Consider the following 56,068-nt stretch of genomic DNA (forward strand, 5'->3'; position numbering starts at 1 on the left):
CATCGTCGGCTTCCGTCGTGGGGAGGGGAAACCGCTATTGTGCCCTGCGTCGCGGCGGCTTCCCAACGCGACTGCGGCGTATGGGCTTGCAAGGCGCGTCCGATGCGCCTGTTCAGCGGGCTTCAGCCGCCTTTGATCCACCAGCAGCCGAAGTGGCGGGTCAGCCCGAACACGGTGCGCGACGGGGTGACGCCGTTGGCCAGGGTCTGCTCCAGGCGCAGCGCCACGGGCGCGGCGCGGCGATGCACCGGCGCCGGTGCGGCGGGCGCTTCGGCGCTGGTAGCGTCCGCAGCGGGCGCGGCGGCGCCGTCCATGCCGGCGGGGCGGCCGAGCCCGGTCGCCGGTGCGGGCGGCGGCGGTGGCGTGGCGGGCGGCAGCGGCGCCAGCGCGGCGTTCGGCGCGGCCGGCGGCAGCGTGGTCCACGGGCCCGGTTGCGGCGCGGGTTCGGCGGCGGCGCCCATGACCGGCGCGATGTCGAGCAGCGGGCGCTGGGCGATCGCGTCCAGGCGCTGGATCACCGCATAGCCCTGGTCGTCGGACATGCCGGCGAAGTGATAGACCGCGGCGAGTTTGTTGCCGTCGTGGGCGTCGATCGCGGTGGTGATTGCGCCGACCAGGTCGCGCAGGTTGCGCGCGCAGCCGCCGGCGTAGGCGGCTTCGGGCTTGGCCGCGGCGGCGGCCGCGGCGCCGCGCGGCAGGCGGTCGACGCCGCCGACGGTGGCGCAGTCGCGGTCGGTGTAGACGGAGTTGCCGCGGGCGTCCGTGCAGCGGCGGATCTGCGCCTGGGCGGCGCTGGGGTGGAGCGCAGCTGCGGCTAAGGCGAGCGGCGGCAGCCAGGTGAGGCAGAGACGGACGGGGGATGGCATCGGCGAAGACTAGCGCCGGGGAGCGGGGAGGGACAGTGCAGTGGTCGCGGGAACCGCAGGTGCGCAGCTCTGCCGCGACAATCCGAAGCCCGCATTTCCATCGTCTTTTCAGCGAAAGCTGGAATCCATTTTGATTTTGCCGTTGCTCTCGAGCTTGCTGTAGCGACGAGTGAGGACAAGCGACGATCCAAAGCTTCCGTCCGCAAGCGGCCGGGTCACTTTCTTTGTCTTGCCAAAGAAAGTAACCAAAGAAAGGCGCTTTCCTGTTTTTCGAATCAAGAGCCACTAGGGTTCGATGCCTGCGCGGGGATGCGGGACAAGGGCCATCCTGGCCCGGTCCCGCACGCGCGCATCCATGCGCGCGCCCTTCGGGTCTCTCATTGCCTGTGGCGAGTTCGTAGCGGCAGGGGGAGCAAAAAAGCTGAGCCAACAAAAATGGGTTCCGGCTTTCGCCGGAACCCATTTGATTTTTGTCGAAGCCCGAACGGCCGCAAACGAAACCGGCCGTGGCCCCCTGTAGGAGCGGCGCGAGCCGCGACCGCGACAACGCGGCTACGGCGAAACGACCGCAAAAGGAAAATCCCCAACCTTCTGCTGCGCCGAACGCGCAAACCCGAAACCCCCGCGCGGCGCCCCGAGGCGCCGCGCGGGAGCGCTAGGTCAGCGGAAGCCCGCCACCGTCGCGGCGCGTTCGTTGAGCACGCGCGCGTTGTTGCTCTTGGCGGCCGTGCCCATCGGCGAGCCGTTGTAGGTGATGTTCGGGTTCGACCAATAGTTCAGGCGCGGGCAGTTGCTGCCGCAGCTGTAGGCCATGATCGTGCGCCAGGCGTTGCCCGGGCCCCAGTAGCCGTGGCCGTAGGGGTAGATCGTGTTGGTGCCGTTGCTCGGATCGTGGTGCGCGCCGAAGTTGTGGCCGATCTCGTGGGCGAAGCTGTAGTAGCCGGTCATGCAGCTCGCGCCGACCACGCTGAAGGCGTTGGCCGCGTTCGAGTTGAGGTAGCCCAGGCCGCAATACGCCGGGTCGGTGATGATCAGGACGTTGACGTCGGCTTTGATGGTGTTGCGGGTGGTGTGGTAGCTGTTGAGATAAGCGTCGGTGGTGCCGGCGAAGCGGCTCAGGTCGGTGTCGAAGCCGGCGCTGACGTAGCTGTCGGTGTACTGGCCGGCCAGCTCGAACTTCACGTTGACCGCGCTGTTGGTGAAGCTCTGGTTGCTCTCGGTGATGGCCAGGTTGGCCTTGGTCAGGGTGTTGCCGACCGCGTTGGCGGCGGCCTGGGTGTAGACCACCATCACCCGCACCACGGTCGGCGCTTTCTCGCCGGCCTTGGCTTCGTCGAACTTGGGATCGAGCTTGAGCGGCGGCAGCGGCAGGCTGGCGTACGAGGACGGGTGGTCTTCCGGCATCTTCGACTCGTCGATCAGGCTGATCGCGTGGCCGCCGGCCTTGAGCGGGTCGATGCGGTAGAGCTTGCCGCCGCTGCGCACCGTGCCGGAGATCTGGTCGCCCTGGCGCACCAGGATCGCCGACTCCTCCGGATTGTCGATCAGCTCGGCGCCGGTGAACCGGTTGATGCGCTTGAGCTGCTTGTCCGGGTCGCCGACCATGCCCTGCCAGATCACGATGCCGTCGGCCTTGCTCTGGGCGCTGAGCTTGTGCGCCTTCAGGCTCACGCCGGGCGCGAGGTTCAGCAGCAGCTGGTCCTGGGTTTCGGTGATCTGCTGGGTGTCGGCGCGGACCAGGTCGACGCGCACCGCGGCGCGTTCGGCCTTGACCGCCTTGAAGGTGAGGTCGGCATCGGCGCTGCGCGCGAGCGCGGCGGCCGGGGTCGAGAACAGCGGAGCCGGTTCGGCGGCCGTGGCGGCGCCGGCCAGGCCCAGCGAAAGGGCGATGGCGAAATTCAACGGCAAGAGCTTATTGCGGACGGACATGTGCGCACTCTCCATTGGGGACCGCTGCACGCCGCGTAGGCCCGTGGCCGGGCCGGCGGTGGCGGTCGCGAGGGCATCGCTCGTCGCGGCGATGCATCCTGACGCCAGTGGGCGCGCGCGGCGTCGCGCAGCTCAAGACCGAACTTGTCGCAAGGCAAGCGCAAGCTGAGAACTGCGCATGCAGTTCGCCATTGATGCTAGGCACCATGCCGCACGTTTTGTGCGCCTCGTCGCGCCTGCTTCAGCTCGGTGAATGCGGCCGGCGCCGGTATTTCGTGCGTATTGGTCGGGCCGTCTTGCGGGAGCGGCTTCAGTCCCGATGCCGTCCGCTCAGGCCTCGGCGATCCGGAACGAAAGCGTCGGGACTGAAGCCGCTCCCACAGCGCGCGGGCCGCAACCGTCGCAGCCGATCGGTCAGGCGATGCGCGCGAGCACCGACAGCGTCGGCTTGGCGAGGTTGAGCGTGTAGAAATGCAGCCCCGGCGCGCCGCCCTCGATCAGGCGGCTGCACAGCTTGGCCACGACCTCGGCGCCGAACTCGCGCACGCTGTCGGCGTCGTCGCCGTAGGCGTGCATGCGTTGGGCGATCCAGCGCGGGATCTCGGCGCCGCACATGTCGGAGAAGCGGCGCAGCTGGCTGAAATTGGCGATCGGCATGATCCCGGGCACGATCGGGATGTCGATGCCGGACGCGCGTACGTCGTCGACGAAACGGAAGTAGGCGTCGGGGTTGTAGAAGTACTGGGTGATCGCGCCGTCGGCGCCGGCGCGGACCTTGCGCTTGAAGTTCTCCAGGTCCGACAGCGCGTCGCGCGCCTGCGGATGGGTTTCCGGATACGCGGCCACCTCGATGTGGAAGTGGTCGCCGGTTTCGGCGCGGATGAATTCGACCAGTTCGTTGGCGTAGCGCAGGTCGCCGGCGCTGGCCATGCCCGAGGGCAGGTCGCCGCGCAGGGTGACCAGGCGGCGGCAGCCGATCTCGCGGTACAGCGCCAGCAGCTCGCGGATCTCGCTGCGGGTGCCGCCGACGCAGGACAGGTGCGGCGCGGCGTCGAGGCTGTGCTTCTTGCGCAGGCGGCGGATGGTCTCGGGCGTGTAGCTCAGGGTCGAGCCGCCGGCGCCGAACGTGCACGAGACGTAGCTCGGCGCGAACCCGCGCAGCTTCGCCGCGGTCTTGTCGAGCTGGCTGCGCTGCTCGTCGGTCTTGGGCGGGTAGAACTCGAAGCTGATCGGCAGCATGGGCGGGGCCGTGGCGAGAGGTTGCGGGGATAATATCTCTTTATCGCGATGGAATGGAACGGCTTGCCCGCGACGCGGTCCGCGCCGGGGCTTTGACCAAAGTCGCAATCGGCCCGGCCTTGACGCGCCGGCCCGGCGGCGCCATTGCAACAGGCAGTCCCTGCAGGCGTCCGGCATGAGCGAAGGCGTACTCGACAATCCGATCTGGGCCTCGCTGGCCAGCCGCCACCGCGCGCTGGCCCAGTCCGCCGCCGGCGCGGCGCGCTATCCGGCGCAGGTGGCGCCGTTCCTCGGCGTGGCCGACGCGCAGCTCGCGGACGAGGCGCTGCGCGCGCTGGTGCCGCCGGGCGACACCGCGCTGGCGCTCGGCCTCGCGCCCGCGGTCGGCGCCGGCTGGGAGCTGCGCCACCTGACCGATCTGGCGCAGATGATTTGCCGCGCGCCGCTGCCCGCGCCGGCGCCCGCGGCCGACATCGTCGAACTTGGCGCGGCCCGGCGCGACGACGTGCTGGCGCTGACCGCGCTGGTCTATCCGCACTACTTCCGCCCGCGCACGATGGAACTGGGCCGCTACTTCGGCATCTACGAAGACGGCCGGCTGGCGGCGATGGCGGGCGAGCGCATGGGCATGGACGGCTACACCGAGCTCAGCGCGATCTGCACCCATCCGGATTTCCTCGGCCGCGGCCACGCGCGCCGCCTGCTCGCGTTCCTGGCCAACGACAACCACGCGCGCGGGTTCGTCCCGTTCCTGCACGTCAGCCACGAGAACCCGCGCGCGGTCGAGCTGTATCTGCGCAACGGTTTCGAATTGCGGCGCGATATTCCGTTCTGGTCGCTGCGGCGCGCGGGCTGAGCGCGGCCGGCTCAGACGGCGCGCGCCGCCGCAGGCGGGCGCCGCTCGTCCCGGCCGGGCACCGCTCGACCGCCCCAGCCGCCACTGCTCACGAATCTCCCCCGCCGCCCGGGACGGCCCGGCAAGGTGGCGACATTCCGCCACCCCCGAGGAATCCGTCATGCCCCAGTCCCATCGTCCCAAGCGCCTGCGCCGCGCCGCCGTCGCCCTGAGCGCCTTGCTCGCCGCCGGCGCCGCGCAGGCCGCGACCGAGCGTTTCCAGGATCTGACCATCGAAGTCGTCGGCCAGGGCCGGCCGGTGCTGATGATCCCCGGCCTCAACTCCGGCGCCGACACCTGGCGCGAGACCTGCGCCGCATTGCAGGCCGACCGCGTGCAATGCCACATGGTCCAGTTCCCCGGCCTCGCCGGCGCGCCGCCGATCAAGACCGCGGCCTACAACGACACCATGCGCGACGAGCTGCTGGCCTACATCGAGCAGCGCAAGCTCGAGCGCCCGGTGGTGATGGGCCACAGCCTCGGCGGCTTCGTCGCGCTGAAGATGGGCATGGCCAAGCCGCAGGCGATCGACAGGTTCATCATCGTCGACACCCTGGGTTTCCTCGGTGCGCTGTACGGCCCGACCCTGACCGCGCAGACGATCCGGCCGATGGCCGAAAGCATGGCCGCGATGGTGCGGACCCAGCCGCAGGCGCATTACTACCGCGGCATCGCCGTGACCGCGCAGAGCATGACCGCGAGCGACGACAAGGTCGCGCTGCTGCGCCGCTGGGGCGAAGCCAGCGACCGCGCCACCACCGCCCAGGCCCTGGTCGAGATGATGACCACCGACCTGCGCCCGGAGTTGGACCAAGTCAAGGTGCCGACCCTGGTGCTGGCCGGCTGGGTCGGCGGCGCGCGCTTCGGCGCGACCCGCGAGTCGACCCTGGCGATGTACAAACAGCACTACGCCAAACTCGACGGCGTGCGCATCGAGATGAGCCAGGACGGTTACCATTTCCTGATGTGGGACGATCCGCAGTGGCTGCAAGGGCAGGTGCGCGGTTTCCTGGCCGAGCCCAAGCCGGCGGGTTGAGCGTTCGTCCGCCGCGTCGCTGCGATGCGTCCGCGCGGCGGACGCATCGGGCGCCGCCGCCGCGGACGGCGCATCGCGGCGTTTCATTTCCTCGCGGCTTTTCATTTCCCCGATTCCGAAGCGGCCTATGTTGCGAAACACCACCCGTTCGGCGCTGATCGACGCCGCGTTCTGGACCGGCTACTGCGCCTTCAATCTGAGCATGTCGGCGGCGTTCGGCCGGATCACTTCCGGCGCGTGGGTGATCGCGGTCGGGCTGGCGGTGGAGTTGTGGATCGCCGGCCGGGTCATGCGCGCGATCGCCCAGCGCCGGCATTGGTTCGAACTCGGGCCGCTGCGGCTGGCCGCGCGGTTGTTCGCCTGCGTGGTGATCGGCTCGGGCCTGGCGCAACTGGCGCTGGTGCCGCCGCTGTGGGTGGCGGCGAAGTGGAACTGGGTCTATCTCGGCCCGGACAACACCGCCGGTTTCGCCTGGCCGATGCTGCTGATGTACTGGGCGCAGACCGCGGTGATCCTGGCGCTGTGGGCGGCGCTGTGGAGCTGGACGGTGGCGATGCGCCGCTACCGCGAGGGCGAGATCGCCCGGCTCAACGCCGAATCGCTGCGCCATGCGTCCGAACTGGACGCCTTGCGCGCGCGCTTGAACCCGCACTTCGTATTCAACGCGCTCAACAACCTGCGCGCGCTGATCAACGAAGACACCGAGCGCGCGCGCGAACTGGTCACGCGCCTGTCCTCGACCCTGCGCCACGCGCTCGACCACAGCCAGCGCGAGAGCGTCAGCGTGGCCGAGGAATTGAGCGTGGTCGACGATTACCTCGCGGTCGAATCGGTGCATTACGAAGACCGGCTGCGGGTGGTGCGCGACGTCGATCCGGCCGCGCTCGACCTGCGGCTGCCGCCGATGGCGCTGCAACTGCTGGTGGAGAACGCGATCAAGCACGGCATCGCCCGCACCCCCGGCGGCGGCGAGCTGAGCCTGCGCGTGCGCGCCGACGGCGCGCGGCTGCGGATCGAGGTCGCCAACCCGGGCCGGATCGAAGCCGAATCGGTGCGCCGCGGCGTCGGCCTGGCCTATTTGCGCACCCGGCTGGCCCACGCCTCGCCGCCGGGCGCGTTCGAACTGCGCCAGCACGGCGCGCGGGTGACGGCGCACATGGAGATTTCGCAATGAGCCTGCGCCCGCTGAGCGTGCTGATCGTCGACGACACCCGCCTGGCGCGGCAGGAACTGCGCACCTTGCTGGCGCAATCGCCGCAGGTCGAAGTGCTCGGCGAAGCCGAGGACGTGCCGCAGGCGCAGGACGCGATCGCGCGGCTGCGGCCGGATCTGGTGCTGCTCGACATCCAGATGCCGTCCGGCAGCGGCTTCGACGTCATCGCCGGCCTCGACAGCGCGCCGCTGGTGGTGTTCACCACCGCGTACGACCAGTACGCCGTGCAGGCCTTCGAGGCCAACGCGCTCGACTATCTGGTCAAGCCGGTCGAACCCGAGCGGCTGGCCGCGGCCTTGCAACGCGCGCGCCAGCGCCTGCCCGGCGACACCCCGCCGGCCGAAGCGCGCGGCCCGCTCGGCGCCGACGACCAGGTGTTCCTGCGCGACGGCGAACGCTGCTGGTTCGTGGCCTTGCGCGAAGTGCACCGCATCGTCGTCGACGGCAACTACGCCCGCGTGTGGTTCCGCAGCGAATGCGCGCTGCTGGCGCGCAGCCTCAGCGCGCTGGAGGCGCGGCTGGATCCGTCGCTGTTCTTCCGCGCCAACCGCAACACGCTGGTGAACCTGCGCTCGGTGAAGTCGGTGGAGCTGACGGTCGGCGACGGCTACGAGCTGGAGCTCAAGGACGGCAGTCGGGTCGAGGTGTCGCGGCGGCAGTCGCGGGAGTTGCGCGAGCGGTTGTCGTTGTAACCTCAAAGAGCAGTAGCGCGGTGGTTCGGATTGTCGCGGTCGCGGCTCGCGCCGCTCCTACAGAAAGCTACCTGTAGGAGCGGCGCGAGCCGCGACGCGGCCAACGACGCGCCGATGCAATCGAAGTCTCACGCTCGCCCCCGCACAACGAAAACGGGCGCCCGAAGGCGCCCGTTTTCTTTACCGCCGCATCGCCCGAAGGCGACGCCGATCAATAACGGTAATGATCCGGCTTGTACGGACCATCGACCGACACGCCCAGGTACTGGGCCTGATCCGCAGTCAGCGTGGTCAGCTTCACGCCGATCTTCTCCAGATGCAGACGCGCGACTTCTTCGTCGAGCTTCTTCGGCAGGATGTAGACCTTCGGCTCGTACGAGTCCTTGTTCGCCCACAGGTCGATCTGCGCGAGGGTCTGGTTCGAGAACGAGTTCGACATCACGAAGCTCGGGTGGCCGGTGGCGCAGCCGAGGTTGACCAGGCGGCCTTCGGCCAGCAGGAAGATCGAGTTGCCGTTGCCGAAGGTGTACTTGTCGACCTGCGGCTTGATGTTCAGGCGCTTGGCGCCGGACGCGTTCAGCGCGTCGACCTGGATCTCGTTGTCGAAGTGGCCGATGTTGCAGACGATGGCCTGGTCCTTCATCTTCGACATGTGGTCCAGCGTCAGCACGTCCTTGTTGCCGGTCGTGGTGACGTAGATGTCGCCGCGGCCGAGGGTGCTTTCGACGGTGTTGACCTCGAAGCCTTCCATCGCCGCCTGCAGCGCGTTGATCGGGTCGATCTCGGTGACCACGACGCGGGCGCCGTAAGCGCGCAGCGAGTGGGCCGAGCCCTTGCCGACGTCGCCGTAGCCGCACACCACCGCGACCTTGCCGGCCAGCATCACGTCCATCGCGCGCTTGAGGCCGTCGGCCAGCGACTCGCGGCAGCCGTACAGGTTGTCGAACTTGGACTTGGTGACCGAGTCGTTGACGTTGATCGCCGGAACCAGCAGCGAGCCGGCTTCGGCCAGCTGGTACAGGCGGTGCACGCCGGTGGTGGTCTCCTCAGAGACGCCCTTCCAGTGCTTGACCACTTCGTGCCAGAAGCCCGGGCGCTCGGCGTGGACGCGCTTGAGCAGGTTCTTGATGACCTGTTCTTCGTGGTTGCCCGACGGGGTGTTGACCCAGCCGTCGCCGTTTTCGAGCTCGTAGCCCTTGTGGATCAGCAGGGTCACGTCGCCGCCGTCGTCGACGACGAGTTCCGGGCCCTGGCCGTTCGGGAAGCTCAGCGCGGCCAGGGTGCAGTCCCAATATTCTTCCAGCGACTCGCCCTTCCAGGCGAACACCGGGGTGCCGCTGGCGGCGATCGCCGCGGCGGCGTGGTCCTGGGTCGAGAAGATGTTGCACGAGGCCCAGCGCACGTCGGCGCCGAGGTCGCGCAGGGTCTCGATCAGCACCGCGGTCTGGATGGTCATGTGCAGCGAGCCGGTCACGCGCACGCCCTTGAGCGACTGCGCGGCGGCGTACTTCTTGCGGATCGACATCAGGCCCGGCATTTCGTGCTCGGCGATGTCGATTTCCTTGCGGCCCCAGTCGGCCAGGGAAATGTCGGCGACCTTGTAATCGCCTTCGGTCGAGAAGGTCTTGGGTACAGCGTTCATGCGGATTAGCTCCAGTGCGGTGGGAGCCGGCGGAATGCCGGGTCCGGCGAGTCGCGAAGACTCAAACCGGGCGCCGTTGGGACCTGCGCCTCGCCGAGCCTGGCCGTGTCCGTCACGGTCGCAGCGCCCCTCGGCGGGCTGAGCGCGAAGTATATCGCGCGGGCCGCGCGGTTCGGAACGCGGGTCCGGCTGAGACTGAACGCGGCGGCGGTCGCAATGCGTGCCGACATCGCCGGCCTGCCAAACAGCCCCATCGGCATAGGCGCGGCAGCGCGCCGGCCGGCTAAGCTCGGGGCGGGGAGCGCGCCCGCGCATCGCCGCCGGCCATGACGCCGGCGCTCGTGCGGCGGCGCGCTCCGACTACTTCGCACTGTTGAGGATCGATCTGCATGAAGCCGCCCGCGCGCCCGTCCGACCGCCGCCTTTCCGCGCCGCCGCGCGGCCACCGCGTTGCGCCGCCCGGCGCCGCGCTGATTACGCGCCTGCTGCTGCCGGCGGCGCTGGCCCTGTGCCTGTCGGCGCAGGCCGCGCCCGCGGCCAAGCCCGGTAAGACCGCCGCCGCGCCGGCCGCCGCGAGCGTGTGGGGCGAAGGCTATCAACTGCCGCCCAAGCCGCTGCAGGCCATCGTCGACGCGCCGCGCGCGCCGCAGCTGACGCTGAGCCCGCGCCGCGACCTGATGGCGATGGTGCGCACGCCCTCGCTGCCCGGCATCGACGTGGTCGCCCAGCCCGAGCTCAAGCTCGCCGGCCTGCGCATCCACCCGCGCGTGCGCGCGGCCAGCCGTTTCAGCTTCGGCAGCGGCCTGGACGTGCTCGATATCGCCAGCGGCAAGACCCTGCCGATCGACAACCTGCCGTCGCCGCTGTCGCTGGCGACGCTGCAATGGTCGCCCGACCAGCGCTGGCTCGCGTTCAACCGCGTCGACGCCGCCAGCGGCGCCAACGAGCTGTGGCTGGTGGAACTGGAAACCCGGCGCGCGCGCAAGCTGGTGTCCAACCTCAACACCGTGGTCGGCCGCGGCTACGACTGGACCCCCGACAGCCGCCGCCTGCTGGTGCGCCTGCAACCCGAAGGCCAGGGCGAGGCGCCGGCCGCGGTCGCCGTGCCGAGCGGCCCGGCGGTGCAGGAAACCCAGGCCGGCGGCGGCGTGCGCGCGATCCGCACCTATCAGGACCTGCTGCGCAACGAGAACGACGCGCGCACCTTCGCGTACTACCTGCGCACGCAACTGGCGACGGTGGACCTGGCCGGACAGGTCGCCAAACTCGGCGCGCCGGATCTGTACATGGGCGTGTCGTTCTCGCCCGACGGCCGCCACATGCTGGCCACGCGGCTGGAGCGGCCGTTCTCGTACCTGGTGCCGGCGAGCATGTTCGCGCGCCGGATCGAGGTGCTCGACGCCGGCGGCCGCTTCGAATACGAAGTCGCGCGCCTGCCGCTGGTCGACGGCCTGCCGACCGGCAACGACGCGGTGCCGACCGGCCCGCGCGATGTGCAGTGGCGCGGCGACGCGCCGGCCACGCTGGTGTGGGCCGAAGCCCAGGACGGCGGCGACCCGGCGCGCGCGGCCGCGATCCGCGACGCGGTGTTCATGCAATCCGCGCCGTTCGACAAGCCGCCGCAAACCCTGGCGCGGCTGGCCGCGCGCTTCGAAGCCGCGTATTGGGGCAGCGGCGATCTGGCCCTGATCGACGAGTTCTGGTGGAAGACCCGGCAGGTGCGGCAGTGGCGCATCGCTCCCGACCACGGCGACCGCGCGCCGGAACTGCTGCGCGAAGGCCGCAGCGAAGACCGCTACAACGACCCCGGCAACCCGGTGATGGTCGCCGACGCGACCGGCGGCGAACGCCTGCTGACCGGCGCCGACGGCAACAGCCTGTACTACATCGGCGAAGGCGCTTCGGCCGAAGGCGACCGCCCGTTCCTCGATCGCCTGGATCTGTCCGACAAGCGCCGCACCCGCCTGTTCCATTCGCAGGCGCCGTACTTCGAGCGCCCGGTCGCGGTGCTCGACGACGCGGCCAAGGGCGTGCTGACCTTGCGCGAATCGCCGACCGAACCGGCCAACCTGCAACGGCGCGAACTCGGCGGCGACGCCGCGCCGGTTGCGCTGACCCATTTCCCGCATCCCACGCCGCAGCTGCGCGACATCAAGAAGGAACTGATCCGCTACAAGCGCAACGACGGCGTCGAGCTCAGCGCCAACCTGTACCTGCCGCCGGGCTACGACGCCAAGCGCGACGGCCCGCTGCCGATGCTGATGTACGCCTATCCGGCCGAGTTCAAGACCGCCGAGGCGGCCAGCCAGGTGATCGGTTCGCCGTACGAATTCAACGCGGTCAGCTACTGGGGCCCGCTGCCGTATCTGGCGATGGGCTATGCGGTGCTCGACAACCCGACCATGCCGATCGTCGGCGAAGGCGAGCGCGAACCCAACGACACCTACATCGCCCAGCTCACCGCCAGCGCCCAGGCCGCGATCGACGAAGTGGTGCGGCGCGGCGTCGCCGACCGCAACCGCATCGCCGTCGGCGGCCATTCCTACGGCGCGTTCATGACCGCCAACCTGCTCGCGCACACCCGTCTGTTCAAGGCCGGCATCGCCCGCAGCGGCGCCTACAACCGCACTCTGACGCCGTTCGGCTTCCAGGCCGAGGAACGCAATTACTGGCAGGCCCAGGCGACCTACGAAGCGATGTCGCCGTTCAACTTCGCCGACCGGATCAAGGACCCGCTGCTGCTGATCCACGGCGAGCAGGACAACAACTCGGGCACTTTCCCGATCCAGAGCGAACGCATGTACGCGGCGATCAAGGGCCTGGGCGGCAAAGCGCGGCTGGTGATGCTGCCGAACGAAGCCCACGCTTACCGCGCGCGCGAATCGATCCTGCAGCTGTTGGCCGAGACCAATCGCTGGCTGGAGACTTACGTCAAGAACGCGAAGCCCGAAAGCGCCAAGGCCGCGGACGCGAAGGCCGAAGCGGGGCAGGGGGCGAAGGCGGCGAAGTAAGCGCGCCTCGCGCAAGCGAAAACGCCGGCCCCGGGGCCGGCGTTTTCGTGTCGGAGCGGCGACCGCGCGCGGTCGCGGGCAACCGGGGCGTCAGTGCCCTTTGCCGTTGCCATGACCCTTGCCGTTGCCGTTTCCATGGCCGTTGCCGTGGCCCTTGCCATGATGCTTGTCCTTGGCTTTGTCCTTGTACTTGCCTTTGCCGTGGTCGTCGTCGCGCCAGCCGCCGTGGCCCTTGCCGTTGCCGTGCCCCGGCCCGTGCTCGGCCCAGTTCACCCGCACGCTCTGATCGACCCGGATCGGATAGCCCCAGTGGTCGTAGGTCTGCACCGCGCCGCGCTTGAGCGCGTGGAACGCGGGCGAGCCGGGCTTGATGCCCATGCGTTGCGCCACCGCGCCCCAGCCCTGGCCGGGATTGCGGTCGTACTCGCGCACCGCCTCCAGGCACGGGCGGCCGAGCGAACGGGCCAGCGCGCAGGCGTAGTAGACATCGCCCGGCGCCCAGCGGCGGCGGTCGAGCAACTCGTCGATCAGCGAGCGCGGCGCGCCGTAGTAGCCGGTCATCTCCTCGACGAACGGCTCGCGATAGCGGCGGCCGTAATCGTTGATCTCGCCCAGGCGGGTATCGACCCAGACGTCGCCGGTGCGGATGTTGTAGCCGATGGTCTGGGCCTGCGCAGCCGAGGCCAGGCTCAGGGCGAACAGCAGGGCCAGGCCGGTGGTTCTTGCAGCGTGCGGGGCATGGGGCATAGCGGCACCTCGTCGTATTGCGGTGTGAGCCGGGACGCCGGCGGGGGACGGCGTGCGCGGAGCATAGCCGCGCTCGGGCTTTGTGGGACGGCCTTCAGGACCGGTGCGCTTGTTCCAGGCCGCGGCGCGACCTGAGCGAAGGCGTCAGGCCTGAAGGCTCTCCCGCAGTAGCCGAGCGCCGGACGTGCGAAAGTACGATTCCAGAACTAGACGACCGGTCTAATGGCGCGTACAGTGCGCCCCATGAACGCGATCCCCGCCACCCACGACGTACGCAAGCACATCCTCGACGTCGCCTACCCGCTGATGCTGCGCAAAGGCTTCACCGGCGTCGGCTTGGCCGAAGTGCTGTCGACCGCGCAGGTGCCGAAGGGCTCGTTCTATCACTACTTCGGTTCCAAGGAAGCCTTCGGCGAAGCGGTGCTGGAGGCCTATTTTTCCGAGTACCTGCTTCACGTCGACGCGCTGATGGCGCAGCCCGGCAGCGGCGCGCAGCGCCTGATCGCCTACTTCGAGGACTGGCGCGAGGCGCAGACCGGTTCCGACCCGGAAGGCCGCTGCCTGGTGGTCAAGCTCGGCGCCGAGGTCTGCGACCTGTCCGAGCCGATGCGCGCGGCGCTGGAGCGCGGCACCGGCGCGGTCATCGCCCGGCTCGCGCGCTGCATCGAGCGCGGCCGCGCCGACGGTTCGCTGGCGGCCGCGCCGGACCCGCAGACCGCGGCGCGGACCCTCTATCAGAACTGGATCGGCGCCAGCCTGCTGGCCAAGATCCAGCGCGGCAGCGAGCCGATGGCGCAGGCCATGGCCGGCACCCGTCAGTTGCTCGGCCTGCCCGCGCAAAGCTGAAAAACCCAGGGGGCGGGGCGCCCACGCGCACCCGCCCTTTCTTTCGCTCCGAAACTAGACGACCGGTCTAATCGTAAGCCGGTCCCTTTCCGACCCAACCCAGGACACACCGCCCCATGCCGCAAACCGCCGCCGCCAACCGCCGCTTCGTCCTCGCCGCCCACCCGCAGGGCCTGCCGAAGCCTCAGGACGTCCGCCTCGAACAAAGCCCGCTGCCGGAACCGGCCGAGGGGCAGGTGCTGCTGCGCACCCTGTACCTGTCGCTGGACCCGTACATGCGCAACCTGATGGACGAAATCGGCCCGGTCTACGCCAGCGCGGTGCCGCTCGGCGAGACGATGGTCGGCGGCACGGTCAACCGCGTGGTCGCCTCGCGCCATCCCGGCTTCAAGCCCGGCGACCTGGTGCTCGGCACCGCCGGCTGGCAGGACTACGCGCTGTCCGACGGCAGCGACTTGACCGCGCTCGGCGACATGGCCGAGCCCTCGCACGCGCTCGGCGGCCTCGGCATGCCGGGCTTCACCGCTTACGTCGGCCTGCTCGACATCGGCCAGCCCAAGCCCGGCGAAACCGTGGTCGTGGCCGCGGCCACCGGCGCGGTCGGCGCGGTGGTCGGGCAGATCGCCAAGCTCAAGGGCGCGCGCGTGGTCGCCATCGTCGGCGGCGAGGACAAGCGCCGCTACGCGCTCGACGAACTCGGCTTCGACGTATGCCTGGACCGGCGCGATCCGCAGTTCGCCCAGCAACTGATCGAAGCCTGTCCCGACGGCATCGACGTCTACTTCGAGAACGTCGGCGGCGAAGTGTTCGACGCGGTGCTGCCGCTGCTCAACATCGGCGCGCGCGTGCCGGTGTGCGGCGTCATCGCCCACTACAACGACAAGAGCGCGCCGGCCGGCCCCGACCGGGTCCCGCAGCTGATGTCGGCGATCCTGCAAAAGCGCATCCGCGTGCAGGGCTTCATCATTTTCGATCACTACGCCGAGCGTTACGAAGCGTTCCGCAGCGACATGGCGCAGTGGATCGCCAGCGGCCGCCTGAAGCTGCGCGAAGACCGCGTCGACGGCCTGGAGAACGCGCCGGAAGCGTTCATCGGCCTGCTGCAGGGGCGCAACTTCGGCAAGCTGGTGGTGAAGGTGGGCGAGGACTGAAGGCGCGTCGCGGCTGACAGAACCGCGTCGGGCCCGAAGGCCCTCGCACAAAGAAAAAGGGCCGCTTTCGCGGCCCTTTTTCGCTTCGCGCGACGACGCTGGGGCTTACTTCTTCAGCCCGGCGTCCTTGCGCAGATCCTCGGCCTTGTCGGTCTTTTCCCACGAGAAGGCGGTGGCGGTCTGCTTCTTGCCGGCGCCGTCGACGTAGCTGACTTCCTTCGGCTTGCGGCCGAAGTGGCCGTAGGCGGCGGTCAGCTGGTAGACCGGGTGGATCAGGTCGAGCATCTTGACGATGCCGTACGGACGCAGGTCGAAGTGCTTGCGGATCAGCTTTTCGATCTTGTCGTCGCTGATCTTGCCGGTGCCGAAGGTGGTCACCGAGATCGAGGTCGGCTCGGCCACGCCGATGGCGTAGGAGACCTGCACTTCGCACTTGTCGGCCAGGCCCGCGGCGACGATGTTCTTGGCCACGTAGCGCGCGGCGTAGGCGGCCGAACGGTCGACCTTGGACGGGTCCTTGCCCGAGAACGCGCCGCCGCCGTGGCGGGCCATGCCGCCGTAGCTGTCGACGATGATCTTGCGGCCGGTCAGGCCGCAGTCGCCGACCGGGCCGCCGATCACGAAGATGCCGGTCGGGTTGATGTGGACCTTGTTCTTCGGCAGCTTTTCCAGCCACGCCTTCGGCAGCACCGGCTTGAGGATGTGCTCGTACACGCCCTCGACCAGATCCTTCTGCTTGATGCCCGGGTCGTGCTGGGTCGACAGCACCACCGCGTCGAGGCCGGCGACCTGATGCTTGTCGTCGTAGCGCAGGGTGACCTGCGACTTCGCGTCCGGACGCAGCCACGGCAGCTTGGAGTTCTTCTGCTTGCGCACCTTGGCCTGCTGCTCGACCAGACGGTGCGAGTAGTAGATCGGCGCCGGCATGTATTCCGGCGCTTCGTTGCAGGCGTAGCCGAACATCAGGCCCTGGTCGCCCGCGCCCTGTTCTTCCGGCTTCTTGCGGTCGACGCCGGCGGCGATGTCGGGCGACTGCTTGCCGAGCATGTTGATGATCGCGCAGGTGTGGCCGTCGAAGCCGACGTTGGAATTGTTGTAGCCGATCTCGTTGATGACCTTGCGGGCGAGGCCTTCGATGTCGACCCAAGCGCTGGTGGTCACTTCGCCGGCGACGATGGCCGCGCCGGTCTTGACCAGCGTTTCGCACGCCACGCGGGCGCGCTTGTCCTGGGCGAGGATGGCGTCGAGGACGGCGTCGGAAATCTGGTCGGCGATCTTGTCCGGATGGCCTTCGGACACGGACTCGGAAGTGAACAGGTAGCTGGACATCGGTCGAATATCCTTCGATTCGGATAAAAAGATGGCCGCCAATGATACAGGCTCGGCCGGGAGCGCGCATTGTGCCGTGCCGGAGGGTTGTTCGGGCGTTAAGCGGCTCCTGAACGCCGGTCGCGCTTTGGACTTTGGATGGAGGTTGGATGCGGTGGCGCATGGGAAGCTTTGCCGGCGCGCCAGGAGGGCACGCCGAAGCCCGGACCGTCCTCCAGGAACGCCCAGTTCCCGCCGGGCCAGGGCTGTCATCGCACTGACCCGAAACCGCCATGCGGCTGTCGCTGCGCCGGCTCAGGCTGCGCGGCATACCGCCGCCCCTCGATGCGACGACTCCGATGCTGCATTTCGAACGCCGACTGCAAGAACGCTTCCCGCACTGGTTCCGCGGTCGCCGGGCCGCCCTGACCCGGCCCCTGATCCGGACCATCGGCCGCTGGTCGAAATTCGACCACATCGACCAGTTCCTCAGCGAAACGCAGCATCTGCGCGATTTCGACTTCGTCACCGCCTCGCTGGACTTCGTCCAGGCGCGCTATCTGGTCGACCCGTCCGAACTGCAGCGCATCCCGCGCAGCGGGCGGCTGCTGATCGTCGCCAACCATCCCTCCGGCGCGGTCGACGCGCTGGCCCTGCTCGATGCGGTCGGGCAGGTGCGGCGCGACGTCAAGATCGTCGCCAACGACCTGCTGCTGGCGCTGGACGGGCTGCAGGGCCTGCTGCTGCCGGTGCGCATTCTCGGCGGCCGGCCCAGCGCCGAGAGCCTGCACGCGATCGAAGCGGCGTTGAACGAAGAACAGTGCGTGATCGTGTTCCCGGCCGGCGAAGTCGCGCGGCTGGGCCTGCGCGGGGTCACCGACGGGCGCTGGCAGCGCGGCTTCCTGCGCTTCGCCCGCAAGACCGACGCGCCGGTGCTGCCGGTGCGGATCGAGGCGCGCAATTCGGCGCTGTTCTACGGCGCCTCGGCCTTGTTCAAGCCGGCCGGCACCGCCTTGCTGGCGCGCGAGATGTTCGCCCGTCGCGCGCGCCGGATCGCGCTGCGCATCGGCCGGCCGCTGCATCTGCCGGCGCAGGGCGAGTCCCAGCACCTGCTGCGCGAGATCCGCGCCGAGCTGTACGCGATCGGCACCGCGCGCGAGCGCGCCGCGCCGGTCGGGCCCGAGCCGCTGATCGATCCGGTCGATCCGGCCCTGGTCCGCGCGGGAGTCGAGGCGATGGAGTCGCTCGGCCGCACCACCGACGGCAAGCAGATCCGGGTCGGCACCCTGCGCACCGGCTCGCCGCTGCTGCGCGAGATCGGCCGCCTGCGCGAAACCACCTTCCGCGCGGTCGGCGAGGGCACCGGCCAGCGCCTGGACGTCGACATCTACGACAGCTGGTACGAACACATCGTGCTGTGGGACGAGGCCGAGGCGAAGATCGCCGGCGCCTACCGCATCGCGCGCGGCGGCCGGGTGATCGCCGAGCGCGGCCTGGCCGGGCTCTACACCGCGTCGCTGTTCCGCTACGCCGACGACATGCTGCCGCGGCTGGCGCAGGGCATGGAGCTGGGCCGCAGCTTCGTCGCCCCGGAATACTGGAACAGCCGCAGCATCGACTACCTGTGGCAGGGCATCGGCGCGTACCTGGTGCGCAATCCCGGCGTGCGCTACCTGTTCGGCCCGGTCTCGATCAGCTCGGCGCTGCCGGCCGACGCGCGCGAGCAGATCGTCGCCTACTACGCGCGCTACTACGGCAACCTGGATTCGGACGCGTTCTCCAAGCAGCCGTTCGTGTACCGCGCCGCGCCGCCGCAGTTCGGCGAATTCGACGCCGCGACCGCGTTCCGCGTGCTCAAGGACAACCTCGACGCGCTCGGCAGCGCGGTGCCGATGCTCTACAAGCAGTACACCGACCTGTGCGAACCCGGCGGCGCGCGCTTCCTCGCCTTCGGCGTCGACCCGGCGTTCAGCGACGCGGTCGACGGACTGATCGAAGTGGACCTGCAGCAGCTGCGGCCGAAGAAGCGCGAGCGCTACCTCGGCGCCGCGCGCAACGCCGCACCGGCGCAGGCCCACGCGCCGGACACCTGACCCCGCCACGAGACCGTGCCATGAGCCCCGCCTCGATCGTGCCGTTGCCGTTACGCCGCCGCGCCGTCTTCGTCTCCGACGTGCATTTGGGCTCCAAGCACTGCCATGCGGCGGAATTCGCCGATTTCCTGCAGGGCCTGCGCTGCGACAAGCTCTACCTCGTCGGCGACATCGTCGACCTGTGGTGGATGGCGCAGCGCCGCGCGGCCTGGGGTTCGGCCCAGTACCGGGTGGTCGAGGCGCTGCACGCGCTGGCCCGCGCCGGCACCGAGCTGATCTACGTGCCCGGCAACCACGACCGTTCGATCCGCCGCTTCTGCGGCCTGACCCTGCCGCGCATGCAGGTGCGCCGCCGCGCCATCCACCTCACCGCCGACGGCCGCCGCCTGCTGGTCACCCACGGCGACGACTACGACGCGGTCACCCAGTTCGGCGGCATGCAGGAGAAGTTCGGCGACTGGCTGTACGACCGCATCCTGACCGGCAACAAGCTGACCAACCAGGTGCGGCGGCGGTTCGGCAAGCGCTATTGGTCGCTGGCCGATTTCCTCAAGCGCCAGAGCGGCGCGGCCGAGCGCTACATCTCGCGTTTCGTCCAGGCCGGCCTCGACGATGCGCGCAAGCGCGGGCTCGACGGCATCGTCTGCGGGCATATCCACCGCGCCTCGCTGTTCGAGCGCGACGGCTGCGTCTACGCCAACGACGGCGATTGGGTCGAAAGCCTGACCGCGCTGGTCGAAGATGCCGACGGCACTCTGCGCCTGCTGACCCACACCGGCGAAACCGTGTCGGTGCTGCCGCCGCGCGCGCCGTTGGCGCTGCCGCGGGACGAAGAACTGCCGCACGCGGCGTGAGGGTGGGGGGCTTCGCTCCCGGGCCTCGATGGCCGGCGCATCCGCCCCCCAGGCAGATGCGCTAACCCACGCCCTCCACCGAAGCGCGCAGCGCCGCGCGCGCCAGCAACCGGGTCGAATCCAGCGTCGGCAGCGCCGAATGGGCGTCGTCGATGATCAGCGGAATCTCGGTGCAGCCCAGCACCACCGCATCGCAGCCGCGCGCCTTGAGGTCTTCGATGACGCTCTGGAAGTACGCCACCGTTTCGGGCTTGAACACCCCATAGACCAGTTCGTCCATGATCAGCTGCCCGATCCGCGCGCGCTGTTCGGCGTCCGGGCGCAGGTACTCCAATCCCAGCGCGGCCAACTGCTGCGGGTACACCTCGCTCTCGACCAGCCACTGCGTACCGGTCAGCCCGATCCGGCGGAACCCGCGCGCCTGCGCCTCGCGCGCCACCACTTCGGCGATGTGCAGCCACGGCAGCGGCGAGCGCGGCCGCACGTAGTCCATCGCCTGGTGGATGGTGTTGTCCGGGCAGATCAGCAGCTTCGCGCCGGCGCGTTCGAGCTTGCGCGCCGACGACAGCATCAGCTCGCCGACGCCGTCGAGGTCGCCGCGTTCCAGGCACGCCACGTAGTCGGCCAGCGAATGGCCGTGCAAGGCGATCTCGGGATGCGCGTGCGCGCCGAGCCGCGTCGCGGCTTCGGCGCAGATCGTGCGGTAGCACAGCGCCGCGCCTTCCGAAGAACAGGCGACGATGCCGAGGGGCAGGGCAGTGGACATGCGGGCTCCGTAGCGCGCGGCGAATGCCGCCGGGCCCAACATGCGTGCGCCGGCGCGCCCGCGCAAGCCCGCATCCGGCGGCCTTGCAACGAAAAACAAACACCTTGCCCGAGCCGGCACCGTTAGCATTCCGCATGGATTCTCTGACCCAAATCGTGCTCGGCGCCGCGCTGAGCGCCGCCATCGCTCCTGCGCAACACCGCCGCGCCGCCCTGCTGGCCGGCGCGGCGCTGGGCACCTTGCCGGACCTCGACATCATCCCGGTCAACCTGCTGACCGACGACCCGGTCGCGCGCATGACCTGGCACCGCAGCATCAGCCACTCGTTGCTGGTGCTGCCGTTCGTGGCCTGGGCGGTCTGGGGCTGGTGCCGCGCGCGCGGCGGACGCGTGGCGCAATCGCCGAAGCGCTGGTTCTGGGCGATGCAGGCCGCGCTGCTGACCCATCCCGTGCTCGACGCCTTCACCGTCTACGGCACCCAGCTGTGGTGGCCGCTGCCGGCGCGGCCGACGATGTGGTCGAGCATCTTCATCATCGACCCGCTCTATACCGTGTGGCTGTTGATCGCCTGCGTGTGGGCCTGGTTCGCGCGCGCCTCGCGCACGGCGCAGCCGGCGCTGATGCTGGGGCTGGCCTTGAGCTCGCTGTACCTGGGCGGCTCGCTGTGGGCCAAGCAACGGGTCGAAGCCGCCGCGCAGCCGGCGCTGGCCGCGCTGGGGCTGCAGGACGCGCCGCGTTTCTCGGTGCCGATGCCGTTCACCATCGCGCTGTGGCGGGTGGTGGCGATGACCCCGGAAGGCTATGTCGAAGGCGAGCGTTCGCTGGTCGCCGACCGCGCGCCGATGCAGTTCCGCCTGTATCCCTCCGACGCGCTGGCCTATTCGCAGGTCAGCGGCTATCCGGCGGTGCACCGCCTGCAGTGGTTCAACCACGGCTTCATGAAGGCCGAGGAGCGCGACGGCCGGCTGGTGCTCAGCGACCTGCGCATGGGCGCCGAACCCGACTACAACTTCCGCTTCGCGGTGGCGCAGCGCCAGGGGCCGCAGCAGTGGCGCGAGATCGCGCCGGAGCAGTTGCAATGGCCGTGGGCGGCGGCCGAACGCCTGCCGGCGATGTGGCAGCGGATCTGGCACGAGCCGGCGCCGGTGCCGGTGGCGCAGACCGTCGCCGACGTGCGCCGGCTGCAACGCGCCACGGCGATGCGCTGGCGCAACGAGTTGCGCCCCGGCGCGGGCGGCGGCGGCGAGCCGGCGGACGCCGCGGCGCAGCGCTGAATCGCTGAACCGATCGCCCCCGGGACGCGGGGCGCCGGCCGCGCGGGACCGCTGGCGCATGCCTGCGGTCATGCAAATCTGCATAATCGGGCCGCCGCGGCCCCGGACGGCCGCGCTCCCGACCCCGAGGTAGACCATGCCCCCCACGTTTCCGCGATGGATCGCACGGCGCCGGATCGCGCTTGCGGCCGTCGTCGCCCTTGCGCTCGGCCTCGGCGGCTGCGCCACCTTCATCCGCGGCTCGACCCAGGCGCTGACCGTCGACAGCCTGCCCGCCGGCGCCACCGTCTCGCTGTCCAACGGCGAGCGCTGCACGACCCCGTGCGTGCTCAAGCTCAAGCGCAAGCACCCGGTCGCGGTGGAACTGTGCAAGCCCGGCTACCGCACCGCGCAGACCCTGGTGCGCAGCGAACTCGGCAGCGCCGGCGCGGTGCGCATGGCCGGCAATGCGCTGATCGGCGGCCTGATCGGGGTCGGCGTGGACGCGGCCAGCGGCGCGGCCAAGGACCTGAGCCCGAACGTGCTGGCGGTGCTGCTGGTGGAGGAATCCCCGGGCTGCACCGTGCCGGCGTTCCCGGCGGTGCCCGAGCACGGGCAGACGCCGGAGGAGTACGCGCGGGTCAAGCAAAAGGCCGCGAAAAAATAAGTTCGTATCGCCGGATCGGCGCGCGCGCGGACAAACTGTGACGCCCATTGCAAGAGGTTTGCGGCTGTGGCTTGATACCGCCGCGGCTGGGGAGCCGCCGGGCCAGGCCCGCAATCTTTCAGGGGGTTCACATGCGTCACGCGTCTCGCCGGCTCGCGCCGGCGATCGGTATCGTTTTGTCTCTCGCAGTCAGCGGCTGCGCCACCATCACCCGCGGTTCGACCCAGGCGCTGACCATCAACAGCCTGCCGGTCGGCGCGACCGCGTCGCTGTCCAACGGCGAGCGCTGCACTACGCCGTGCACGCTCAAGCTCAAGCGCAAGCACCCGGTCGCGGTGGAAGTGTGCAAGGCCGGCTACGAGCCGGTGCTGACCCAGGTGCTGAGCCAGGTCGCCGGCGCCGGCGCGGCGGGCATGGCCGGCAACGTCCTGGTCGGCGGCCTGATCGGCGTCGGCGTGGACGCGGCCACCGGCGCGACCAAGGACCTCACCCCGAACCCGCTGTCGGTGACCCTGGCGGCCGGCGAACCCGGTTGCGCTGCGCCGACGTTCCCGGGCGTGCCCGACGGCGGCCAGACGCCGCAGGAATACGCGGCCCAGGCCAAGAAAAAGGCCAAGGGCAAGGCCGAGCCGGCGCAGAAGGCCGAAGCCGCGCAGGGCGAGGCGAAGCAGGCCGACGTCGCCGAAGCCGCCGCGCCGGCCGCGCCCAGCGAAGGCTGAGCGGGCGAGCGTGGAAACGGGGACGCCGCGCGCAAGCCGGCGTCCTCGTCGATTCGGCGGTGATTGCGTCGCGGCCGCCGATGCGGCCGCGGATGCGCTGGGTCAGGCCGCGGCCGGCAAGTCCGGCGCCACGCCGGCGACCAGCGCGTCGAAGTAATCGCGGGTCAGCCGCAGTTGCTGCTCGGCCGATTCGGCGCGGTTGACCACCGCTCGGAAGGCGGCGTTTTCCGGCCGGTCCTTCGCATACCAGCCCAGGTGCTTGCGCGCGATGCGCACGCCCGAGACCTCGCCGTAGAACGCGTGCAGGTGTTCGAGATGGCCGATCAGGATGTCGCGGATTTCCTCCAGCGACGGCGGCGGCAATTCCTCGCCGTGTTCGAGGAAGTGGGCGATCTCGCGGAAGATCCACGGCCGCCCCTGCGCCGCGCGGCCGACCATGACCGCGTCGCAGCCGGTGTGGGCGAGCACGAACGCGGCCTTGCGCGGCGAATCGATGTCGCCGTTGGCCAGCACCGGAATCGACAGCTGCGCCTTGATCGCGGCGATGGTGTCGTACTCGGCGGTGCCGGTGTATTGCTGGTCGCGGGTGCGCCCGTGCACCGCCAGCGCGGCGATGCCGGACTGTTCGGCGATGCGCGCGATCATCGGCGCGTTGCGCTGGTCGTGGTCCCAGCCGGTGCGGATCTTGAGCGTGACCGGCACGTCGACCGCGCCGACCACCGCCTCGAGAATCCTCGCCACCAGCTCCGGCTCGCGCATCAGCGCCGAACCGGCCCAGGCGTTGCAGACCTTCTTGGCCGGGCAACCCATGTTGATGTCGACGATCTGGGCGCCGTGATCGACGTTGTAGCGCGCCGCATCGGCCATGATCTGCGGCACGGTGCCGGCGATCTGCACGCTGATCGGGTCCGGCTCGCCGGCGTGGTCCATGCGGTGGCGCGACTTGGCCGTGGTCCAGAAGCGCGGGTCGCTGGTGGTCATCTCCGACACGCACAAGCCGGCGCCCAGGCGCTTGCATAGCACCCGGAACGGTTTGTCGGTGACGCCCGCCATCGGAGCGAGGACCACCCGGGGGGCGATGGTGTGGGAGCCGATGCGCATGGCGCGCATTGTAAGCCACCCGGCCGCGGTGGGCCGGGGGCGAGCGCCGGGCCGGCCGGCGCAGGCGGTGCGGCTCAGGGCGAGGTGTCTTCGACCTTCAGCGACGGGCCGTTTTCCTTGACCGAAGCGATGCCGCCGTCGCGGCCGCTGGCGTCCTTGTACATCTGGCTGTTGCCGATGACCAGGCCGTTGCTCGCCGTCAACAGGAAGTACAGACGGCCGTCGGCGGCCTGCTTGCGCTCGTAGCGCGCGTCGATCTGGCTGTTCTTGCGCGTCGACTCGATCCCTTCCAGCGCCGAGGCCTTCTGCTTGTAGCTCTCGCTGCTGAGGATCACCTGGCCGTTGCCGGCCTTGAGCACGAAGTGGTACTGCCCGTTGCTCTGCTTGCTGATGACGTACTTGCCTGCCATGTCCGATCCCTCGTGTTTGGCGCCGCCGCGGCGGCGGAACGATCCTGCGGTGCACGCGCATAAGACGTACACGAGCTAAGAACGCGGTTGTGAAGCCGGACCGGACGTGCGCGGACGATGCGGGGACGCAACAAGCTTTTTTCGCCGGCGGAAAGCCGTGCGCGAGAGGAAAAAGCGGGACGGCGTCAGCGCGAGCCCGAAGCTGTCGTGGGCGGGCCTTCAGGCCCGACGCTTCGGTTCCGGATCGCGGCTCAGCGCCCGCGGCGTCGGCGCCAGAACAGGAAGCCGGTGACGAGCAGGAACGGCGGCATCAATCCGGTCAGCGCGATCGACACCTGCCACACGCGCCCGCCGACGAAGCCGCCGTGCAGCGGATACATCGCCTCGTACGCGCGCGCGCCGGGCCCTTGCCGGGTCGCGTCCAAGCTGCCGAGCACCGCGCCGCGGTAGGGATCGATCCAGACCATGCTGCGCCCGACCGGATGCCACTCGTCGACGGCGCGCGCGCGGATCGTGACCAATCCGCTGTCTTTCTTCGGCAAGCCGATCCGGCGCAACTGCGCGCCCGCAAGCGGCGCGCCGGGCGCGACCGCGGCGTCGGCGGCGCGCAGCACCGCGGCCCAGTCGATCGCCGCGTCCGCGCGCGCGGCCAGTTTCGGCGGCTTGGGCGGCTTGGCTTCGGCGAACGCCGCGCGCAAGGCGCTGCGCGCGATTTCGTCGTAGACCATCGCGGTGCCGGTCAGCGCCGCCAGCAAGGTCAGCGGCAGCAACCACAGGCCGATGCCGCGATGCCAGCTCAGCCAGCGCCGCGTCGGCGGACCGCGGTACCACTTCAGGCTCGCCGCCAGCGCCGACCAGCGCGGCCACCACAGGTACAGGCCGCTGAGCAGCATGAACACCGCGACGATGCCGACTACGCCGAGCACCTGCTCGCCGTTCTTGCCGGCCAGCAGATGGGTGTGCCAGTCGCGCAGCCACAGGATCAGGTCGTTGCCGGTGTTGCGGGTCAGCAACAGTTCGCCGCTGGCCGGGTCGAAATAGCGCCGCTCGTTGTTGGGGAAATAGCCTTGCCACACCGGGAACGCGTCGCTCGGCAAATCGAGCGAGCTCATGCCCTGGCTCTGCCAGTGCGCGACGATCCGCTCCAGCGCCTGCGCGCGTTGCTGCGGGGTCGTCTGCGCATCGCGCTGCAACTGCGGATACGCCCACAGCCCCAGTTCGCGCTGGAACGTCAGCACCGTGCCCGACAACGCGACCAGCGCGAACAGCGTGCCCAGGCTCAGGCCCAGCCACAGGTGCAGCCACTTCAGCGCCGCGCGCAGGCGGCGCGGCTTGGGCTTGGATGGTGCGGCAGTGGCCTGGCTGGCGTTCATGGCTCGGCGCGTGGAGTGGAGACGACGATCAGAAGCGGTGCGACCAGCTCAGGTTGAGCACGCGGCCGCGGCCGGCCACGTAGGTGTCGTTGCGCGGCGTGCTCTGCGAGTAGTAGGTCACGTACTGCTCGTCGAACAGGTTTTCCACGCCGACGTTGAGCTGGCCCAGCGGCAGCTTGAAGCGGCCTTGCAGGTCGACGGTGGTATAGCCGTCGGCGCTGGCCACGCGCACGCCCTTGGCGTCGAAGTCGCGGTCGATCGAGCGGCTGCCTTGCAGACGGGTGGCGAACCAGTCGTTCCAACTCTGGTCCCAGAACGCGGTGACGCGGTCGGGGCTGATGTTGACGCCCGGCAGATCGCTGTCGACGCGGTCGTCGCCGTCGCTGTCGTAGCGGCCCTTGCCGCGCGCGTAACCCAGGCCGACGCGGCCGGCGTCGGAGAACTGGAACGCGACGTTGCCTTCGATGCCGCGGATTTCGGTGCGCTCGCGCACGACGAAATAGCTCTGGGTGTTGCGGTCGAACTGCAGGCGCGAGCCGAGGTCGGAATCGGACCAGTACGCGGCCAGGTGCGCGAGCCAGCGGCCGTTGTCGAAGTCGACGCCGATTTCGCGGTTGTCCGACACCACCGGCGACAGGTCGACCAGCTTGTCCACGCTCTGGTTCGGCGTGGTGATGCCGCGCAGCACCCGGCCGATGTCGGCGACGGTGTAGCCCTCCGAGTACGAGGCGTAGAACTTCAGCGCGTCGGTGGCTTCGAACACGATGCCGTAGTTCGGCAGGGTTTCGCGGGTCTTGGGCTTGCCGCCGCGGACGAAGCGGCTGCCGCCGGCGTTGGCCGGAATGGTGCTGAAATCGCCGACCTTGAGCTCGCCGCGCTCGTGGCGCACGCCCGCGGTCAGCATCACCTTGTCGGCGACCCACCACTCGGCCTGCAGGAACGGCGACCACGATTCGTACTGGGTTTCCGGCACCCACTTGAGCTGCGACACCACCAGCTCCTGGTAGGTCTTGTCGCGGTTCCAGTCCAGGCCGACGATCGCGCGCAGGCGCTGGCCGAACAGGTTGTCGCGCGACCAGCTGAACTTGCCGCCGACTTTTTCCGACACGTTCTGCGACTGGTCCCACCAATGCAGGTCGCGGCCGTCGCGCCAGAAATCTTCCCAATCGGTGGCGCCGTACAGGCCCTTGAAGTCGACCCAGAACAGCTGCGCGTTGAGATAGCCGCCGGCCAGCGACTTGTCGGTGTAGTCCAGCACCACCGAGGTCGAGCGGTTCTGCGGCCCGCGGCCTTCGCGGCTGCCGCGCGCGGAGGTCGCGAGCTTGCCGGTGCGGATGTCGCCGTTGACGGTGATGTAGTCGTTGTTGCCGCGCAACTGGTAGCGGTTCGCGGTCAGTTGCAGGCGCTTGTCCTCGTCGATGTCCCAGCCGGCCTTGGCGAACAGGTTGTAGCTGCGCGCGTCCATCAGGTCGCCCTGGATGTCGTTGACCGCGATCGCCTTGCCGTTGCCGTCGTAAAACAGCCCTTCGCTGGCGTAGGACGCGCCGCCGACGAAATCCACGTCGCCGCTGCGGGTGCCGAACACGTACGACGCGCGGTAGCCGACGCTGTCGCTTTGCTTCGGCAGCGCGCTGCTGACGCCGACGTTGACGTCCTGGAACATCGCGCCGTCTTCGCGCGGGGCGCGCTTGGTGATGATGTTGATGATGCCGCCGGACGCGCCCAGGCCCTGTAGCGCGTTGGCGCCGTGGATGACTTCGATGCGTTCGATCATCGCCGGATCGATGGTGTGGCCGTCGCGGCCGCCTTCGCGCAGCGGGGTCGACTGCGGCACGCCGTCGACCAGGTACAGCGGCTTGCGCCCGCGCAGGGTTTCGCCGGCGTTGGTCAGCTTCTGCCGCGAGGGCGAGAACGAGGGGATCAGGTTGGCCAGGATCTGCGACACGTCCTGGGTCACCGCCAACTGCTGCTTGAGCTGCTCGGCGTCGATCACGGTGATGGTGTTGGCCAGCGCCGCTTCCGAATTGGGCATGCGGCTGGTGCTGGCCGAGACGGTGACGCGATCGAGATCCTTGGCCTCGTCGGCGTGGGCGACGGGCGCGACGAGGACGGCCAGCACGGCGCTGGCGAGAAGCTGGGGACGGAGCATGGGGAGGGCGGGCCTGAGAACTGCGACAGGGCTCGCATGTTAATGCGAACCATTCTCAGATCAAGGGCCGCGGATCGGGTGGGGCGGGGGAGAGGCCCGCGTTGGATCAAAAGACGAGTCGTTTCAATCGCTTAGCCGGAGTGGTGCGGGTGCGCGAGTTCGCCGGAACCGAGGCTTGCGCCGCGGAAGGTCGCTCCGCGGTCGCGGCTTGCGCCGCTCCTACAGGTGGATCGCGTAGCGGCCCTACCTGCTGTGGGGCGGCGACCGCGACAACGTAACGACGACGAAACATCCGATGCGGGGTCAGGCCGCAACGCAACCTGCGACCTCAGCCGAACCGCGCCCGCACCTCGCCATCGCGCGGCATCGCCGCCGCCGCGCCCGCGCGTTCGGTCGACAACCCGGCGAAGCGCACCGCATAGCGCACGTGTTCGCCGAACGCCGCCTGCGCCGCGCGCGCCAGCGAGGCCGCCAGCGCGCCGTTGAAGGCATCGCCCGCGCCGGTGGTGTCGACGGCCTTCACCGCCGCCGCCTCGCAGCGATAGAACGCCTGCGCATCGCCGCGCAGCGCGCCGTCGGCGTGCGAGACGAAGCAGCCCGACTTGCCCAGGGTGACGACCACGCTGCCGTGCGCCAGCAACTGCCGGCAATGCGCGTGCAGCGCCGCATCGTCGAGGCCGGCCAGCGCGTCCGGGTCCAGCGCCGCGCCGCCGCGCCGCTGCAACTGCGCGCAGAACTCGGTTTCGTTCGGCGTGGCGATGTCGGTCAGCGCCCACAGCGCGTCGCTGGCCAGCGCATCGGCCGGGGCCGGATTGAGCAGGGTCGATCCGCCGGCATCGCGCGCGCGCGCGAACGCGGCCACGGCCGATTCCAGCGGGGTTTCCAGTTGGGTCAGCACCACCTGCGCGGCGTCCAGCGCCGCCGCGTGCTCGGCGACGAAGGCCGGCGACAGCTCGGCGTTGGCGCCGGGGCCGATCACGATGCTGTTGCGGCCGTCTTTGTCGACGTAGATGCCGGCGGTGCCGGTCGGCTGCGCGCTGCGCAGGTCGCGCAGGTCGATGCCGTCGCCGGCGGCGAGCGCGCGCGCCAACTGGCCGCCGGCGTCCTCGCCGAGCGCGCACACGAACGCGGTCGCCGCGCCCGCGCGCGCCGCCGCGGTGGCCTGGTTGAAGCCCTTGCCGCCGGGGCCGGTGTGGTAGGTGCCGGCCAGGGTTTCGCCCGGGCGCGGCAACTGCGCCAGCGCCCACACGTGGTCGACGTTGAACGAGCCGACGACGACGACGCGGCCTTGCTTGGAATCGCTCATGGCTTACGACGCGAAGTGGGTCAGCACGCCGGCGATGGTCGCGGTCATGAAAGTGGCGATCGAGCCGCCAAGCACCGCGCGCAGGCCGAACCGGGCCAGGTCCTGGCGGCGTTCCGGGGCGAGCCCGCCGATGCCGCCGATCTGGATCGCGATCGAGGAGAAGTTGGCGAAACCGCACAGCGCATAGGTCGCGATCAGGCGGCCTTCCTCGCTGAGGCTCACGCCCGACACCTTGCCGTTCACGATGTCGGCCAGATGGGTGTAGGCGACGAATTCGTTGAGCACGACCTTCTCGCCGATCAGCCCGCCGACCACGTTGGCGTCGGCCCACGGCGTACCGATGACCCAGGCGATCGGCGCCAGCACGAAGCCGAGGATGGTCGACAGGTCGGTCGGCTTGCCGATCGCCGCGGCCAGACCGGTCTGCTCGCCGATCCAGGTCAGCGGCGCGTTGATCAGCGCCATCAGGGCGATGAAGGCCAGCAGCATCGCGCCGATGTTCAGCGCCAGGCGCAGGCCGTCGCCGGCGCCCGCGGCGGCGGCGTCGATGATGTTGGCGGTGTTCTTTTCCACTTCCATCTTGATCGTGCCGCGGGTCAGCGGCTCGCCGGTTTCCGGAATCAGGATCTTGGCGATCACCAGCGTCGCCGGCGCCGCCATGATCGAGGCCGCCAGCAGGTGCTTGGCGTAGAACGCCTGCGCCGCCGGATCGCCGGCGCCGAGCATGCCGACGTAGGCCGCGAGCACGCCGCCGGCGATGTGGGCCATGCCGCCGATCATCATCGTGATCAGCTCCGACTCGGTCATTTTCGGAATGTACGGGCGCACCGTCAGCGGCGCCTCGGTCTGGCCGATGAACACGCTGGCGCAGACGCTGGTGGTTTCCGCGCCGGACACGCGCATGACCTTGGTGATCGCCCAGGCCATGCCGCGCACCACCGCCTGCATCACGCCCAGGTGGTACAGCACGCCCATCAGCGCGGAGAAGAAGATGATCGTCGGCAGCACCTGGAAGGCGAAGATGAAGCCGAATTTGCTGACGTCCATGAGGTCGCCGAAGATGAACTTCGAACCGGCGCCGACGAATTCCAGGACCTTGACGAAGCCCTTGCCGATCGCGTCGAACACGTCCTTGCCGCCCGGCACCAGCAGCACCACCGCGGCGAACGCGATCTGCAGGGTGATGCCGGTGGCGACCAGCTTCCAGTCGACCTTGCGGCGGTTGACCGAGAACACCCAGGCGATGCCGACGAGCACCGCCAGACCGAACAGGCCGAAGCCCACGCGCAAAATCGAATCCACTCCACTCTCCCCGGGCGCCGGAGCCCCGGCGGCTTTTGGACGTCTAATAGTCGGCGCAGCCTAGAGGCAGAGCGTGCCAGCGGCAAGCCGCGGCGCAGCGCAGGCGCGAAAACCGGCGATTTTAGCGGTGCGGCGGCCCGGATGGGCGGTCGATCGGCGCTCGCGGCGGCGCGCGCAGGCCCGGCCGGGCGCTGCGGAAGCGGCCGGAAATCGCTGGAGACGGGAAAAACCGCGGTCTGGCGCGCTCGCGCGCGGCGCGGAGGCGGCCAAACGCGCCGACCACGCCGAGTTAGGCCGAATCGTTCATCCGGCCCGCGCGGCGGTCAAAGATCGCGCGCCACCACCCGGTTGCGGCCGGATTGCTTGGCCCGTTGCAGGCGCTGGTCGGCGCGCCGCAGCAGCCGCGACAGGTCGCCGCCTTCCTGCGGAAACGTCACCAGCCCGGCGCTGAAGCTCAGCCACAGCGGCTCGGCGCCGCGGCCGGGTTCGAACGGACGCTCGGCCACGCTGCGGCGGATCGCGTCGACTTCCTCGAACGCGGTGCCCAGCGGCTTGCGCATCACCAGCAGGAATTCGCCGCCGGACAGCCGCACCAGCCATTCGCTGGGTTCGGCCTGCTCGCGCAGCACCGCGACCAGATGGCGCAGGCTGCGGTCGCCGAGGCGGTGGCCGTAGTCGTCGTTGATGCGTTTGAAATGGTCCAGGTCGATCAGCGCCAGGGTCAGGCTGCCGCCGTCGCGGCGCACCGCGTCGAACAGGCGCGGGATGCGATGGGTCAGCCAGGTCCGGTTCGGCAGCCGGGTCAGGCCGTCGGTGCCGGACATCTCGATCAGCCGCTGCATGCGGTAGACGACCATCGAGGTGGCCAGGGTCATCATCGCCAGCAGCACCAGGCGCTGGGTCTGGCTGCCGACGGTGACCGCGCCGTAATCGCTGGACATCAGGTCCTCGGGCGAACCGGCGGCGGCGAACACCCACAGCACCAGCAGGCCGTATTGCAGCAGCGCCAACACGCCGGAGAACAAGGTCACCCGGCCGTCGCTGCGCAGCGCGGTCATCAGGATCGCGAGCAGATAGCCGCACCACACGATCAGGCTGTTGAGCCCGGCCGGCAGGTGCTGCACCGCCAGCATCGCCAGCACCGCGGTGGTCGCGGTGACGTCGAAGGCCGCGGTGCAGAACGGCAGCCAGCGGTAGCGGCGCTGGCGCCGCGCCAGCCCCAGCCACAGTTGCGAGAACACGTTGACGAAGACCGCGCCGCCCAGGCCGATCAGGGTTTCCTTGACGCTGCCGCCGCCGAGCGCGTTGAACAGCGGCAACAGCAGCAGCATCGCCGCCAGCACCGCGCGCAGCCGCGCCACCAGCAGTTCGCCGCCGGCGCCGATCTCGAGCATGATTTCGTCCGGGCGCGACAGCAGCGCGATCAACACGTTGCGCATCCGTCCGCCTATGCCCTGGTACATCCCCATCCTTCGATCCCGGCGGCCCCGCGCGAGCATAGCGCGAGCGCGGCTCGGCGCTGCGTGGGCGAGCGCGCGGTTCCGGGCAATCGGGCGCCGCGCCGGGGCAGGCGCGGCGCCCGGGAACGATCAGCCGATGCCGCGGATCGCCACCCACAGCGCCAGCGCGGCGAACACCGCGGCGGCGACCAGGCGCGCGGTCTTCAGCGGCAGGCGGTCGGCGAAGCGGGCGCCGAGCAGGGCCACCGGCACGTTCGCCAGCAGCATGCCGACGGTGGTGCCGACGATCACCGCCCACAGCGGCTCGTAGCGGGTCGCCAGCAGGACCGTGGCGACCTGGGTCTTGTCGCCGATTTCGGCGAAGAAGAACGCGATCGTGGTGGCGATGAAGGCGCCGCGCGCGGAGAACTGGGTCTCGCCCTCGTCGAGTTTGTCCGGCTTGAGCGTCCACAGCGCCACCGCCAGGAAGCTTGCGGCGACCACCCAGCGCAGGATTTCGGGCTTCAGGAACGCGGCGACCAGGGTGCCGAACCAGGCCGCGAGCGCGTGGTTGAGCAAGGTGGCCAGCAGGATGCCGGCGATGATCGGGATGGGCTTGCGGAAGCGCGCGGCCAGCAACAGGGCCAGCAACTGCGTCTTGTCGCCGATTTCGGCCAACGCGACGGTGCCGGTCGACACGGCGGTAGCGACGACCCAGGCCGGGAGGAGGGACAGATCCATGAGAGCTCCAGGGTCGGGCATTCGCGTGGACGCGAAGGCAAACGCCGCGCGGCCCGACCCGGGTACGCACAACGCCTGCCTTCGGTCTTGCCCGTGGTCGCTGGCTCGAGGTCCGTGGACGCTCGCGCTGGCTGCCGCTCATGCGCCATGGCCTGCTGGCCAAGTGTGTTGACGCATGCCCCCGCGAGCCGAAGCCAGCGGGTGGGCTACTCCCCGGAGGAGGAAAGTGCGCGCATTGTAGCCACATCGGCAGCGGCCTGCAGCAAATGAGAGGCTTTCGCGCTTGCGAGCGTTCTCATGCGGTCGAGCGCCGATATCGGGGCCGACCGCAGCGGTGCAGCTCCGCCGTAGCTTCCGAAGTCCGGTTGCCCGCAGTCCACGGCTGTCACTCCATGGCCCCAAGTACGTCGTCCCGGCGAAAACCGGAATCCACAAGATCCAGCCGTTGCCGTTGCCGTTGCCGTTGCCGTTGCTGTTGTGCCTGCTCGTGCTCGCCTCCGAGCCGAAGCAACTGCCCGCAGACCCGAAGGGCGCGCGCATGGATGCGCGCGTGCGGGACCGGGGCAGGATGCCCCTTGTCCCGCATCCCTGCGCAACTGACGAGCCATGGTGGCTCTTGATTCGAAGAACAAGGAAAGCGCCTTTCTTTGGTTACTTTCTTTGGCAAGACAAAGAAAGTGACCCGGCCGCTTGCGGACGGAAGCTCTGGATTTTCGCTTGTCGTCGCTCGTTGCTTCGACAAGAGAAAAAGCAACGACAAAACACATTCCGACTTCTGCCGGAATAAAAGCCCGAGAGTCGCGCGACCCCCAAGAAGCTCAGCGAAGCAGCGCCACCACGACCCACATCGCTCTCATCGTCTCCCGCAGCGCCCAAAGCCAAACCGCATCACCGGCAGCTACTGCGAACACGCCGGCGTATCCCCCCCATCCTCGCCATACAACGCCGCAAAACTCGCCGGCATGATCCGCGGCGACCGCTGCAACGGCGGCTTCACCGCAGCGAAGTAATCGCGCTGCCATTGCGCCGCCAGCGCCGCCGCCGCCGGCTCCAGCGCCGCGTCGCGCGCAGCCGGCGGATCCGCAGGTTTAGCGGTCAGCCGCGCCACCAGCAACCGCATCGCCCGCGCCTTGGCCGGATCGTTGGCGATCAGGCCGGAGGTGGGCGAGGAATCGTCGCTGTAAGCCGCCATCAGATCGAACAGCGCCGGAACGTAGCCCGCTTCGAACGAAAGCTGCAGCAAGGCGCCGGCCTCGCCGCGCCAGCGATCGAACTCGGGCGTGTTGATGTGGGAGAAATCCAGCAGGACCGAATCGCCGCGCGCGTAGCGGTACATCGCCTCGGGTTCGCCGGCCAGCGCGGCCTGGCGCAGATAGCGGTTGCCCTGGCGCCAGGCGTCGCTGTGCGCGTCGCGGCATTCGGCCAGGACCCGGCGCGCGCGGTCTTCCATCCGGGTCATGTAGGCGCGTTGGTCCGGCGCCAGGCTGGCGCTGGCGTTCTGCTCGGCCGAGGCCAGCAGTTGCTGCGCGGCCGAGGTGTCGGCGCAGCGCAGCAGGTCGACGCCGAGCTGGCAGGCGGCGCGGCTGTCGCCGGCGTCGGCGCGCTGCCGCAGTTCGTTCTGGCGGCGCTGGCGGTAGTCGCTCGGCGCGGGCTCCGGCGCGGCCGGCATGGACGCGACGGGCGCGCTCGGCGCGAGCGCCGGCGCGGCTTCGATCGGCGGCGCGGCCGCTGCCGGCGCCGCATCGCTGCCGCGCCACAGTTGCCAGCCCAACAATGCGACCGCGATCGCGATCAAACCTGCGAGCCAAATCCGGATGCCGGGGTTCATCGTCCGCTGCCTGACCTCGTCGATGCGTTCACCGGCGTAGCATGCCCGCAATCGACCATCGGATTCGGAGCCTTGCTATGCAATACCGTCGACTGGGTTCGTCCGGGCTGCGGATTTCCGCCTTGTCCTTCGGCGCATGGGTCACCTTCGGCGCGCAGATCGGCCGCGACACCGCGCGCGAGCTGATCGCCGCGGCCTGGGACCACGGCGTCAATTTCTTCGACAACGCCGAGGGCTATGCCAACGGCGAGGCCGAACGGGTGATGGGCGAGGCGATCGCCGAACTGAAGCTGCCGCGCGACGGCTATTGCGTATCGAGCAAAGTGTTTTTCGGCGCCGAAGAAGAACCGCGGCCGACCCAGCGCGGCCTGTCGCGCAAGCATGTCACCGAAGCCTGCCATGCGGCGCTGCGGCGGCTGCGGGTCGACTATCTGGACCTGTACTTCTGCCATCGCCCGGACCCGGACGCGCCGGTCGAAGAAACCGTGTGGGCGATGGACACGCTGATCCGCCAGGGCAAGGTGCTGTACTGGGGCACCTCCGAATGGCCGGCGGCGCTGATCCGCGAGGCGCACAAGATCGCCCGCGCCCAGCACCTGCACGCGCCGACGATGGAGCAGCCTCAGTACAACCTGCTGCACCGCGAACGGGTCGAACTGGAATACGCGCCGCTGTACGCGGAACTGGGACTGGGGACGACGATCTGGTCGCCGCTGGCCTCAGGCCTGCTGACCGGCAAGTACCGCGGCGGTTTCGACGGCGGCGACCGGCTCGGCCACGCCGACAAGGAATGGCTGCGGCGGATCGCGGTCGGCGATTCCGGCCAGCGCCGGATCGAGCGGGTGACCGCGTTCGTCGAACTGGCGGCCGAACTCGGCGTGGCGCCGGCGTCGCTGGCGATCGCCTGGTGCCTGCGCAATCCGCACGTGTCGACGGCGATCCTCGGCGCGAGCCGGGTGGAGCAACTGCTGCAGAACCTCGCGGCGGTCGACGTGAAGCTCGAAGACGCGGCCTGGCAGCGGGTGGAAGCCGTCACCGCCTGAGTCGTTCGGCATCCCCTGTAGGAGCGGCGCGAGCCGCGACCGCGCCAGGCCAACTGCGGCGCAAGCCGGTCATCGCCGTCGGGGAGCGGGTTTGGCGGCCTCCCAGGGGTAGGGGACGGGCGGCGTAGTTGGATTGGCGCGGTCGCGGCTTGCGCCGCTCCTACAGGGGCGGCAGCCGGCTTCCGCCGACGGGCGGTTTGACCGGGCTCGCAAAATCGCGCAATCGCGTGTTGACTGGCAAATGAGAATCATTATCATCATTCGGGAGCCCACCCCCGAACGAGTCACCGCCATGTCTCTGCGCAATCCCGTGCTGCAGCTGAAGCCCCGTACTGATCGTTCCCTGACCGCGGTCGCCCCGCCGGTCGCCTCGGTCGCGCCGGCCGCCGCCGCGGCGGTCGTCGCGGCCGCCCAGGCCGGACTGGTCGAGAGCGCGGCCCTGCTGCGCGGCGCCCGCGAAGTCCTGATCCGCCACGGCGGCGAGGTCTATCGCCTGCGCCACACCCGCAACGACAAGCTGATCCTGACCAAGTAACCCCCGTCCCGGCGCGCCCCCGCCCAGCCCGCTCGGCAACATCCCCTCACCCACGTCGGTCCAGATTCCCCAAGCCCAAGGCCTTACCGCCCCAGGCCCCCGGAACCCGAACCGCGTTGCCGAGCCCGCCGCACCCGGCCGCCCCATCGCGCAAGCACCACCCGCACCGCGCCCGCCCCGGGCGCGGTGCGGTGCGTCGGTCCGCCGACTTGCCAGCACCTCTCTCCAAGGCTGCCAGCCCCGTCTCTCTCCGGATGCCAGCTCGCCTCGGTTCTTACGTTTTCCATCCAACCGAGTCGAAGAATGTCCCGCGTCCATACCCTGGCTGCGTCCGCGCGCCACGTTTCCGCTTCCGCCGTCCCCGCGCGCTCCGCGCTGGCCCTCGCCCTGTTGCTGGCGCTGCCGGCCGCGCACGCCGCCGATGCGCCCGACGCCGCCGGCGGCGAGGTCAACGAACTCAATCGCGTGGTGGTCAGCGCGACCCGTACCGAGCGCGCCGTGCAGGACGTGCCGGCGACGGTCAGCGCGATCGACCGCGAGCGCATGGACAACGAACTGACCCGCAACATCCGCGACCTGTTCCGCTACGAGCCGGGCATCGACGTCGGCGGCAACCGCGAGCGCTTCGGCCTCGGCGACATCCGCATCCGCGGCCTCGGCGGCAACCGCGTGCGCGTGCTGGTCGACGGCGTGTCGGTGTCGGACGGCTTCTCGATCGGCAGCTTCTCCAACGCCGGGCGCAACTTCGTCGATCTGGACACGGTCAAGGAAGTCGAAATCGTGCGCGGCCCGTCGAGCGCGCTGCACGGCTCCGACGCGCTCGGCGGCGTGGTCTCGTTCGTGACCAAGGATCCGGCGGACTACCTGAAAGACGGCGCCAAGTCGTACTTCGGCTTGAAGCTCGGCGCCGAAAGCCAGAACGAAGGCATTTACGGCAGCGCCACCGCCGCGTTCGCCGGCGACCGCTGGTCCGGCCTGGTCGTGGTCAACCACCACCAGGGCAAGGAAACCGAGAACCAGGGCGACAACGACGCCCACGACAGCAGCCGCACCCGCGCCAATCCGCAGAGCTTCGAAGGTCGCAGCCTGCTGACCAAGCTGGTGTACGCGCCGAGCGAGAACCAGCGCTTCCGCCTGACCGTGGAAGGCAGCGAAGACCGCACCACCACCGATGTGTTCAGCGCGCTCGGCCTCAGCGCGCTGACCCCGGGCCTGCCGCCGACCGCGCCGCGCACGCGGGTGCTGTCGATGGCCGGCAACGACCACCAGACCCGCGCCCGCGTTTCGTTCGCGCACGAAATCGATGCGCTCGACAGCGCGCTGGCCGATTCGCTGAGCTGGCAGGTCTACCGCCAGGACAGCGAGACCACCCAGCGCACCCGCGAGCAGCGCGCCAGCGTCGTCGGCGGCCGCGACACCAGCCCGTCGCTGCGCCTGCGCGAGTTCAACTTCGACCAGCGCGTCTACGGCGCCGAAGCCACCGCGCACAAGGACTTCGCCACCGGCTCGGTCGAGCACACGCTGACCTACGGCTTCGAATACGAGCAGACCGAATTCCGCCAGAAGCGCGACGGCCGCTCGGTCAACCTGACCACCGGCGCGGTCAGCACCACGATCTCGCCCGACGCGTTCCCGGTGCGCGATTTCCCGATCAGCAAGACCCGCAACGCCGGCGTGTTCGTGCAGGACGAAATCCGCTTCGCCGACGGCGCGTTCCGGCTGGTGCCGGCGGTGCGCGTGGACCGCTACGAGCTCAAGCCGCAGAGCGATGCGATCTGGAACGGCGACAACCCCGGGGTCAAGATCAGCGACCTGAGCAAGACCAGCGTGTCGCCGAAGCTCGGCGCGGTCTGGCATTTCGCCGAAGACTGGTCGCTGTACGGCGGCTACCAGCGCGGCTTCCGCGCGCCGCCCTACAGCGACGTCAACCTCGGCTTCACCAACCTGCAGTTCGGCTACACCGCGATTCCGAACCCGAACCTCAAGCCGGAAACCAGCAACGGCTACGAGCTGGGCCTGCGCTACAGCGGCAAAGCGGTGTACGCGCAGCTGTCGGGCTACTACAACGACTACAAGGACTTCATCGAATCCAACCGCCAGGTCAGCGCACCGCCGCAGACGCCGCTGATCGTGTTCCAGTCGCAGAACGTCGACAAGGCGCGCATCCGCGGCGTCGAACTGCGCGGCGGCGTCGACTTCGGCGAGCTGTATCCGTCGCTGGCCGGCTGGTCGACGCGTTTCGCCGCGGCCTACAGCAAGGGCGAGGACAAGAGCGACGGCCGTCCGCTGGAATCGATCGCGCCGCTGACCGCGACCGTCGGCGTCGCGTACGACCGCGAAAGCTGGGGCGTGGAACTCGCCGGCCGCTTCGCCCGGCACAAGACCGACCTGCCCGAGGCCGGCCGTTTCGCCGCGCCGGGCTACGGCGTGCTCGACTTGCTGGCGCACTGGAACTTCGCCCCGGGCGCCAAGTTCAACGTCGGCGTGTTCAACCTCGGCGACAAGAAGTACTGGGACAACGGCGACGTTCCGGGCGCGCTGACCGCGAGCAGCCGCATCCTCGACCGCTACACCGCGCCGGGCCGCAACGTCGGCGCCAGCGTGGCGGTGAGCTGGTAAGCCGTGCGCGCGGCGCCGTCGTCCGCGTTCGCCTTGCTGCCCGGTCACGCCGGGCTGCGCGCAGCGCTGCCCGCGCCCGAGCGGCTGGCGGCGGTGGCGACGGTGCTGTGCCTGCATCCGCGCCGCCAGCGCGACGCCCTCGCGGGTTGGCTGGCGGCGCGCGATGCGCGGCGCCTGGACCAGGGCGAGGACGGCGGCGCTTGCGAAGCGCTGTCGTTCCGCGACGCCGGCGGGCGCGAATGCTGGCGGCTGTACCTGCTCGCCGACAGCGATTTCCTCGCCTGGGACGATGCCGCCGCGGCGTTGTCCCCGGCGCCCGCGCGCGCCGGCGCGTGGGCCGCGGCCGCGCGTTGGCTGCGCCGCCTGCGCGGCGGCTGGCGCGCGCAGGCGCTGCGTTTGAGCGTGCTGCGCGACGAAGCCGGGCATTGCGTGTTGTTGGCCGATGCGGCGGCGCTGTCGCCGCTGGGGCTGACCCAGGCGCGACGGATCGCCGCCGCGGCCGGAGCGCGCCTGGACGAGCGCGCGCATGCGTGTTGCTGCCTGACCTCGGCCTCGGCCTCGGCCTCGGCGCCGTCCCTCCGGCATTGAGCGCCGGGCGTTTTCATCCTTACTTATCTGTTTACAGCCAAAGAGCCAAACGAGACCTCATGAACCTTCGTCATTTCCGCGCCAGCGCGCTGGCCGCCTGCCTGCTCTCCAGCCCGCTGGCCCTGGCCCAGCCCGTCGCCGCGACCGCCGCCGACCCGGCCCGCGACCGCGCCTCGATCCTGGCCATGCAGGGCGAATACATCGTCGACTTCGCCTTCGACGAAACCGTGCTGCTCAAGCCCGGCTATGAGCGCGCCCCGGCCATGCGCAGCGGCGGCAACGAGACCGTGATCGTGGTCGAGGACAGCCCGACCAAGCTGGTGCTGCAGCACATCCTGGTCGACGGCAAGAGCGGCCACGTGACCAAGCACTGGCGTCAGGACTGGACTTACGAGGCGCCGCAGCGCTTCGAATTCAGCGCCGATCAGACCTGGCACGTGCGCAAGATTCCGGCCGAGCTCAACCGCGGGGCCTGGACCCAGTGCGTGTACGAAGTCAGCGACGCGCCGCGCTACTGCGGCACCGGCCGCTGGGACTACGACGGCGGCGCCGCCACCTGGACCAGCGACCCGAGCTGGCGTCCGCTGCCGCGGCGCGAATACACCAAGCGCAGCGACTACAACGCGATCGTCGCGATCAACCGCCACACCCTGACCCCGAACGGCTGGACCCACGAGCAGTTCAACACCAAGGTGCTGCGCAAGCCCGACGGCAGCCAGGAACCGCTGGCGCGCGAGTTCGGCTTCAACGATTACGTCAAGACCAAGGACGTGGACTTCAAGCCGGCCTACACCTACTGGAAGGCGACCCAGGGTTTCTGGGGCAAGGTGCGTCAGCGCTGGGACGCGTACCTCGGCAAGGCGCCGGGCGTGCGGCTCAAGACCAAGATCGACGGCATGGCGATGATCATTCCGCTGTTCGGGCAGGCCGAAAAGCTGGAGAAGGGCGGCAAGGTCGCCGACAAGGACATCGACGCGGTGTTCGCCAAGTGGGTGACCGCAGCGCCGGCCGAGTAAGCGGCGCGCAGTTTCCGACCATGCCGGCGACGGAGCGCGGGCGTCGGAGCGATCGATCGGAACGGCCGGGCAGGATGCCCGGCCTTTTTCTTTGCCGCGCCGCACTGCGGACGAAGAAAAGCCGGGCCGGTGCGCAACGCCGCCGGCCCGGCCAGGGGAAACGCGTCGCTCAGTCGACCCGGTAGTCGTGCGTCAACGCGGCCAACGGCGCCGGTGCGGCAGGCGCCGCCGCGACTTTGCCCTTCGGCGGCGGCGGCGGCGGAGGCGGCGGAGGCGGCGGAACGGGCGGAGCAGGCGGTACCGGCGCCGGCGGCGGCGGCGGGGGAGCCGGCGGCGCGGGCGGCACCCAGGCCACCGCCTTGGGCACGCTCAGCTTGAGCTTGGCGCTGCTGCGGTCGCGCAGGTAGCCGATCTCGACCTGCGCGCCGTCGGCCTTGCCGCGCAGCGCGTCCATCGTCTCGCGCGGAGTGTCGACGTTGCGGCCGTCGACGCTCTGGATCACGTCGCCGGCTTCCAGCCCCTTCAGCGCGGCCGGCGCGCTGAGCACCAGCACGCCGCGCTGGGCGCCGAAGTAGCGGCCGAGCTTGGGATCGACCGAGGCCAGGTTGAGCCCGCTCCAGCGCATCGCCTCGCTGATCAGCGGCAAGGTGCAGGCGGGATCGCCCGGCGTGCTCTTGTCCTTGCGCTGGCACTGCGGATTCGGGCCGATGCGGTAGATCTCGGTGCGCATGCCCGGCGCCACCGCGGCCTCGGCCGCCGGCGTGGCGCGTTCGATCCGCATCGTGCGCAACTGGGTGTTGGTGACGTATTCGGTGCCGTCGGGGTTGCGGTAGACCATGACCCGCTCGCCGACCTGCGGCGCGACCTCGACCGTGGCCTCGCGCTGGTCGCGCAGGTAGCGGATGCGCACGGGCTTGCCGACTTCGAGCTTGCCGACCAGCGCGCGCGCTTCCTTCAGGCGCGCCTCGCCGCTCTTGCCGGCGAGCTTGCGCTCGTCGACCGCGAGCAGCCGGTCGCCGCTGCGCAGGCCGGCGCGCGCCGCGGCGCTGCCGGGCGTGACCGCGAGGATGTTGACGCCGCCGCGTTCGTCCGGGGCGAGGATCACGCCGAGCTGCGGGCCGCGCAGGTCGTCGCTGATGAGTACCGGGCCGAACGGCGGCGGCTGCGGCACGGCGCCGGCGGGATACGCGTCGCGGCGCATTTCCAGCACGATCGGCCGCGCCTGCGCGAGCAGCCGCGGCGCGCCGGCATCGTCGCTGCTGAAGAAGTAGCTGCCGGCGTCGCTGGCGACGACCGTCCGCAACGGCCGGGTGTCGCGCGTGCGCGCGTCGGCCGGGCGGGCGGGGACGAGCTCGATTCGTTCGACGACCGTGGCGAGCGGGCCGGCGCGCACGGCGTCGGCCGGAGCCGCAGCGGCGGCCGCTGGCGTGCCGGTGACAGCGGCGCCGGCGGCGGGAACCGCGAGCGCGCCGCCGATCGCGGCGGCCAGCAGGGCGGGGAGCAGGAAGCGGGACGACATGGCGGTCTCCAGGGAAAAGTGGGTGCGGCGGTTCGGCGCGTCGGGCATCGGTCAGTCCACGCGCACCAGGGCGCCGTCGTAGCGTTCGCCGCGCGCGGCGTACCAGCGCTGGCTGCTTTCCATGCCGGCCAGCGAGCGCAGCGAGTCGACCCGCTCGCGCCACAGCGCCACGCGCGTGTCCGCCGGCAGCGTGGCGTCGGCGAGCGCGGTGTCGATCAGCCGCAGGCGCTGGTCGAGACCGGCGCCCATGACCGCGGACGCGGCGCTGGCGACGCGGTCGTCGCGGGCGGCGGCGACCAGGGCTTCGAGCTGGCTCGACTCGGCTTGCAGTTCGCGCAGTTGCGCGGTCAGGCGGGTGCTGTCGGCGTTGGTCGATGTCGCCGATGCGGTCGACGTGGTGGAGGCGGCGGGCGCTGCGGCAACGGCGGACGCGACGGCATCCGTCGCGGTCGCGCTGCGCGGCGCCCGGCGCTGCGGCGGATCGAGCGCAGCCGCCGGTTGCGGCGCCGTCACGAGGTCGGCCGTGCGGCGTTCCTGGCGGGAGCCGGGCGCAGCCGCCGGCGCCGCCTGCGGTTCGCCGGTCGCGCCGCCCGGTGCTGCGGTATCGGCCGCGGCGAGGTTCGCATCGGCGCGAGGCGCGGTGTCGGTGGGCGCGGCCTCGATCGATGCGGAATCGCGACCCGGCGCCGGAGCGTTCTGCGTCGCCAGCGCCGGCGGCGCGGTCTGCGCGGCCGGCCGCTGAGCGCGCAGGCCCAGCCACAGGCCCAGCGGCAGCGCCGCGGCCAGCATCGCCGCCAACGCCCAGCGTCGGCGCAAGGCCATGCGCGGCGCGGCGGACGCGGGCGCTGCGGCGGCGGGTTCGAGCGCCGCGCGCGCGGCCGGCAGGCGCGCGGCGATGCGCGCCCAGCCGTCGGCCGGCGGCGTTTCCGCAGGCAGCGCGGCGAACGCGTCGGCCCAGCCTGTCGGCGGCGAGGGCGGCGGGTTCGGCGGGGTCGGGCCCGCCGGGTTGTGGTGACGATCAGGCATGGGCCTGCTCCGGTTCCAGCAGCTGGCGCAGGCGGCGGCTGCCGCGCGCGAGCTGCGATTTGGAAAAACTGATCGAACGCTGCATCAGCGCGGCGATCTCCTCATGGGTGTAGCCCTCGGCGTGGTACAGCCACAGCACGCTGCGCGTGGCCTCGGGCAGCTGCGCCAGCGCGCGGCCGAGCGCGGCGGCGTCGGCGGCGGCCGGCGGCGGCGGGGCGCGGTCGTCGGCCAGGTGTTCGTCCTCGCTGTCGGCGTGCTCGTGGCGGCGCCGGTTGCGCAGCCGCATCAGCGCCTCGTTGACCGCGATCTGGCGCAGCCAGCCCCAGAACGGCGTGCCGCTGCCGTCGCGGTGGCCGCGGAAGTCGCCGATCCGCGTGAGCACCTTGAGCATGGTCTCCTGCAGCACCTCGGTGGCCTCGTCGCGGTCGCCGGCGATGCGCACCGCCAGATTGAACACCGGCCGTTCGAAGCGGCGATAGATCTGCTCGAACGCCGCGTCCTCGCCGGCGCGCGCGCGCGCCAGCAGCGACTCGGGCACGTCGATCGCGAAGCTCGACACGGGCCGGTCGGCGGCGGGCGGGGACGGCGGCAGGGGCATGGGTTCGGGCGGCATTCCCAGGCAAGGATGCGCCAGGGGCGTGAAGGGTCGCAGCCGCCGGCTGGGCCTATACTGCGCGCATAAGGCTAAGGACAAGGAGAGGGGACATGGGAGCCAGTTTTCTCGCGATGGTGCTGGTGGTCGCCGGCGTCGTGCTGCTGTTCAAGACCGTGCGCATGGTGCCGCAGGGCTATCAATGGACGGTCGAGCGTTTCGGCCGCTACACCCACACCATGGACCCCGGCCTGCATTTCCTGGTCCCGGTGATCTACGGCGTCGGCCGCAAGATCAACATGATGGAACAGGTGCTCGAGGTGCCCAGCCAGGACGTGATCACCAAGGACAACGCGGTGGTCAAGGTCGACGGGATCGTGTTCTTCCAGGTCCAGGACGCGGCCAAGGCGGCGTACGAGGTCGCTCAACTTGAGGTCGCGATCCTCAACCTGGTGATGACCAACATCCGCACCGCGATCGGTTCGATGGACCTGGACGAATCGCTGTCCAAGCGCGACGAGATCAACACCAAGGTGCTCAACGCGGTCGACGCGGCGACCCACCCGTGGGGGCTCAAGGTCAACCGGATCGAGCTCAAGGACATCCAGCCGCCGCGCGACCTGGTCGATTCGATGGCCCGGCAGATGAAGGCCGAGCGCGAGAAGCGCGCCAACATCCTCGAGGCCGAGGGCCACCGCCAGTCCGAAATCCTGCGCGCCGAAGGCGACAAGCAGGCCGCGATCCTGGAAGCCGAGGGCAAGCGCGAAGCCGCCTACCGCGAAGCCGAGGCGCGCGAGCGTCTGGCCGAGGCCGAAGCCAAGGCGACCCAGTTGGTGTCCGACGCGATCGCCGCCGGCAACGTGCAGGCGATCAACTACTTCGTCGCGCAGAAGTACATCGAAGCGTTCAAGTCGCTGGCCGAGGCGCCGAACCAGAAGTTCGTGATGATGCCGATGGAATCGTCCGGGGTGATCGGCTCGATCGCCGGCATCGCCGAACTGGCCAAGGACGCGCTGGCCCAGCAGCAGGCCGCCGGCAACGCGCGCCCGCCGCGCAGCGGAGGCTGACATGAGCTGGAACGGGCCCACCGTGGTCTGGGCCGCGCTCGCGCTGCTGCTGTTCGCGGCCGAAGCGCTGGCGCCGGGTGCGTTCATGCTGTGGCTCGGCCTCGCCGCGGCCGCGGTGTTCGTGCTGGTGCTGGCGTTTCCCGGCGTCACCGTGCTGGCCCAGGTCGCGGCGTTCGTGGTGCTGAGCTTCGTCTCGATCCAGGTCTACCGCACCTGGTTCCGCAAGCGCGAGCCGGCCAGCGACCGGCCGCTGCTGAACCGTCGCGCCGAGCAGTTGATCGGCCGGGTGGTGGCGCTGGAGCGCGGCATCGTCGCCGGGCGCGGGCGGGTGCAGATCGCCGATGCGTTCTGGGACGTCAGCGGCCCGGAGCTGCCGGCCGGCGCGCTGGTGCGCGTAGTCGGCGCCGACGCGATGCTGCTGCACGTGGAAGCGGCGGACTGAACGGTGACTGCGCGTTGCCTCTGGCAGTGGTCGCGCGCCGCGGCGCGGCGACGCGCATCGGCCGCGTTCGGCGCCTGCGCGCTGAGCCTGTGCCTGGCCGCGCAGGCCGGGCCGACGACGCCGGCGCCGGCTAAGCCCGCAGCGCCGCAGAACCCGCCGGCGCAGAACGTGCCGACGCAAAGCGCGCCGACGCAAACCGCGCCGGCGCCGGGCAAGCCGGTTTCGAACAAGCCAGCGCCCGCCAACGCAGCCGCGAACAAACCGCAGCCCGGCGCGCCGGCGCAGACCGGCCCGATCCTCGGCCGCCCGCCGGCCGTGCGCGACGACGGCAAGAGCGCGCCGCGCGACTGGATCGGCCGGGTGGTGCCGCCGTATCCGGACGGTTACCGCTCCAACACCGGCGGCTGCGTCGGCAGCGGCCGCAGCGCCGAGCAGATCTGCGCGCGCAGCATCGGCACCATCGACGACAGCGAAGACCGCTCGCAGCTGCTGTACGCGGCCGAACTGGTCGGCCGCGCCGGCAACGAGGCGCGCTGGAAGATCACCGACGTGGTCGCCTATCCCAAGCTGCAACGCGGCGAACGCGTCTCGATTTCCACCTGTCTGTTCGACGGCGCCGGCGACCCCGGCGTGATCGCCGTCGTCGACACCCTGGTCGACAACGCCGCCGCGCGCGAGACCTTCGACGCGGTGCGCTGGGCGGTGCGGCTGGATCGCGGCAAGGGCAAGTTCGTCGAGATCAAGGCCGCCGAGGTGCAGTGCTACAACGAAGGCGTCGACGGCGAGTAAGCGTGGCCCGCTGGGCGTTCGTTCCTTTCCGATAGCGCGAGCGCATCCGGTCGAAAGGCGTCGGGGCCGAAGCCACTCCTACAAGAGCACGGTTCGCGGAAGGAGTTTCGGCCCCCACGCGTTCATGCCGGCCGCATCGAATTCCCGTCGCCGCCGCACCCGCAATACCCCACGCCGCTCCCACCATTCGCCGGGGTACCGAAATCCGGCAAACCCGCACGCCGCGCGCATGAGGGATAATCGCCGACTCCCACCCCCACCAGCAGAGCAGGCAGCGCCCATGAGCCAGAAGACCATCCTCAACGACGCCCATCGCGCACTCGGCGCCAAGATGGTCGACTTCGGCGGTTGGGACATGCCGATCAGCTACGGCTCGCAGATCGAAGAACACCATCAGGTGCGCCGCGACGCCGGCATGTTCGACGTCAGCCACATGACCGTGGTCGACCTGCGCGGCGCGCGCGTGCGCGAGTTCCTGCGCCGGCTCGTCGCCAACTCGGTCGACAAGCTGCAGAAGTCGGGCAAGGCGCTGTACACCTGCATGCTCAATCCCGACGGCGGCGTGATCGACGACCTGATCGTCTATTTCCACGACGAGGACTATTTCCGCATGGTCGTCAACGCCGCCACCCGCGAGAAGGATCTGGCGTGGATCGGCCAGCAGGCCGCGGCGTTCGGCGTCAGCGTGACCGAGCGTCCGGAACTGGCGATGATCGCGGTGCAGGGCCCGAACGCGCGCGACAAGCTGATCGGCCTGCTGCGCGAGGACGACCGCGCGCGCATCGGCAAGCTCGGCAAGTTCGTCGCCGGGCAGGCGCAGACCGCCGACGGCATCGAGCTGTTCGTGGCCCGCACCGGCTACACCGGCGAAGACGGCTTCGAAGTGGTGGTGCCCGAAGACCGCGCGGTGGCGCTGTGGGACGCGCTGCTGGCCGCGGGCGTGAAGCCGGCCGGCCTCGGCGCGCGCGACACGCTGCGCCTGGAAGCGGGCATGAACCTGTACGGCCAGGACATGGACGACAGCGTGTCGCCGTACGAAGCCGCGCTGGCCTGGACGGTGGCCTTGGACGAGGGCCGCGACTTCATCGGCCGCGGCAAGCTCGAACAGCAAAAGGCGGCCGGCGCGCCGCGCCAGATGATCGGCCTGGTCATGGACGAGAAGGGCGTGCTGCGCCACGGCCAGAAAGTGCTGACCGCGCACGGCGACGGCGAGATCCTGTCCGGCACGTTCTCGCCGACCCTCGGCAAGTCGATCGCGTTCGCGCGGGTGCCGGCCGGCGACATCGCGCTCGGCGCCGAAGGCGGCGTGCGCGTGGACATCCGCGGCAAGGAAGTGCCGGTGCGCGTGGTCAAGTTCCCGTTCGTGCGCGACGGCCAGGCGCAGGACGGCGTGCTCGGCTGATCGCAGCGACGCCTCGGCGCCGGTCCGGCTTCGCCGCCGGACCGGATCGCCGCAGCGCCGGTCGATCGGGCGAACCGCGTCGGGCCCGAAGGTCCGCCCGCGGTTCGCGGCTGTTTGCGCAAGGGGCTCGCGCCCCGACGCGTTCCGACCCGAGCCGACGCAACGATTCTTCCGCACCGATCCGCCATCCCCGATCTGCCGACCTGAATGGAGCTGCCGCCGTGACCGTCGTCGTCGATTACTACTTCAGCCTGATCTCGCCCTACGTCTACCTCGGCCACGCGCCGCTGCTGGCGCTGGCGCGCGAGACCGGCGCGCGCCTGGCCTACAAGCCGGTGCGCATCTTCGAACTGTTCTCCGCCAACGGCGGCCTGCCGCTGGGCCAGCGCGCGCCGGCGCGGCAGCGCTACCGCCTGATCGAGCTGCAACGCGCGCGCGCCGAACGCGGCGTGCCGCTGAACCTGACGCCCAAGCACTTCCCGGTCGACCCGGGCCTGGCCGACCGCTGCGCGATCGCGCTGTGCGAAGCCGGCCGCGATCCGGCGCAGTACATGGACGCGGTGCTGCGCGCGATCTGGGCGCAGGACGAGGACATCGCCGACCGCGCGCTGCTGGCGCGCGCGTTGCGCGACGCCGGTCACGATGCCGATGCGATCCTCGCCGCGGCCGGCAGCGAGGCGGTCGCGGCGATCTACCAGGCCAACACCGCCGCGGCGATCGCCTGCGACCTGCCCGGCTTGCCGGGCTACATCTTGAACGGCGAGCCGTTCTGGGGTCAGGATCGCGTCGACGCGCTCGGCGCGGCGTTGCGCAGCGGCCGCGAACCCTTCCTCGCCCCGCCGGCATCGCCCTCGCGCTGAGCGCGCGCGCCGGTCGTCGTCAACCCCTCCCACGACGCGCCGGCATCGTTAAACTACGCGCCAATATCCGCGTCTCCCCGCAACGTCCGAGGCCCCAGCCATGAGTGAAATTCCCGGCGATCTGAAGTTCATGAAGTCCCACGAGTGGGCCCGCGTCGAAGGCGACGGCAAAGTCACCGTCGGCATCTCCGACCACGCCCAGCGCCTGCTCGGCGACCTGGTCTACGTCGAACTGCCGAACGTCGGCGACCGCGTCGAAGCCGGCAACGCCTCGGCCGTGGTGGAATCGGTGAAGGCCGCTTCGGACGTGTACGCGCCGGTCTCGGGCACCGTCACCGCGGTCAACAGCGAACTGGCCGACAAGCCGGAGACCATCAACGAGGACGCCTACGGCGAGGGCTGGATCTACACCGTCGCCATCGACGAGCCGGACCAGCTCAACGAGCTGCTCTCGCCCGACGACTACGCCGAACTGCTCGAAGACGACGACCACTGATCCGTCCGCCGGGCCGACGCATCGGCCACGGCCCCACGGGGAGCGCAGGACCGGACCGCGATGCGGCACCGGGACTCGCTCCCCGTTTCGTTTTGCGCGCGGCGATCGCCCGGGCGCGCGCGCCGCGGCGGCGAGCGCGATGCGGCGGCCGCGCACCGGCTTTGCGGACTGCGTCGCGGTCCGGACCGGGTTCGTCGCAGCCTTCCCATCGCGGTCGGCCCGCGCCGCGGCGGGCGCGAAGCTTGCGCAGCGTCGGCATCCTTCCGCATCCGTCGTCGGCCCGCCGTGGCGACGGCGCGCGCGCGTCGGTTCCGCCGCGCCGGAGCGTTGAACGTTCCCGGCGCGCCTCGTCGCCGCGCCGCGCCGGGCGATGTCGGAATGCGAATCCGAGGTGGCATTGGGCCGCGCGATGTTGACGCCGGCCTAACGTCGCCGCGCGCGCCCGCGCGGCGGCGTCGCCACGCGTTCGCGGCGAAGCGCGTGTGCTGTCGCGGTGGCCTGGCGGCGCGTGCGCGACGGCTTCGGGCGCGGCCGCGAGCGGCGCTGTGCGGCGTCTTCGCCGGCCGCGCGCGAACCGATGCCGGCGCCCGCCGACGCCGTCGGGCGCGGATGCGTTTTCGCGCGCGCATCGATTTCGCTCGGGAAAAAACCTCGTCGTCGCTGCGCACCCGCGCGCCGGCGGGTGCGTGCGCCGCCGCAGCGCGAGCGCGCGCGGGCGGCAGCGGCGCCGTCGCGCGTGCGCGCGTTCGCCGCTGCCGGCGACCGGCCGCGATGGCGCATGCCGGCGCCGCCGTCGCGGCGGAACCTCGCGCGCCGCCGCGCCGACGCCGTCGCGCGCCGCGCGCGTCCGCCACTTTCGCGTAGCGTTTCGCGCGCGCGCCGACGCCGCGCCGCGCGCGCGTTCCGACAGACTCGCGACATCCGCCGCGAGCCGCCGCCGCGGCGCTCGCGCGTTGCGCTCGAACGCGCCCGAACGCGTCGGCGCATCCCGCCGCCGGCGCGCGCCGCGTCCGACGCGCGCGCAGCGAACGCGCCGGCCGATGCCGTCGCGCGCATCCGCCGACGCCGCGCGCCGACGCGGTCCGCGCTCGCGAGCGACCGACCAACGGTCGCCGACGGCGGAAAAAAGTTCGCGCACTTTCGCGCATTCGGGCTTGTGCGACGCGAAAACGGCGGCGTCGGCGGAAAGGAATTTTTTCTTCCGGTACAGGTCGTCGCGCACGCGTTCGCGGCGTCGGCGAACGCGCGCGCGCATCGATCGGCGCGCGAAAAAGAAAAACGCGAACGCGCCGAAACCCGCGCCACGCTTGGGTTTCAGCGATGCGATGGAAATTCGTTCGCGCGTTGCGCGCGATGCGCGCGCGTTCGACCGCGGCGCGCGCGCTCGCGCCGGCCGCGCCGGAGCGGCCGGCGCGGCGAAGAAAAAATCGCCGGGGTTGTTGACAGTAGGAAAAAGCGTGATTAGGTTTCGCCCAGCAGACGTTTCCTGCCACGAGAGTGAGAACAGCCAGCGCGACAACACGCAGCACAAATCGAACCTCCGCCCGGACAAACAAACCGGTGGACGTCGGGTTCGCTTCCTCTGCAGAAATGTTGGCCCCGCTCTCTTCGCCGATGACATCCAAGGTCCAGATGACATCGCCGGCGTCCAGCTATCCACCCGGTTCGCGTTCGGCGGCCCGGGTTTTTGTTTGGCCGCGCGGTTGCGCGGCCGGTCCCGCCCCAGGTTTGGGCGGGCATGCCATCGGTCCGGTCGCCGCCACGGCCGGACGCGATCCCCGATCCGTTCCGACGCGCCTCGCGCGCCGGCGGTTGCACGCGGGTCCGACTCCCGCGGCTCTGCCACCACAGAGTCTTTATCCACTGGGCTTACCGCAACACCACTGATCATCCCTGATCAACCACTGACGAGGAGCCATCCCATGGCCGTTAAGAAAGCCGCTAAGAAGCCCGCCGCCAAGAAGGCGACGAAGAAAGTCGCCAAGAAGGCCGGCGCTAAGAAGGTCGCCAAGAAGGCCACCAAGAAGACCGCCAAGAAGGCCGTGAAGAAGGTCGCCAAGAAGGCCGTCCGCAAGACCGCCAAGAAGGCCGCCAAGAAGGCCACCAAGAAGACCGCGAAGAAGGCAGTGAAGAAGGCCGCGAAGAAGGCGACCAAGAAGACTGCGAAGAAGGCCGCCAAGAAGGCCACCAAGAAGACCGCCAAGAAGGCGGCCAAGAAGACTGCTAAGAAGGCTGCCAAGAAGACCGCCAAGAAGGCCGCCAAGAAGGCCCCGAAGAAGGCCGCCAAGCGCGCCCGCAAGCCGAAGGCCGCCGCCATGCCGGCGACCCCGGCGCCGCTGATCTGAATCAGCGCCCCGATTAAGCCGTAACACCCGCTGTAATCCGACTCTCTCCCCGCAGCCCAGGCGGGGGGAGAGTTTTTTTATGGGCGGCCGGTTCTTGCCGGCGCGGTTCGCGTGGGTCGCGTCCGCATCGGCGGCGCCGCTGCGAGGGATCTTCGTCGGCGTCGGCGTCGGCGTCGGCGTCGGCGACTCGGCCGGCACCCGCTTCGCGGCCGTCGGCGACGGCGCTCACCTTGGCTCACCGCGCCTGCGCGCCGCGCCTCCCGTCGGCGAATCGCTCGCGCGCGCCGCGGCGGCGCTAGGATCGGGCCAACGCCACCGTCGGGGACCGCGCCGTGAAAGCTCTGCTCAAGGGTCTGTTCTATCTGATCGTGCTGCTGGCCGTGGTCTTCGCCGGCGGCGGCTTGCTGCTGCCGGACAAGAGCCACGTCGAACGCTCCGCCACGATCGACCGGCCGCCGGCGCAGGTCTACGCCATGCTCGACTCGTTTAAGCGCTTCAACGAATGGTCGCCGTGGTACCAGCTCGAGCCCGACGCGAAGTACAGCTACAGCGGGCCGGACTCCGGCGTCGGCGCGGGCATGGCCTGGGAAGGCAAGAAGGTCGGGCGCGGCAGCCAGCGCATCGCCGAGTCGGTGCCGCAAAGCAAGATCGCGGTCGCGCTCGACTTCGACGGCAGCCAGGCCACCGCCACCTACACCCTCGTCGCCGAAGGCGAAGGCACCCGGGTGACCTGGGCGCTGGACAGCGACCACGGCTACAACCTGATGGGGCGCTGGATCGGCCTGCTGATGGAGAAGATGGTCGGCAAGGATTACGAGCAGGGGCTGGCGCGGTTGAAGCAGGTGCTGGAGAACGATCCGCGTTGAGGCCGCGCTGCGTGGGGCTGCGCGAGTTCGCGGCTGAGCCGGACCGGGATCGAACGCAAAAGAAAAGGCCCGCACGCTGCGGGCCTTTTCGTTGCCGTGGATCCGGCCGCCGCTTACTTCGGCGCCGCGGTCGCCTTCTGCGCGTTGCTGCCGTTGATGTCGCGGGTCGGGCTGACGCCCTCGGACGCGTACAGGCCCGGGTCGTCGAAGCCGTCGACGTCGAGCCAGCGCTGCACCGGCATGCCGATGGCGCGGTCGAGGATGGTCGGCAGCAGGCCGGTCGGCAGGCCGCTCTCGCTGTTCCACAGCACCGCGATGCCGAGGTCGCGTTCGGGAATCATCGCGACCATGCCGCGGTAGCCCTGCACCGCGCCGGCATGGAACACCACCCGGTGGCCGGCGTAGTCGAACACGCGCCAGCCGAGCGCGTAGCCGGCCGAACCGATGCGCTGGCGGCGCCAGCTGGAGCCGCGGATCTCGCTCGGCGTGTCGACCAGCGGCTGGTGCAGGGTCGCCAGCAGCGGCAGCGGCAGCACGTCGGGGCGGTGGCCGGTCTGCGCGATCAGCCACTGCGCCATGTCGCTGGCGCTGGCGTTGACGCCGGCGGCCGGCGGCAACTGGTAATAGGTCGGCTTCGGCGTCACCGAGGCCCAGCCGCCGCGCGCGCGCACGTGCGGCTTGGCCCAGCGCGCGCTGGCGGTGATGCCTTCCAGGCCGAGGCTGGCGTCGTTCATGCCGAGCGGCTTGAACAGGCGGCGCTGCACTTCCTGGCTGTAGAAATCGCCGGTGGCGGCGAACACCACGTCGCCGATCAGGCTGAAGGCGATGTTCTGGTAGCCGTAGCAGGTGCCCGGCTGGCAGGTCATCGGCGCGTAGGCGAGCTTCTGGGTCAGCACGCGGTAGTCGGCGTAGTTTTCCAGGTCGCGGTCGTAGGTGTTGTGGCCCAGGCCGACGCGGTGGCTGAGCACGTCGGCGACGGTGACGTTGTGCGCGGCGGCGGTGTCGAGCAACTGGAAGCCGGGCATGTAGTCGACGATCTTGCTGTCCCAGCGCAGGGTGCCGTCGTTGACCAGCAGGCCGGTCAGGGTGCCGGCGAAGCTCTTGGACAGCGAGGCCAGGCGGAACACGGTGTGCGCGTCGATCGGTTCGGCGTTGCGCACGTCGGTGATGCCGTAGCCGCGCGCGCTGAGGATCTGGCCGTTGTGGACGATGGCCATCGCCATGCCCGGGATGCGCTGGTCGGCGACCATCGCCTGCGCCATCGCCTCGAACTGCTGCACGTCGAAGCCGGCGGCCAGCGCCTGCACGCGCACATTGGTATTGGCCGGCGCGCCGATGCCGAGGCCCTGCGGCGCGGTGCCGTCGCTGCCCTGGCCGCGCGCGACCGCATCGGTCGACACCGGCGTCGGCAGGGACGGATTGGACGGCTGCCAGCGCAGCGAAGTCTGCGCGCTGGAGCCCAGGGTCAGGGTCAGCAGGGCCGCGAGCGCACTCACGCGCCAAGGGGTGAGTGAGCGTCGGGAAAGATCGCGTTTCATCGCTCAGCGCCTGCAAGTACTGGAGTGTCCCGATTCTAGCTCCGATCTCAGGGAGTTGGACAACAAGCGCATTCAGGTTTCTGTTTTTTCAGGGATTAATTGTTTTTTGGCAAAGCCGGTCATGGTGTGGGGATGCGGCTTTTGGGTGGCGGGGAAGTGCGTGTGGCGGCGGGGGCGGGTGGGAGTTGGCGTAGGAGGGGGGCGGGGCTTGACTGGGCTGAAGTCGTTGTCGCGGCCGTCGTCCTTCGAATCGTCGTCCTGAAGTCGTCATCCCCGCGAACGCGGGGATCCAGGGCTTCATCGCGACATGGCTCTGAAGTCTCTGGATCCCCGCGTTCGCGGGGATGACGGTTTGGGAGAGGTGGGGCGGATCCGCCATCCGTCGTTCCCGCGAACGCGGGAACCCAGGGCTTCATCGCGACGCTGCTGCGAAGTCCGCAGATCGCGCCGCGCCGCCGCGCGCCGTTACCGCGCCGGCGCGAGCAGATCCTCGAGCCCGACCCTGACGAGGAATTCCTTGCGGATGCGATCGGCGACGACGCTGACGCAGGCCGAGCCGTCGTCGGCCGGATCGATCACCACGCGATACGGGCGGGTGCCGCGTTCGAGGTCGACGATGCGCGCGATCTCGCGCGCCACTTCGCCGACGTCGGCGTCCGCCGGCGACAGCGCGGCGAGTTTGCGCGCGACGTCTTCGAGCAGGCCGGGATACTTTTCGTCGTATTCGGCGACGACCGCGCTGTCTTCGGGCTTTCCGGAATGGGTGAAGTGATTGGTGCCGTGGGTGTACGAACCCGGTACGACGATGCTGGTCTCGATGCCGAAGCGCGCCAGTTCCAGCGCGTAGGTCGTCGCCAGCGAATCCATCGCGGCCTTGGCGGCGAAGTACGGGCCCAGGTACGGCGGCGTGCCGCCTTTGACGCTGCTGCTCGACACCCACACGATCAGGCCGCTGCCGCGCTTGCGCAGGTGCGGCAAGGCGGCGCGGTTGAGGCGTTGCGCGCCGAGCACGTTGACGTCGTACAGCGCCGCCAGCTGCTCCGGCGTGAACGCTTCGGACGGCCCGGTCACCATGTGGCCGGCGTTCTGCACGAGCACGTCGATATGGCCGTGCGCGTCGATCAGCGTGGACACCGCCCGGTCGACGGATTCCTGGCTCGACACGTCGAGCTCGACCGTACGCAGCGCGACCTCGTGCGCGGCGGCGTAGTCTTCGGCGTCCCTGACCGCCGGCGCATTGCGCGTTTGTGTCGCGCGGATGCCGGCATAGACGATGTGGCCGGCGTCGGCCAGCGCGCGCGCGGTCAGCGCGCCGAAGCCGCTGGATGCGCCGGTGATGAGGATGATTTTTGCGGACATGGGGAGTGCTCCGATGGCATGAAGGTCGGCCGGGGCAAAGACGATTCGGCCGGTTGTAGGTTTCGCTCGCGGGCGTCGGCCCGCGAGCCTCAAGCGGGCTTGCGCATCAGCCGCGCGCTGCACTGGTGGGCGACCCAGGCCGCGGCGATGCCGAGGCCGGACACCGGCGCGAGTTCCAGCACCGAGACCAGCGTCGGCGGCAGGTGCGAGGCGAAGAACGCGATCAGGCCGAGGAAATACGCGGCGATGTTGTTGATCCACGGCGAGGCGCGCAGCGACACCACGACGATCGCGACGGCGAACACCACGACGCCGAACGCGTAGCTGCCGATCAGCGGCAGCAAGGCCGCGACCGCGGTGGCGGCGACGGTGCCGAAGACCAGGCCGAGCACGATGCACAGATAGCTCGCCAGCACTTGCTTGCCGGCATGGCCGCCGGTGAAGAACGCGACCCAGCCGATGAACATCGCCCAGACCGGCCATTGCAGTCCGGCCGCGGCGGTCGCCGCGAGCGAGGCCACCACCGCCGCGATCAGGGTGAGCAGATTGAATTTCGTGTCGAGAAGTTTCATGGCGCTTCGCGCTCCGACTTGATGGATGAGTGAGCCGCGGTCAGATGATTCCGCCGTTGGCGCGCAGGGTCTGGCCGTTGATCCAGCCCCCGTCGGGACCGGCGAGGAAGGCGACCGCGTGGGCGATGTCTTCGGGCCGGCCCAGGCGTTCCAGCGGCGCGAGCTTGGCCAGGCGGTCGATGGCGTCCTGCGGCTTGCCGTCGAGGAACAGCTTGGTCGCGGTGGGGCCCGGCGCGATCGCGTTGACGGTGATGTTGCGGCCGCGCATTTCCTTGGCCAGCACCGAGGTCATCGCTTCCAGCGCGGCCTTGGTCGCGGCGTAGACGCCGTAGGTCGGTTGCAGCAGGCCGACGACGCTGGACGACAGATTGACGATGCGGCCGCCGTCGCGCAGGCGCCGCGCCGCTTCGCGCAGGGTGTTGAAGCTGCCCTTGAGGTTGATCGCGACCTGCCGGTCGAACAGCGCGTCGTCGCTGTCGGCGATGCTGGCCAGGGCCATGATGCCGGCGTTGTTGACCAGCACGTCGACGCCGCCGAAACCGGCTTGCGCGCTGTCGAACATGCGCCTCACCGCGGCCGGATCGCTGATGTCGGCTTCGGCCGCGGCCGCCTGGCCGCCGGCGGCCTGGATCCGCGCGACCAGCGCTTCGGCCGCGGCGGCGTTGCCGGCGTAATTGACCACGACGGTGAAGCCGTCCTGGGCCAGCCGTTCGGCGATCGCGCTGCCGATGCCGCCGGACGCGCCGGTCACGATGGCCACTTTCTGGGTATTGCCTTTCATGGTGCGTTTCCCTCGTTCATCGGCGCCTGGAGCGGGC

Annotated in this window: 50 protein-coding genes, 2 pseudogenes and 1 riboswitch (1 of these 53 running past the window's edge); of the genes and pseudogenes, 27 read left to right on the forward strand and 25 right to left on the reverse strand. The window is 70.2% G+C overall.

The window, feature by feature from the left end; translation table 11 throughout:
• From JHW38_RS21740 to JHW38_RS21750, 3 genes are all read right to left on the reverse strand, one after another.
• Positions 1-3: the 5' portion of a branched-chain amino acid transaminase gene (locus JHW38_RS21740; protein ID WP_207523373.1), read on the reverse strand. The gene continues 912 nt to the left of window position 1, outside the view; only the first 3 of its 915 coding nucleotides appear in the window; its start codon is at positions 1-3; its stop codon lies off the left edge, out of view.
• Positions 4-122: 119 nt separating this feature from the next.
• On the reverse strand, positions 123-866 hold the full coding sequence (locus JHW38_RS21745; RefSeq protein ID WP_207523374.1) for a DUF4124 domain-containing protein: 744 nt from the start codon (positions 864-866) through the stop codon (positions 123-125).
• 660 nt (positions 867-1,526) lie between these two features.
• Positions 1,527-2,795: a M12 family metallo-peptidase gene (locus JHW38_RS21750; protein ID WP_207523375.1), complete on the reverse strand. Its 1,269-nt coding sequence runs from the start codon at positions 2,793-2,795 to the stop codon at positions 1,527-1,529.
• 253 nt (positions 2,796-3,048) lie between these two features.
• Between JHW38_RS21750 and JHW38_RS26075 the strand changes: the two genes are divergently transcribed.
• Entirely contained in the window at positions 3,049-3,264 is a 216-nt protein-coding gene (locus JHW38_RS26075) for a DUF6053 domain-containing protein (RefSeq protein ID WP_428995267.1), read from the forward strand.
• Here the strand turns inward: JHW38_RS26075 and metF are convergent.
• Positions 3,210-4,034: a methylenetetrahydrofolate reductase [NAD(P)H] gene (metF, locus tag JHW38_RS21755; RefSeq protein ID WP_207523376.1), complete on the reverse strand. Its 825-nt coding sequence runs from the start codon at positions 4,032-4,034 to the stop codon at positions 3,210-3,212. The two genes, JHW38_RS26075 and metF, sit on opposite strands and share 55 nt — an antisense overlap.
• Positions 4,035-4,209: 175 nt before the next feature.
• Between metF and JHW38_RS21760 the strand changes: the two genes are divergently transcribed.
• From JHW38_RS21760 to JHW38_RS21775, 4 genes are all read left to right on the forward strand, one after another.
• On the forward strand, positions 4,210-4,890 hold the full coding sequence (locus tag JHW38_RS21760) for a GNAT family N-acetyltransferase (protein WP_207523377.1): 681 nt from the start codon (positions 4,210-4,212) through the stop codon (positions 4,888-4,890).
• A gap of 160 nt (positions 4,891-5,050) precedes the next feature.
• Positions 5,051-5,965, forward strand: a complete 915-nt coding sequence (locus JHW38_RS21765; RefSeq protein ID WP_207523378.1) for an alpha/beta fold hydrolase — start codon at positions 5,051-5,053, stop codon at positions 5,963-5,965.
• A 127-nt stretch (positions 5,966-6,092) separates the two neighbouring features.
• Positions 6,093-7,139: a sensor histidine kinase gene (locus JHW38_RS21770; protein WP_207523379.1), complete on the forward strand. Its 1,047-nt coding sequence runs from the start codon at positions 6,093-6,095 to the stop codon at positions 7,137-7,139.
• Complete coding sequence (locus tag JHW38_RS21775) at positions 7,136-7,870, forward strand: LytR/AlgR family response regulator transcription factor (RefSeq protein WP_207523380.1); 735 nt, start codon at positions 7,136-7,138, stop codon at positions 7,868-7,870. The genes JHW38_RS21770 and JHW38_RS21775 overlap by 4 nt, the downstream gene beginning before the upstream one ends.
• A gap of 211 nt (positions 7,871-8,081) precedes the next feature.
• On the opposite strand, the gene ahcY is transcribed toward JHW38_RS21775, so the two are convergent.
• Positions 8,082-9,512 carry an adenosylhomocysteinase gene (gene ahcY, locus JHW38_RS21780; RefSeq protein WP_207523381.1) on the reverse strand — a complete coding sequence of 477 codons (1,431 nt, stop codon included), beginning with the start codon at positions 9,510-9,512 and terminating at the stop codon, positions 8,082-8,084.
• Between the two features lie 61 nt (positions 9,513-9,573).
• Positions 9,574-9,650, reverse strand: a riboswitch (S-adenosyl-L-homocysteine riboswitch).
• A 251-nt stretch (positions 9,651-9,901) separates the two neighbouring features.
• Here ahcY and JHW38_RS21785 point away from each other — a divergent pair.
• Complete coding sequence (locus tag JHW38_RS21785) at positions 9,902-12,523, forward strand: S9 family peptidase (RefSeq protein WP_207523382.1); 2,622 nt, start codon at positions 9,902-9,904, stop codon at positions 12,521-12,523.
• 90 nt (positions 12,524-12,613) lie between these two features.
• Here JHW38_RS21785 and JHW38_RS21790 read toward each other — a convergent pair whose 3' ends face one another.
• On the reverse strand, positions 12,614-13,270 hold the full coding sequence (locus tag JHW38_RS21790) for a hypothetical protein (protein ID WP_207523383.1): 657 nt from the start codon (positions 13,268-13,270) through the stop codon (positions 12,614-12,616).
• Between the two features lie 243 nt (positions 13,271-13,513).
• On the opposite strand from JHW38_RS21790, the gene JHW38_RS21795 reads away from it, so the two are divergent.
• Both JHW38_RS21795 and JHW38_RS21800 read left to right on the forward strand, forming a co-directional pair.
• Positions 13,514-14,116, forward strand: coding sequence for a TetR/AcrR family transcriptional regulator (locus JHW38_RS21795; RefSeq protein WP_207523384.1), 603 nt, complete (start codon positions 13,514-13,516; stop codon positions 14,114-14,116).
• 116 nt (positions 14,117-14,232) lie between these two features.
• Positions 14,233-15,267, forward strand: a complete 1,035-nt coding sequence (locus JHW38_RS21800) for an NADP-dependent oxidoreductase (protein WP_207523385.1) — start codon at positions 14,233-14,235, stop codon at positions 15,265-15,267.
• A 105-nt stretch (positions 15,268-15,372) separates the two neighbouring features.
• Here JHW38_RS21800 and metK read toward each other — a convergent pair whose 3' ends face one another.
• The gene (gene metK, locus JHW38_RS21805; RefSeq protein WP_207523386.1) at positions 15,373-16,596 is read right to left on the reverse strand and encodes a methionine adenosyltransferase; all 1,224 of its coding nucleotides are present in this window, start codon (positions 16,594-16,596) and stop codon (positions 15,373-15,375) included.
• A gap of 338 nt (positions 16,597-16,934) precedes the next feature.
• Between metK and JHW38_RS21810 the strand changes: the two genes are divergently transcribed.
• A complete protein-coding gene (locus tag JHW38_RS21810; protein ID WP_207526464.1) occupies positions 16,935-18,668 on the forward strand; it encodes a lysophospholipid acyltransferase family protein in 1,734 nt (577 codons plus the stop codon).
• 20 nt (positions 18,669-18,688) lie between these two features.
• Positions 18,689-19,522, forward strand: coding sequence for a UDP-2,3-diacylglucosamine diphosphatase (locus JHW38_RS21815; RefSeq protein ID WP_207523387.1), 834 nt, complete (start codon positions 18,689-18,691; stop codon positions 19,520-19,522).
• Between the two features lie 61 nt (positions 19,523-19,583).
• On the opposite strand, the gene JHW38_RS21820 is transcribed toward JHW38_RS21815, so the two are convergent.
• The gene (locus JHW38_RS21820) at positions 19,584-20,288 is read right to left on the reverse strand and encodes an aspartate/glutamate racemase family protein (protein WP_207523388.1); all 705 of its coding nucleotides are present in this window, start codon (positions 20,286-20,288) and stop codon (positions 19,584-19,586) included.
• A gap of 134 nt (positions 20,289-20,422) precedes the next feature.
• Here JHW38_RS21820 and JHW38_RS21825 point away from each other — a divergent pair, with 134 nt between their 5' ends.
• From JHW38_RS21825 to JHW38_RS21835, 3 genes are all read left to right on the forward strand, one after another.
• On the forward strand, positions 20,423-21,562 hold the full coding sequence (locus JHW38_RS21825) for a metal-dependent hydrolase (protein WP_207523389.1): 1,140 nt from the start codon (positions 20,423-20,425) through the stop codon (positions 21,560-21,562).
• Positions 21,563-21,698: 136 nt separating this feature from the next.
• A complete protein-coding gene (locus tag JHW38_RS21830) occupies positions 21,699-22,208 on the forward strand; it encodes a PEGA domain-containing protein (protein ID WP_207523390.1) in 510 nt (169 codons plus the stop codon).
• A 131-nt stretch (positions 22,209-22,339) separates the two neighbouring features.
• A complete protein-coding gene (locus JHW38_RS21835) occupies positions 22,340-22,927 on the forward strand; it encodes a PEGA domain-containing protein (RefSeq protein ID WP_207523391.1) in 588 nt (195 codons plus the stop codon).
• A gap of 102 nt (positions 22,928-23,029) precedes the next feature.
• Here the strand turns inward: JHW38_RS21835 and dusB are convergent, their stop codons facing one another.
• The 10 genes and pseudogenes from dusB to JHW38_RS21880 form a co-directional block, all read right to left on the reverse strand.
• Positions 23,030-24,028, reverse strand: coding sequence for a tRNA dihydrouridine synthase DusB (dusB, locus tag JHW38_RS21840; protein WP_207523392.1), 999 nt, complete (start codon positions 24,026-24,028; stop codon positions 23,030-23,032).
• 74 nt (positions 24,029-24,102) lie between these two features.
• Positions 24,103-24,438, reverse strand: a complete 336-nt coding sequence (locus tag JHW38_RS21845) for a YegP family protein (RefSeq protein ID WP_207523393.1) — start codon at positions 24,436-24,438, stop codon at positions 24,103-24,105.
• Between the two features lie 185 nt (positions 24,439-24,623).
• Positions 24,624-24,689 (reverse strand): annotated as a pseudogene (locus tag JHW38_RS26080) (DUF6053 domain-containing protein); the annotation flags it as partial.
• The gene (locus JHW38_RS21850; RefSeq protein ID WP_207523394.1) at positions 24,690-25,811 is read right to left on the reverse strand and encodes a PepSY-associated TM helix domain-containing protein; all 1,122 of its coding nucleotides are present in this window, start codon (positions 25,809-25,811) and stop codon (positions 24,690-24,692) included.
• 28 nt (positions 25,812-25,839) lie between these two features.
• Positions 25,840-27,960, reverse strand: coding sequence for a TonB-dependent receptor (locus JHW38_RS21855; protein ID WP_207523395.1), 2,121 nt, complete (start codon positions 27,958-27,960; stop codon positions 25,840-25,842).
• 328 nt (positions 27,961-28,288) lie between these two features.
• On the reverse strand, positions 28,289-29,266 hold the full coding sequence (locus tag JHW38_RS21860) for a ribokinase (RefSeq protein WP_207523396.1): 978 nt from the start codon (positions 29,264-29,266) through the stop codon (positions 28,289-28,291).
• 3 nt (positions 29,267-29,269) lie between these two features.
• Positions 29,270-30,568, reverse strand: coding sequence for a NupC/NupG family nucleoside CNT transporter (locus JHW38_RS21865; protein WP_207523397.1), 1,299 nt, complete (start codon positions 30,566-30,568; stop codon positions 29,270-29,272).
• A gap of 323 nt (positions 30,569-30,891) precedes the next feature.
• Positions 30,892-32,031 (reverse strand): GGDEF domain-containing protein, encoded by a 1,140-nt coding sequence (locus JHW38_RS21870; RefSeq protein ID WP_207523398.1) that lies wholly within the window; start codon positions 32,029-32,031, stop codon positions 30,892-30,894.
• 126 nt (positions 32,032-32,157) lie between these two features.
• Positions 32,158-32,748 carry a TMEM165/GDT1 family protein gene (locus JHW38_RS21875; RefSeq protein ID WP_207523399.1) on the reverse strand — a complete coding sequence of 197 codons (591 nt, stop codon included), beginning with the start codon at positions 32,746-32,748 and terminating at the stop codon, positions 32,158-32,160.
• Positions 32,749-33,646: 898 nt separating this feature from the next.
• A complete protein-coding gene (locus JHW38_RS21880) occupies positions 33,647-34,576 on the reverse strand; it encodes a hypothetical protein (protein ID WP_207523400.1) in 930 nt (309 codons plus the stop codon).
• A gap of 77 nt (positions 34,577-34,653) precedes the next feature.
• Here JHW38_RS21880 and JHW38_RS21885 point away from each other — a divergent pair, with 77 nt between their 5' ends.
• From JHW38_RS21885 to JHW38_RS21905, 5 genes and pseudogenes are all read left to right on the forward strand, one after another.
• The gene (locus tag JHW38_RS21885; protein WP_207523401.1) at positions 34,654-35,619 is read left to right on the forward strand and encodes a potassium channel beta subunit family protein; all 966 of its coding nucleotides are present in this window, start codon (positions 34,654-34,656) and stop codon (positions 35,617-35,619) included.
• A 427-nt stretch (positions 35,620-36,046) separates the two neighbouring features.
• Positions 36,047-36,154 (forward strand): annotated as a pseudogene (gene hemP, locus JHW38_RS26085) (hemin uptake protein HemP); the annotation flags it as partial.
• 303 nt (positions 36,155-36,457) lie between these two features.
• Positions 36,458-38,773, forward strand: a complete 2,316-nt coding sequence (locus JHW38_RS21895; protein WP_428995268.1) for a TonB-dependent hemoglobin/transferrin/lactoferrin family receptor — start codon at positions 36,458-36,460, stop codon at positions 38,771-38,773.
• 33 nt (positions 38,774-38,806) lie between these two features.
• The gene (locus JHW38_RS21900; RefSeq protein WP_207523403.1) at positions 38,807-39,361 is read left to right on the forward strand and encodes a Hemin transport protein; all 555 of its coding nucleotides are present in this window, start codon (positions 38,807-38,809) and stop codon (positions 39,359-39,361) included.
• A 59-nt stretch (positions 39,362-39,420) separates the two neighbouring features.
• The gene (locus tag JHW38_RS21905) at positions 39,421-40,377 is read left to right on the forward strand and encodes a DUF6607 family protein (RefSeq protein WP_242691031.1); all 957 of its coding nucleotides are present in this window, start codon (positions 39,421-39,423) and stop codon (positions 40,375-40,377) included.
• A gap of 169 nt (positions 40,378-40,546) precedes the next feature.
• Here the strand turns inward: JHW38_RS21905 and JHW38_RS21910 are convergent, their stop codons facing one another.
• From JHW38_RS21910 to JHW38_RS21920, 3 genes are read right to left on the reverse strand one after another with little or no spacing between them, the layout of a single operon-like run.
• Complete coding sequence (locus JHW38_RS21910) at positions 40,547-41,896, reverse strand: PDZ domain-containing protein (RefSeq protein WP_207523404.1); 1,350 nt, start codon at positions 41,894-41,896, stop codon at positions 40,547-40,549.
• Positions 41,897-41,947: 51 nt separating this feature from the next.
• Positions 41,948-42,922 carry a hypothetical protein gene (locus tag JHW38_RS21915; protein ID WP_207523405.1) on the reverse strand — a complete coding sequence of 325 codons (975 nt, stop codon included), beginning with the start codon at positions 42,920-42,922 and terminating at the stop codon, positions 41,948-41,950.
• On the reverse strand, positions 42,915-43,481 hold the full coding sequence (locus JHW38_RS21920) for an RNA polymerase sigma factor (RefSeq protein WP_242691033.1): 567 nt from the start codon (positions 43,479-43,481) through the stop codon (positions 42,915-42,917). Before JHW38_RS21920 ends, JHW38_RS21915 begins: the two co-directional genes overlap by 8 nt.
• A 146-nt stretch (positions 43,482-43,627) precedes the next feature.
• Between JHW38_RS21920 and JHW38_RS21925 the strand changes: the two genes are divergently transcribed.
• From JHW38_RS21925 to JHW38_RS21965, 9 genes are all read left to right on the forward strand, one after another.
• The gene (locus JHW38_RS21925) at positions 43,628-44,581 is read left to right on the forward strand and encodes an SPFH domain-containing protein (RefSeq protein WP_207523407.1); all 954 of its coding nucleotides are present in this window, start codon (positions 43,628-43,630) and stop codon (positions 44,579-44,581) included.
• A gap of 1 nt (position 44,582) precedes the next feature.
• On the forward strand, positions 44,583-45,023 hold the full coding sequence (locus JHW38_RS21930; RefSeq protein WP_207523408.1) for an NfeD family protein: 441 nt from the start codon (positions 44,583-44,585) through the stop codon (positions 45,021-45,023).
• 3 nt (positions 45,024-45,026) lie between these two features.
• Entirely contained in the window at positions 45,027-45,812 is a 786-nt protein-coding gene (locus JHW38_RS21935) for a hypothetical protein (RefSeq protein ID WP_207523409.1), read from the forward strand.
• Positions 45,813-46,092: 280 nt separating this feature from the next.
• The gene (gene gcvT / locus JHW38_RS21940) at positions 46,093-47,214 is read left to right on the forward strand and encodes a glycine cleavage system aminomethyltransferase GcvT (protein ID WP_207523410.1); all 1,122 of its coding nucleotides are present in this window, start codon (positions 46,093-46,095) and stop codon (positions 47,212-47,214) included.
• A 221-nt stretch (positions 47,215-47,435) separates the two neighbouring features.
• Positions 47,436-48,074, forward strand: a complete 639-nt coding sequence (locus tag JHW38_RS21945) for a 2-hydroxychromene-2-carboxylate isomerase (protein ID WP_207523411.1) — start codon at positions 47,436-47,438, stop codon at positions 48,072-48,074.
• 100 nt (positions 48,075-48,174) lie between these two features.
• Positions 48,175-48,570, forward strand: a complete 396-nt coding sequence (gcvH, locus tag JHW38_RS21950; RefSeq protein ID WP_207523412.1) for a glycine cleavage system protein GcvH — start codon at positions 48,175-48,177, stop codon at positions 48,568-48,570.
• Positions 48,571-49,078: 508 nt separating this feature from the next.
• Positions 49,079-50,035 carry a hypothetical protein gene (locus JHW38_RS21955; RefSeq protein WP_207523413.1) on the forward strand — a complete coding sequence of 319 codons (957 nt, stop codon included), beginning with the start codon at positions 49,079-49,081 and terminating at the stop codon, positions 50,033-50,035.
• A gap of 457 nt (positions 50,036-50,492) precedes the next feature.
• Entirely contained in the window at positions 50,493-50,915 is a 423-nt protein-coding gene (locus tag JHW38_RS26090) for a hypothetical protein (protein ID WP_207523414.1), read from the forward strand.
• A gap of 332 nt (positions 50,916-51,247) precedes the next feature.
• Positions 51,248-51,781, forward strand: a complete 534-nt coding sequence (locus JHW38_RS21965) for an SRPBCC family protein (RefSeq protein ID WP_207523415.1) — start codon at positions 51,248-51,250, stop codon at positions 51,779-51,781.
• A gap of 113 nt (positions 51,782-51,894) precedes the next feature.
• Here JHW38_RS21965 and JHW38_RS21970 read toward each other — a convergent pair whose 3' ends face one another.
• From JHW38_RS21970 to JHW38_RS21985, 4 genes are all read right to left on the reverse strand, one after another.
• Positions 51,895-53,319: a serine hydrolase domain-containing protein gene (locus JHW38_RS21970; protein WP_207523416.1), complete on the reverse strand. Its 1,425-nt coding sequence runs from the start codon at positions 53,317-53,319 to the stop codon at positions 51,895-51,897.
• A 465-nt stretch (positions 53,320-53,784) separates the two neighbouring features.
• A complete protein-coding gene (locus tag JHW38_RS21975; RefSeq protein WP_207523417.1) occupies positions 53,785-54,678 on the reverse strand; it encodes an SDR family oxidoreductase in 894 nt (297 codons plus the stop codon).
• 89 nt (positions 54,679-54,767) lie between these two features.
• Positions 54,768-55,250, reverse strand: a complete 483-nt coding sequence (locus JHW38_RS21980) for a DUF1097 domain-containing protein (protein WP_207523418.1) — start codon at positions 55,248-55,250, stop codon at positions 54,768-54,770.
• Positions 55,251-55,290: 40 nt separating this feature from the next.
• The gene (locus JHW38_RS21985) at positions 55,291-56,031 is read right to left on the reverse strand and encodes an SDR family oxidoreductase (RefSeq protein WP_207523419.1); all 741 of its coding nucleotides are present in this window, start codon (positions 56,029-56,031) and stop codon (positions 55,291-55,293) included.
• Positions 56,032-56,068: the final 37 nt, after the last annotated feature.

The organism is Lysobacter enzymogenes, from assembly GCF_017355525.1.
Classification (GTDB): Bacteria; Pseudomonadota; Gammaproteobacteria; order Xanthomonadales; family Xanthomonadaceae; genus Lysobacter; species Lysobacter enzymogenes_C.

Excerpts from the sequence above, each read along its gene's own strand:
- JHW38_RS21880 (WP_207523400.1), bottom strand. The coding sequence starts at position 34,576 with ATGAACCCCGGCATCCGGATTTGGCTCGCAGGTTTGATCGCGATCGCG.
- JHW38_RS21820 (WP_207523388.1), bottom strand. The coding sequence starts at position 20,288 with ATGTCCACTGCCCTGCCCCTCGGCATCGTCGCCTGTTCTTCGGAAGGC.
- JHW38_RS21850 (WP_207523394.1), bottom strand. The coding sequence starts at position 25,811 with ATGAACGCCAGCCAGGCCACTGCCGCACCATCCAAGCCCAAGCCGCGC.
- JHW38_RS21930 (WP_207523408.1), top strand. The coding sequence starts at position 44,583 with ATGAGCTGGAACGGGCCCACCGTGGTCTGGGCCGCGCTCGCGCTGCTG.
- JHW38_RS21870 (WP_207523398.1), bottom strand. The coding sequence starts at position 32,031 with ATGTACCAGGGCATAGGCGGACGGATGCGCAACGTGTTGATCGCGCTG.
- dusB (WP_207523392.1), bottom strand. The coding sequence starts at position 24,028 with ATGCGCATCGGCTCCCACACCATCGCCCCCCGGGTGGTCCTCGCTCCG.
- gcvH (WP_207523412.1), top strand. The coding sequence starts at position 48,175 with ATGAGTGAAATTCCCGGCGATCTGAAGTTCATGAAGTCCCACGAGTGG.
- JHW38_RS21915 (WP_207523405.1), bottom strand. The coding sequence starts at position 42,922 with ATGCCTGATCGTCACCACAACCCGGCGGGCCCGACCCCGCCGAACCCG.
- JHW38_RS21745 (WP_207523374.1), bottom strand. The coding sequence starts at position 866 with ATGCCATCCCCCGTCCGTCTCTGCCTCACCTGGCTGCCGCCGCTCGCC.
- ahcY (WP_207523381.1), bottom strand. The coding sequence starts at position 9,512 with ATGAACGCTGTACCCAAGACCTTCTCGACCGAAGGCGATTACAAGGTC.
- metF (WP_207523376.1), bottom strand. The coding sequence starts at position 4,034 with ATGCTGCCGATCAGCTTCGAGTTCTACCCGCCCAAGACCGACGAGCAG.
- JHW38_RS21770 (WP_207523379.1), top strand. The coding sequence starts at position 6,093 with ATGTTGCGAAACACCACCCGTTCGGCGCTGATCGACGCCGCGTTCTGG.
- JHW38_RS21775 (WP_207523380.1), top strand. The coding sequence starts at position 7,136 with ATGAGCCTGCGCCCGCTGAGCGTGCTGATCGTCGACGACACCCGCCTG.
- JHW38_RS26075 (WP_428995267.1), top strand. The coding sequence starts at position 3,049 with ATGCGGCCGGCGCCGGTATTTCGTGCGTATTGGTCGGGCCGTCTTGCG.
- JHW38_RS21985 (WP_207523419.1), bottom strand. The coding sequence starts at position 56,031 with ATGAAAGGCAATACCCAGAAAGTGGCCATCGTGACCGGCGCGTCCGGC.
- JHW38_RS21810 (WP_207526464.1), top strand. The coding sequence starts at position 16,935 with ATGCTGCATTTCGAACGCCGACTGCAAGAACGCTTCCCGCACTGGTTC.
- metK (WP_207523386.1), bottom strand. The coding sequence starts at position 16,596 with ATGTCCAGCTACCTGTTCACTTCCGAGTCCGTGTCCGAAGGCCATCCG.
- JHW38_RS21855 (WP_207523395.1), bottom strand. The coding sequence starts at position 27,960 with ATGCTCCGTCCCCAGCTTCTCGCCAGCGCCGTGCTGGCCGTCCTCGTC.
- JHW38_RS21925 (WP_207523407.1), top strand. The coding sequence starts at position 43,628 with ATGGGAGCCAGTTTTCTCGCGATGGTGCTGGTGGTCGCCGGCGTCGTG.
- JHW38_RS21760 (WP_207523377.1), top strand. The coding sequence starts at position 4,210 with ATGAGCGAAGGCGTACTCGACAATCCGATCTGGGCCTCGCTGGCCAGC.
- JHW38_RS21905 (WP_242691031.1), top strand. The coding sequence starts at position 39,421 with ATGAACCTTCGTCATTTCCGCGCCAGCGCGCTGGCCGCCTGCCTGCTC.
- JHW38_RS21800 (WP_207523385.1), top strand. The coding sequence starts at position 14,233 with ATGCCGCAAACCGCCGCCGCCAACCGCCGCTTCGTCCTCGCCGCCCAC.
- JHW38_RS21860 (WP_207523396.1), bottom strand. The coding sequence starts at position 29,266 with ATGAGCGATTCCAAGCAAGGCCGCGTCGTCGTCGTCGGCTCGTTCAAC.
- JHW38_RS26090 (WP_207523414.1), top strand. The coding sequence starts at position 50,493 with ATGGCCGTTAAGAAAGCCGCTAAGAAGCCCGCCGCCAAGAAGGCGACG.
- JHW38_RS21885 (WP_207523401.1), top strand. The coding sequence starts at position 34,654 with ATGCAATACCGTCGACTGGGTTCGTCCGGGCTGCGGATTTCCGCCTTG.
- JHW38_RS21970 (WP_207523416.1), bottom strand. The coding sequence starts at position 53,319 with ATGAAACGCGATCTTTCCCGACGCTCACTCACCCCTTGGCGCGTGAGT.
- JHW38_RS21795 (WP_207523384.1), top strand. The coding sequence starts at position 13,514 with ATGAACGCGATCCCCGCCACCCACGACGTACGCAAGCACATCCTCGAC.
- JHW38_RS21895 (WP_428995268.1), top strand. The coding sequence starts at position 36,458 with ATGTCCCGCGTCCATACCCTGGCTGCGTCCGCGCGCCACGTTTCCGCT.
- JHW38_RS21975 (WP_207523417.1), bottom strand. The coding sequence starts at position 54,678 with ATGTCCGCAAAAATCATCCTCATCACCGGCGCATCCAGCGGCTTCGGC.
- gcvT (WP_207523410.1), top strand. The coding sequence starts at position 46,093 with ATGAGCCAGAAGACCATCCTCAACGACGCCCATCGCGCACTCGGCGCC.
- JHW38_RS21910 (WP_207523404.1), bottom strand. The coding sequence starts at position 41,896 with ATGTCGTCCCGCTTCCTGCTCCCCGCCCTGCTGGCCGCCGCGATCGGC.
- JHW38_RS21845 (WP_207523393.1), bottom strand. The coding sequence starts at position 24,438 with ATGGCAGGCAAGTACGTCATCAGCAAGCAGAGCAACGGGCAGTACCAC.
- JHW38_RS21750 (WP_207523375.1), bottom strand. The coding sequence starts at position 2,795 with ATGTCCGTCCGCAATAAGCTCTTGCCGTTGAATTTCGCCATCGCCCTT.
- JHW38_RS21830 (WP_207523390.1), top strand. The coding sequence starts at position 21,699 with ATGCCCCCCACGTTTCCGCGATGGATCGCACGGCGCCGGATCGCGCTT.
- JHW38_RS21790 (WP_207523383.1), bottom strand. The coding sequence starts at position 13,270 with ATGCCCCATGCCCCGCACGCTGCAAGAACCACCGGCCTGGCCCTGCTG.
- JHW38_RS21835 (WP_207523391.1), top strand. The coding sequence starts at position 22,340 with ATGCGTCACGCGTCTCGCCGGCTCGCGCCGGCGATCGGTATCGTTTTG.
- JHW38_RS21825 (WP_207523389.1), top strand. The coding sequence starts at position 20,423 with ATGGATTCTCTGACCCAAATCGTGCTCGGCGCCGCGCTGAGCGCCGCC.
- JHW38_RS21785 (WP_207523382.1), top strand. The coding sequence starts at position 9,902 with ATGAAGCCGCCCGCGCGCCCGTCCGACCGCCGCCTTTCCGCGCCGCCG.
- JHW38_RS21765 (WP_207523378.1), top strand. The coding sequence starts at position 5,051 with ATGCCCCAGTCCCATCGTCCCAAGCGCCTGCGCCGCGCCGCCGTCGCC.
- JHW38_RS21980 (WP_207523418.1), bottom strand. The coding sequence starts at position 55,250 with ATGAAACTTCTCGACACGAAATTCAATCTGCTCACCCTGATCGCGGCG.
- JHW38_RS21875 (WP_207523399.1), bottom strand. The coding sequence starts at position 32,748 with ATGGATCTGTCCCTCCTCCCGGCCTGGGTCGTCGCTACCGCCGTGTCG.
- JHW38_RS21815 (WP_207523387.1), top strand. The coding sequence starts at position 18,689 with ATGAGCCCCGCCTCGATCGTGCCGTTGCCGTTACGCCGCCGCGCCGTC.